This is a genomic window from Sphingomonas sp. DMC8 (genome assembly GCF_056314185.1).
On sequence record NZ_JBQUYV010000004.1, the window covers coordinates 279,492 to 334,504 of the forward strand.

Annotated in this window: 57 protein-coding genes (2 of these 57 cut by a window edge); 33 read left to right on the top strand and 24 right to left on the bottom strand. The window is 65.8% G+C overall.

From position 1 onward, the window contains the following. The 3 genes in view from ACT53K_RS10800 to ACT53K_RS10810 are tightly spaced (at most 3 nt apart) and all read left to right on the top strand, a layout consistent with a single transcriptional unit that may run on beyond the window. Positions 1-1,008 carry the 3' portion of an efflux RND transporter periplasmic adaptor subunit gene (locus tag ACT53K_RS10800; RefSeq protein WP_476228634.1) on the top strand. Its footprint begins 324 nt before the window's first position, so only the last 1,008 of its 1,332 coding nucleotides appear in the window; its start codon lies off the left edge, out of view; its stop codon occupies positions 1,006-1,008. Position 1,009: 1 nt separating this feature from the next. After that, the gene (locus tag ACT53K_RS10805) at positions 1,010-1,720 is read left to right on the top strand and encodes an ABC transporter ATP-binding protein (RefSeq protein WP_476228635.1); all 711 of its coding nucleotides are present in this window, start codon (positions 1,010-1,012) and stop codon (positions 1,718-1,720) included. A 3-nt stretch (positions 1,721-1,723) separates the two neighbouring features. Further along, entirely contained in the window at positions 1,724-2,920 is a 1,197-nt protein-coding gene (locus ACT53K_RS10810) for an ABC transporter permease (protein WP_476228636.1), read from the top strand. On the opposite strand, the gene ACT53K_RS10815 is transcribed toward ACT53K_RS10810, so the two are convergent. Both ACT53K_RS10815 and ACT53K_RS10820 read right to left on the bottom strand, forming a co-directional pair. After that, positions 2,889-3,503, bottom strand: coding sequence for a nucleotidyltransferase family protein (locus ACT53K_RS10815; RefSeq protein ID WP_476228638.1), 615 nt, complete (start codon positions 3,501-3,503; stop codon positions 2,889-2,891). The two genes, ACT53K_RS10810 and ACT53K_RS10815, sit on opposite strands and share 32 nt — an antisense overlap. Next, positions 3,490-4,401 (bottom strand): XdhC family protein, encoded by a 912-nt coding sequence (locus ACT53K_RS10820; protein WP_476228639.1) that lies wholly within the window; start codon positions 4,399-4,401, stop codon positions 3,490-3,492. Before ACT53K_RS10820 ends, ACT53K_RS10815 begins: the two co-directional genes overlap by 14 nt. A gap of 78 nt (positions 4,402-4,479) precedes the next feature. Here ACT53K_RS10820 and ACT53K_RS10825 point away from each other — a divergent pair, with 78 nt between their 5' ends. Continuing rightward, positions 4,480-5,526 (top strand): glycerophosphodiester phosphodiesterase, encoded by a 1,047-nt coding sequence (locus ACT53K_RS10825; RefSeq protein WP_476228747.1) that lies wholly within the window; start codon positions 4,480-4,482, stop codon positions 5,524-5,526. A 10-nt stretch (positions 5,527-5,536) separates the two neighbouring features. After that, entirely contained in the window at positions 5,537-5,776 is a 240-nt protein-coding gene (locus ACT53K_RS10830; RefSeq protein WP_476228640.1) for a hypothetical protein, read from the top strand. A gap of 14 nt (positions 5,777-5,790) precedes the next feature. Here the strand turns inward: ACT53K_RS10830 and ACT53K_RS10835 are convergent, their stop codons facing one another. Continuing rightward, a complete protein-coding gene (locus ACT53K_RS10835; protein WP_476228641.1) occupies positions 5,791-6,513 on the bottom strand; it encodes an esterase/lipase family protein in 723 nt (240 codons plus the stop codon). 62 nt (positions 6,514-6,575) lie between these two features. Here ACT53K_RS10835 and phhA point away from each other — a divergent pair, with 62 nt between their 5' ends. Beyond that, complete coding sequence (gene phhA, locus ACT53K_RS10840) at positions 6,576-7,457, top strand: phenylalanine 4-monooxygenase (RefSeq protein WP_476228642.1); 882 nt, start codon at positions 6,576-6,578, stop codon at positions 7,455-7,457. Between the two features lie 12 nt (positions 7,458-7,469). On the opposite strand, the gene ACT53K_RS10845 is transcribed toward phhA, so the two are convergent. The 4 genes from ACT53K_RS10845 to ACT53K_RS10860 all read right to left on the bottom strand — a co-directional run bounded on the left by ACT53K_RS10845 (position 7,470) and on the right by ACT53K_RS10860 (position 10,544). Next, positions 7,470-8,411, bottom strand: a complete 942-nt coding sequence (locus ACT53K_RS10845) for a 50S ribosomal protein L11 methyltransferase (protein ID WP_476228643.1) — start codon at positions 8,409-8,411, stop codon at positions 7,470-7,472. Beyond that, positions 8,401-9,105, bottom strand: coding sequence for an SDR family NAD(P)-dependent oxidoreductase (locus ACT53K_RS10850; RefSeq protein ID WP_476228644.1), 705 nt, complete (start codon positions 9,103-9,105; stop codon positions 8,401-8,403). The genes ACT53K_RS10845 and ACT53K_RS10850 overlap by 11 nt, the downstream gene beginning before the upstream one ends. A gap of 146 nt (positions 9,106-9,251) precedes the next feature. Further along, a complete protein-coding gene (locus ACT53K_RS10855) occupies positions 9,252-10,085 on the bottom strand; it encodes a 23S rRNA (adenine(2030)-N(6))-methyltransferase RlmJ (protein ID WP_476228645.1) in 834 nt (277 codons plus the stop codon). A 141-nt stretch (positions 10,086-10,226) separates the two neighbouring features. Beyond that, the gene (locus tag ACT53K_RS10860; RefSeq protein WP_476228646.1) at positions 10,227-10,544 is read right to left on the bottom strand and encodes a hypothetical protein; all 318 of its coding nucleotides are present in this window, start codon (positions 10,542-10,544) and stop codon (positions 10,227-10,229) included. A 65-nt stretch (positions 10,545-10,609) separates the two neighbouring features. Between ACT53K_RS10860 and ACT53K_RS10865 the strand changes: the two genes are divergently transcribed. Then, positions 10,610-11,143 carry a hypothetical protein gene (locus ACT53K_RS10865; RefSeq protein ID WP_476228647.1) on the top strand — a complete coding sequence of 178 codons (534 nt, stop codon included), beginning with the start codon at positions 10,610-10,612 and terminating at the stop codon, positions 11,141-11,143. A gap of 503 nt (positions 11,144-11,646) precedes the next feature. Here the strand turns inward: ACT53K_RS10865 and ACT53K_RS10870 are convergent. Next, positions 11,647-12,216: a pseudouridine synthase gene (locus ACT53K_RS10870; protein ID WP_476228648.1), complete on the bottom strand. Its 570-nt coding sequence runs from the start codon at positions 12,214-12,216 to the stop codon at positions 11,647-11,649. 140 nt (positions 12,217-12,356) lie between these two features. On the opposite strand from ACT53K_RS10870, the gene ACT53K_RS10875 reads away from it, so the two are divergent. Next, positions 12,357-13,100: a dienelactone hydrolase family protein gene (locus tag ACT53K_RS10875; RefSeq protein WP_476228649.1), complete on the top strand. Its 744-nt coding sequence runs from the start codon at positions 12,357-12,359 to the stop codon at positions 13,098-13,100. 2 nt (positions 13,101-13,102) lie between these two features. On the opposite strand, the gene ACT53K_RS10880 is transcribed toward ACT53K_RS10875, so the two are convergent. After that, complete coding sequence (locus ACT53K_RS10880) at positions 13,103-14,458, bottom strand: methyl-accepting chemotaxis protein (protein ID WP_476228650.1); 1,356 nt, start codon at positions 14,456-14,458, stop codon at positions 13,103-13,105. 9 nt (positions 14,459-14,467) lie between these two features. Beyond that, positions 14,468-15,793 carry a methyl-accepting chemotaxis protein gene (locus ACT53K_RS10885; protein WP_476228748.1) on the bottom strand — a complete coding sequence of 442 codons (1,326 nt, stop codon included), beginning with the start codon at positions 15,791-15,793 and terminating at the stop codon, positions 14,468-14,470. 244 nt (positions 15,794-16,037) lie between these two features. On the opposite strand from ACT53K_RS10885, the gene sdhC reads away from it, so the two are divergent. From sdhC to sdhA, 3 genes are read left to right on the top strand one after another with little or no spacing between them, the layout of a single operon-like run. Beyond that, positions 16,038-16,460, top strand: a complete 423-nt coding sequence (gene sdhC, locus ACT53K_RS10890; protein WP_476228651.1) for a succinate dehydrogenase, cytochrome b556 subunit — start codon at positions 16,038-16,040, stop codon at positions 16,458-16,460. Beyond that, the gene (gene sdhD / locus ACT53K_RS10895; protein WP_476228652.1) at positions 16,453-16,845 is read left to right on the top strand and encodes a succinate dehydrogenase, hydrophobic membrane anchor protein; all 393 of its coding nucleotides are present in this window, start codon (positions 16,453-16,455) and stop codon (positions 16,843-16,845) included. Before sdhC ends, sdhD begins: the two co-directional genes overlap by 8 nt. Beyond that, complete coding sequence (gene sdhA / locus ACT53K_RS10900) at positions 16,845-18,647, top strand: succinate dehydrogenase flavoprotein subunit (RefSeq protein ID WP_476228653.1); 1,803 nt, start codon at positions 16,845-16,847, stop codon at positions 18,645-18,647. Before sdhD ends, sdhA begins: the two co-directional genes overlap by 1 nt. A 99-nt stretch (positions 18,648-18,746) precedes the next feature. Here the strand turns inward: sdhA and ACT53K_RS10905 are convergent, their stop codons facing one another. Continuing rightward, positions 18,747-19,340, bottom strand: a complete 594-nt coding sequence (locus ACT53K_RS10905; protein ID WP_476228654.1) for a hypothetical protein — start codon at positions 19,338-19,340, stop codon at positions 18,747-18,749. Between the two features lie 151 nt (positions 19,341-19,491). Between ACT53K_RS10905 and ACT53K_RS10910 the strand changes: the two genes are divergently transcribed. Further along, complete coding sequence (locus ACT53K_RS10910) at positions 19,492-19,971, top strand: YbjN domain-containing protein (protein ID WP_476228655.1); 480 nt, start codon at positions 19,492-19,494, stop codon at positions 19,969-19,971. 40 nt (positions 19,972-20,011) lie between these two features. On the opposite strand, the gene purD is transcribed toward ACT53K_RS10910, so the two are convergent. Beyond that, positions 20,012-21,274: a phosphoribosylamine--glycine ligase gene (gene purD, locus ACT53K_RS10915; protein WP_476228656.1), complete on the bottom strand. Its 1,263-nt coding sequence runs from the start codon at positions 21,272-21,274 to the stop codon at positions 20,012-20,014. Between purD and xseA the strand changes: the two genes are divergently transcribed. The 4 genes from xseA (at position 21,273) to ACT53K_RS10935 (ending at position 27,281) form a co-directional block, all read left to right on the top strand. Then, on the top strand, positions 21,273-22,781 hold the full coding sequence (gene xseA / locus ACT53K_RS10920; RefSeq protein WP_476228657.1) for an exodeoxyribonuclease VII large subunit: 1,509 nt from the start codon (positions 21,273-21,275) through the stop codon (positions 22,779-22,781). The genes purD and xseA overlap by 2 nt on opposite strands. Before the next feature lie 33 nt (positions 22,782-22,814). Further along, positions 22,815-23,015 carry a DUF2093 domain-containing protein gene (locus ACT53K_RS10925; RefSeq protein ID WP_476228658.1) on the top strand — a complete coding sequence of 67 codons (201 nt, stop codon included), beginning with the start codon at positions 22,815-22,817 and terminating at the stop codon, positions 23,013-23,015. Next, complete coding sequence (locus ACT53K_RS10930; protein ID WP_476228659.1) at positions 23,012-23,878, top strand: M23 family metallopeptidase; 867 nt, start codon at positions 23,012-23,014, stop codon at positions 23,876-23,878. Before ACT53K_RS10925 ends, ACT53K_RS10930 begins: the two co-directional genes overlap by 4 nt. 256 nt (positions 23,879-24,134) lie before the next feature. After that, complete coding sequence (locus tag ACT53K_RS10935; protein ID WP_476228660.1) at positions 24,135-27,281, top strand: TonB-dependent receptor; 3,147 nt, start codon at positions 24,135-24,137, stop codon at positions 27,279-27,281. A gap of 97 nt (positions 27,282-27,378) precedes the next feature. On the opposite strand, the gene clpB is transcribed toward ACT53K_RS10935, so the two are convergent. Further along, positions 27,379-29,958 carry an ATP-dependent chaperone ClpB gene (clpB, locus tag ACT53K_RS10940; protein ID WP_476228661.1) on the bottom strand — a complete coding sequence of 860 codons (2,580 nt, stop codon included), beginning with the start codon at positions 29,956-29,958 and terminating at the stop codon, positions 27,379-27,381. A gap of 265 nt (positions 29,959-30,223) precedes the next feature. Between clpB and ACT53K_RS10945 the strand changes: the two genes are divergently transcribed. From ACT53K_RS10945 to ACT53K_RS10955, 3 genes are all read left to right on the top strand, one after another. Next, on the top strand, positions 30,224-32,539 hold the full coding sequence (locus ACT53K_RS10945; protein ID WP_476228662.1) for a TonB-dependent receptor: 2,316 nt from the start codon (positions 30,224-30,226) through the stop codon (positions 32,537-32,539). Positions 32,540-32,691: 152 nt separating this feature from the next. Next, complete coding sequence (locus tag ACT53K_RS10950) at positions 32,692-35,535, top strand: M16 family metallopeptidase (protein WP_476228663.1); 2,844 nt, start codon at positions 32,692-32,694, stop codon at positions 35,533-35,535. A 13-nt stretch (positions 35,536-35,548) separates the two neighbouring features. After that, a complete protein-coding gene (locus ACT53K_RS10955; RefSeq protein ID WP_476228664.1) occupies positions 35,549-35,848 on the top strand; it encodes a hypothetical protein in 300 nt (99 codons plus the stop codon). A 61-nt stretch (positions 35,849-35,909) separates the two neighbouring features. On the opposite strand, the gene ACT53K_RS10960 is transcribed toward ACT53K_RS10955, so the two are convergent. The 3 genes from ACT53K_RS10960 to gpmA are packed head-to-tail and all read right to left on the bottom strand — an operon-like array spanning position 35,910 to position 38,211. Next, positions 35,910-36,983 (bottom strand): 5-(carboxyamino)imidazole ribonucleotide synthase, encoded by a 1,074-nt coding sequence (locus ACT53K_RS10960; RefSeq protein ID WP_476228665.1) that lies wholly within the window; start codon positions 36,981-36,983, stop codon positions 35,910-35,912. Next, positions 36,980-37,465, bottom strand: a complete 486-nt coding sequence (gene purE / locus ACT53K_RS10965) for a 5-(carboxyamino)imidazole ribonucleotide mutase (RefSeq protein WP_476228666.1) — start codon at positions 37,463-37,465, stop codon at positions 36,980-36,982. The genes ACT53K_RS10960 and purE overlap by 4 nt, the downstream gene beginning before the upstream one ends. 59 nt (positions 37,466-37,524) lie before the next feature. Continuing rightward, the gene (gpmA, locus tag ACT53K_RS10970; RefSeq protein WP_476228667.1) at positions 37,525-38,211 is read right to left on the bottom strand and encodes a 2,3-diphosphoglycerate-dependent phosphoglycerate mutase; all 687 of its coding nucleotides are present in this window, start codon (positions 38,209-38,211) and stop codon (positions 37,525-37,527) included. A 77-nt stretch (positions 38,212-38,288) separates the two neighbouring features. Here gpmA and ACT53K_RS10975 point away from each other — a divergent pair, with 77 nt between their 5' ends. Beyond that, positions 38,289-39,014 carry a dienelactone hydrolase family protein gene (locus ACT53K_RS10975; RefSeq protein ID WP_476228668.1) on the top strand — a complete coding sequence of 242 codons (726 nt, stop codon included), beginning with the start codon at positions 38,289-38,291 and terminating at the stop codon, positions 39,012-39,014. 40 nt (positions 39,015-39,054) lie between these two features. On the opposite strand, the gene ACT53K_RS10980 is transcribed toward ACT53K_RS10975, so the two are convergent. The 4 genes from ACT53K_RS10980 to ACT53K_RS10995 form a co-directional block, all read right to left on the bottom strand. Then, on the bottom strand, positions 39,055-39,513 hold the full coding sequence (locus ACT53K_RS10980) for a GNAT family N-acetyltransferase (RefSeq protein WP_476228669.1): 459 nt from the start codon (positions 39,511-39,513) through the stop codon (positions 39,055-39,057). Positions 39,514-39,691: 178 nt separating this feature from the next. Then, positions 39,692-40,153 carry a GNAT family N-acetyltransferase gene (locus tag ACT53K_RS10985; RefSeq protein ID WP_476228670.1) on the bottom strand — a complete coding sequence of 154 codons (462 nt, stop codon included), beginning with the start codon at positions 40,151-40,153 and terminating at the stop codon, positions 39,692-39,694. Next, a complete protein-coding gene (locus ACT53K_RS10990) occupies positions 40,150-41,268 on the bottom strand; it encodes a M14 family metallopeptidase (RefSeq protein WP_476228671.1) in 1,119 nt (372 codons plus the stop codon). The genes ACT53K_RS10985 and ACT53K_RS10990 overlap by 4 nt, the downstream gene beginning before the upstream one ends. Then, complete coding sequence (locus ACT53K_RS10995; RefSeq protein ID WP_476228672.1) at positions 41,265-41,876, bottom strand: DUF4136 domain-containing protein; 612 nt, start codon at positions 41,874-41,876, stop codon at positions 41,265-41,267. Before ACT53K_RS10995 ends, ACT53K_RS10990 begins: the two co-directional genes overlap by 4 nt. Before the next feature lie 150 nt (positions 41,877-42,026). Between ACT53K_RS10995 and ACT53K_RS11000 the strand changes: the two genes are divergently transcribed. The 4 genes from ACT53K_RS11000 to ACT53K_RS11015 all read left to right on the top strand — a co-directional run bounded on the left by ACT53K_RS11000 (position 42,027) and on the right by ACT53K_RS11015 (position 43,461). Next, positions 42,027-42,308, top strand: a complete 282-nt coding sequence (locus tag ACT53K_RS11000) for a BrnT family toxin (RefSeq protein WP_476228673.1) — start codon at positions 42,027-42,029, stop codon at positions 42,306-42,308. Continuing rightward, positions 42,298-42,588 (top strand): BrnA antitoxin family protein, encoded by a 291-nt coding sequence (locus ACT53K_RS11005; protein WP_476228674.1) that lies wholly within the window; start codon positions 42,298-42,300, stop codon positions 42,586-42,588. The genes ACT53K_RS11000 and ACT53K_RS11005 overlap by 11 nt, the downstream gene beginning before the upstream one ends. A 118-nt stretch (positions 42,589-42,706) precedes the next feature. Continuing rightward, complete coding sequence (gene ykgO, locus ACT53K_RS11010; protein WP_010543750.1) at positions 42,707-42,832, top strand: type B 50S ribosomal protein L36; 126 nt, start codon at positions 42,707-42,709, stop codon at positions 42,830-42,832. A gap of 8 nt (positions 42,833-42,840) precedes the next feature. Next, positions 42,841-43,461: an HAD family hydrolase gene (locus tag ACT53K_RS11015; RefSeq protein ID WP_476228675.1), complete on the top strand. Its 621-nt coding sequence runs from the start codon at positions 42,841-42,843 to the stop codon at positions 43,459-43,461. Between the two features lie 54 nt (positions 43,462-43,515). On the opposite strand, the gene pyk is transcribed toward ACT53K_RS11015, so the two are convergent. Then, a complete protein-coding gene (gene pyk / locus ACT53K_RS11020; protein ID WP_476228676.1) occupies positions 43,516-44,985 on the bottom strand; it encodes a pyruvate kinase in 1,470 nt (489 codons plus the stop codon). 72 nt (positions 44,986-45,057) lie between these two features. Between pyk and ACT53K_RS11025 the strand changes: the two genes are divergently transcribed. From ACT53K_RS11025 to ACT53K_RS11065, 9 genes are all read left to right on the top strand, one after another. Then, positions 45,058-45,423: a DUF1244 domain-containing protein gene (locus tag ACT53K_RS11025; protein WP_476228677.1), complete on the top strand. Its 366-nt coding sequence runs from the start codon at positions 45,058-45,060 to the stop codon at positions 45,421-45,423. A gap of 143 nt (positions 45,424-45,566) precedes the next feature. Then, complete coding sequence (locus tag ACT53K_RS11030) at positions 45,567-45,803, top strand: DUF2312 domain-containing protein (RefSeq protein ID WP_476228678.1); 237 nt, start codon at positions 45,567-45,569, stop codon at positions 45,801-45,803. Positions 45,804-45,884: 81 nt separating this feature from the next. Next, a complete protein-coding gene (locus ACT53K_RS11035) occupies positions 45,885-46,628 on the top strand; it encodes a YebC/PmpR family DNA-binding transcriptional regulator (protein ID WP_476228679.1) in 744 nt (247 codons plus the stop codon). A 23-nt stretch (positions 46,629-46,651) separates the two neighbouring features. Further along, positions 46,652-47,140, top strand: a complete 489-nt coding sequence (gene ruvC / locus ACT53K_RS11040; protein WP_476228680.1) for a crossover junction endodeoxyribonuclease RuvC — start codon at positions 46,652-46,654, stop codon at positions 47,138-47,140. A 355-nt stretch (positions 47,141-47,495) separates the two neighbouring features. Beyond that, complete coding sequence (gene ruvA, locus ACT53K_RS11045) at positions 47,496-48,092, top strand: Holliday junction branch migration protein RuvA (protein ID WP_476228681.1); 597 nt, start codon at positions 47,496-47,498, stop codon at positions 48,090-48,092. Positions 48,093-48,154: 62 nt separating this feature from the next. Next, a complete protein-coding gene (locus tag ACT53K_RS11050) occupies positions 48,155-48,712 on the top strand; it encodes a DUF4337 domain-containing protein (protein ID WP_476228682.1) in 558 nt (185 codons plus the stop codon). A 319-nt stretch (positions 48,713-49,031) separates the two neighbouring features. Continuing rightward, positions 49,032-50,057, top strand: a complete 1,026-nt coding sequence (gene ruvB, locus ACT53K_RS11055) for a Holliday junction branch migration DNA helicase RuvB (protein ID WP_476228683.1) — start codon at positions 49,032-49,034, stop codon at positions 50,055-50,057. 77 nt (positions 50,058-50,134) lie between these two features. Then, the gene (mgrA, locus tag ACT53K_RS11060; protein ID WP_476228684.1) at positions 50,135-51,196 is read left to right on the top strand and encodes an L-glyceraldehyde 3-phosphate reductase; all 1,062 of its coding nucleotides are present in this window, start codon (positions 50,135-50,137) and stop codon (positions 51,194-51,196) included. Beyond that, positions 51,193-51,660 (top strand): GreA/GreB family elongation factor, encoded by a 468-nt coding sequence (locus ACT53K_RS11065; RefSeq protein ID WP_476228686.1) that lies wholly within the window; start codon positions 51,193-51,195, stop codon positions 51,658-51,660. The genes mgrA and ACT53K_RS11065 overlap by 4 nt, the downstream gene beginning before the upstream one ends. 186 nt (positions 51,661-51,846) lie before the next feature. On the opposite strand, the gene ACT53K_RS11070 is transcribed toward ACT53K_RS11065, so the two are convergent. The 3 genes from ACT53K_RS11070 to ACT53K_RS11080 all read right to left on the bottom strand — a co-directional run. Next, the gene (locus tag ACT53K_RS11070) at positions 51,847-52,116 is read right to left on the bottom strand and encodes a hypothetical protein (protein WP_476228688.1); all 270 of its coding nucleotides are present in this window, start codon (positions 52,114-52,116) and stop codon (positions 51,847-51,849) included. Between the two features lie 61 nt (positions 52,117-52,177). Continuing rightward, complete coding sequence (locus ACT53K_RS11075; RefSeq protein WP_476228689.1) at positions 52,178-53,605, bottom strand: efflux transporter outer membrane subunit; 1,428 nt, start codon at positions 53,603-53,605, stop codon at positions 52,178-52,180. A gap of 11 nt (positions 53,606-53,616) precedes the next feature. After that, positions 53,617-55,013, bottom strand: partial view of an efflux RND transporter permease subunit gene (locus ACT53K_RS11080; RefSeq protein ID WP_476228690.1) — the 3' portion only. The gene runs 1,783 nt beyond the window's last position; the window shows 1,397 of its 3,180 coding nt (coding positions 1,784-3,180); its start codon lies beyond the right edge, outside the window; the stop codon is at positions 53,617-53,619.

Here is a 55,013-nt window from a genome sequence, read left to right on the forward strand (position 1 = left end):
GATCCTTCCCGGCTTGACGACGCGATTACCCAGAGCCGTGCAACCCTGCTCGCCAATCAGGCGGCGGTTGCGCAGGCGCAAGCGACGCTGGACGAGTCGGTCGCCCAGCTCCGGCGCATGGAGGAAGTAAGCCGGTTGTCGGGCGGCAAGGTGCCCGCCAAGACCGAACTGGATACCGCCCGCGCCGCCGTCGAACGCGCCCGTGCCAATCTGCGCGCGGCCCAGGCGAACGTCGTTTCTGCCCAGGCATCGCTGTCGTCGAACCAGACGCAGCGGTTCAAATCGATCATCCGTTCGCCGGTGGACGGCGTCGTACTCGCGCGTCAGGTCGATGCAGGCCAGACGGTTGCTGCTTCCTTCAGCACCCCGACGATGTTCGTGATCGCGCGGGATCTTACCCAGATGAAGCTGGAGGTCGCGATCGACGAGGCCGATGTCGGGTCGGTCAAGGTCGGGCAGCCTGCCAGTTTTACCGTCGATGCTTTTCCCGGCCGGACCTTCCCGGCGCAGATCACCCGCGTCGATCTGGGCTCCAACCTCACCGCCTCGACGGCGTCGAGCAGCTCGGCCACCAGCAGCGGCACGACCAGCAGCTCCAACCAGGTCGTTTCCTACGCAGCGATATTGTCGGTCACCAATCCGGACCTGACGCTGCGCCCGGGCATGACCGCGACCGCGACGATCGGCGTCGAGAAGCTCGACAATGTGCTGATGGTGCCCAACGGCGCACTGCGCTTCACGCCGGAGGAAGCCGGCGCCAAGGCCGGCGTGCAGGTCCAGTTCGGCCCGCACCGGCAGGATCAGCAGAAGTCGATCGGCCGTGGCAGCCATCAGACCGTCTATGTCGTGGGCAAGGACGGCAAGCCGCAAAAGATCGATGTCGTGACCGGCCCGAGCGACGGCAGCCGCACCGCAGTGACGAGCGCGCAGTTGAAGCCCGGCATGAAGGTTATCGTCGGCGTTCAGGCCAATGGTCCTGCCAAGCCCGCCAAGGACGATCAGGACTGACATGACCGAGCCGCTCATCCAGTTGCAGGGCGTCACCAAGACGTTCGGCGAAGGGCCGACGGCGTTTCAGGCGCTGAAAGGCGTCGACCTGACGATCGAGCCGGGTGCCTTCATGGCAGTGATGGGGGCATCGGGCTCGGGCAAGTCGACGACGATGAACATTCTCGGTTGCCTCGACGTGCCGACCGGGGGCGCCTATCTGTTCCGCGGCGTCCATGTCGAGAAGCTGGATCGCGACCAGCGCGCCTATCTGCGCCGCCGCTATCTCGGCTTCGTGTTTCAGGGCTTCAACCTGCTCGCCCGCACCACGGCGCTGGAGAATGTCGAGCTGCCGCTGCTGTATCGTGGTGAGCATCGCCGGGCACGGCGCGAGGCGGCAATGGCGGCGCTGGCGCAAGTGGGGCTCGATCGCTGGGCGGACCACACGCCCGCCGAACTGTCGGGCGGTCAGCAACAGCGCGTCGCGATCGCTCGCGCGATCGTCACCAGGCCCGATGTGCTGCTCGCCGACGAACCCACGGGCAATCTCGACAGCGAACGCTCGGTCGAAATCATGAAGCTGCTCCAGCAGCTCAATGCCGAACTGGGAATCACCGTGCTGATGGTCACCCACGAACCCGATATGGCGGCTTTCGCCAAGACCATCGTGCACTTCAAGGACGGGCTGGTCGAGCGTACCGAAATCCCCGCCGGCATTGCGATGGGGGCCTGAGCGATGCTGTTCACTACGCTGCTCCTGTCACTGCGCGAAATCCGACGGCATTTATTGCGCTCGTTCCTGACGACGCTCGGCATCATTATCGGCGTCGCTGCAGTGATCACCATGGTCACGCTGGGCAACGGCGTTTCCGCTTCGGTGCAGCAGTCGATCAGCTCGCTGGGCAACAATACGCTGACCGTCTTCCCGAGCGGCGGGCGGCGCGGCGGCACCAACCCGCCGCAGTTTGAAAACACCGATATCCTGGCGATCCGCCAGCAGGTGAGTGGCGTCAGCGCCGTCGCGCCCCAGGCATCGGCGTCGGCATTGGCGGTCCGCAACGCACAGAACTGGACGGCCTCGATCACCGGCACCAGCAACGACTATTTCGACGCGCAGAATCTGGAATTCACCGGCGGCCGCCGCTTTACCGATGCCGAGCAGAGCGCCGGCAAATCGGTGTGCATCATCGGCGATACCATCCGCACCAATCTCTTCGCCAATGAAGATCCCGTCGGTCAGCGATTCCGGCTGGGCACGGTAAGTTGTGAAGTGGTTGGCGTGCTCAAGAAGCGCGACAATGCCGGGTTCAACGACGTCAATTCCACCGTGGTGCTGCCGATGAAGACCGTGCAACGTCGCTTCGTCGGCAACCAGAATGTGCTCGCGATTCAGGTTGCGGTTGCCAAGGGGTATGACACCGAAAGCGTGAAGAACGCGCTGGTCGGGCTGCTGCGCGAGCGCCGCCATCTCTCCCCCGGCCAGCCCGACAATTTCGACATTTTCGACAGCGCCCAGTTCGCCTCTACCATCCAGCAGCAGATGTCCCAGATGACGCTGTTCGTTGCGGCCATTGCCGCGGTCAGCCTGCTCGTCGGCGGCATCGGAATCATGAACATCATGCTGGTGTCGGTGACCGAGCGGACGCGCGAGATCGGCATCCGGCTGGCAATCGGCGCGCTCGGCAAGGAAGTGCTGCTGCAATTCCTGGTCGAGGCGATTGCGCTTTCCTGCCTTGGCGGGCTGGTCGGCGTCGGTCTGGCCTTTTTCGCTTCCTGGGGGCTGGCGACGCTGGCGCATCTGCCGTTCCAGTTCGATCTGTCGATCAACCTGCTGAGTTTTGCGATTTCGGCGCTGATCGGGATCATCTTCGGCTTTTTCCCGGCCCGGCGCGCCGCCGCGCTCAATCCAATCGACGCATTGCGGCACGAATAGCTTCGCCCGCCTCGCGCGCGCGGAGTGCCTCCAGGTCTTCGCGGGTGTCGATATCCACCAATTCTTCCGGTCGGGTGACGACATGGCGGCCCCGGCGGATGAGTGTCCGCGCGCCGGCATCGCCTTCCAGCCCGCTGAGCGCAGCGAAGTGATCGCGCCCGAACAGGGCGGGCGGCATCGGCTGCACGCCGTCGCTGGAGGCGACCAGTGTCGCGGGGCCGGACGAGGCATCGAACAGGCGGTAGCATTGCGCTGCCGTCACGCGCGGCATGTCGGCAAGCGCGACCAGCACCGCCTGCGCGTCCACCGCCTCGGCCGCGGCAACGCCATAGCGTAGCGATTGCGCCTGGCCGGATGCGGGATCGGGGTTCTCGACCACGCGAAAGCCGCGCGTGGAGAAATCGAGCGCCGTGTCCGACACCACGGCGATGCGCGCGAGAAACGGCATGTTCTCAAGCGCCGTGACGACGTGAAAGGCAAGCGGCTGGCCGAGATAGGGCTCAGCCAGCTTGTCGCCGTCGACGAACCGCCGCGAGCGTCCGGCGGCGAGCAGCACGAGCGCAGTGGTTTCAGGCGTCAGCATGGAAACGCTGGACCATGGCGGCGGCGATCGAAAGGGCGATCTCCGCGGGACCGATTGCGCCGATGTCGAGGCCCGCAGGCCCTTCGATCCGCTCGAGTTGTTCGGGCGGGACACCGGCTGCCGCCAGCCGTTCCAGCCGCGCCGCATGGCTGCGCCGCGACCCGAGCGCCGCGACATATCCGGTCGGCGCCGCAAGCGCGGCAATCAGCGCCGCATCGTCGATCTTGGGGTCGTGGCTCAGCGTCACCAGCGCGGTTGCCGCGTCGGGCCGCAGCGCCGCAACCGCTTCGTCCGGCCAGCGATCGTCGAGCGCCACTGCCGGGAAACGCTCGCTCGTCAGGAAGCGGCCGCGCGGGTCGATCACGGTGGTGGCGATGCCCAGCTCGCGTGCCAGCCCGGCGAGCGCCTGCGCGATCTGCACCGCGCCGACAATCAGCAGCCGCCGCGGCGGATCGTATCGGTTGATAAAGCCTTCGCCCCCGATGGTACTGCGGCCGCTGGCCAGGTCGGTCGCCACCATGAGCGACTGCCCCTCGGCCCGTGCGGCGCGGATCGCATCGAACAGGTCGGGCGGGAATCCTTCTGCTGATACCGGCTGCACCAGCACCGCGATCTGGCCGCCACAGGGCAGGCCGACTTCCCACGCCGCTGCGTCGGCAACGCCATATTCCTTCACGACCGCCGGGCCGCCGGCAATCACCTCGGCGGCAGCCTGCAAAATATCGGTTTCGACGCAGCCGCCGGAGACCGATCCTTCGAACCGCCCGTCTTCATGGACGAGCAAATGGCTGCCGCGCGGGCGCGGTGCCGAGCCCCAGGTCGACACCACGGTTGCCAGCGCCATACGCGCGCCGCGCCAGGCATCGGCCGCCGCCAATATGCTGTCGTTGTCGGCCAATTGTCCCGCTCCCGTCACATCCGCGTCCTAACCGCTTAGCCAAAGGAGAGTTTCGTGACGAGATTGCTGTTGCTTGCGATGATGCTGATGGCGCCCGCCGCCGCGTTCGGGCAGGATCATCCGATGGAAAAGCCCATGCCCCGCATCATCGTCATCGGCCATCGCGGTGCCAGCGGCGAGCGGCCCGAACATACTTTGCTGTCCTACCAGCGCGCGATCGACAGCGGCGCCGACGTGATCGAGCCCGATCTGGTGCCCACCAAGGACGGCGTGCTCGTCGCCCGTCACGAAAACAACATCGCCGACACCACGGATGTCGCGGCGCATCCTGAATTCGCCAGCCGCAAGACGACCAAGACGATCGACGGCCAGGCGATCATCGGCTGGTTCACCGAGGATTTCACCCTGGCCGAGCTGAAGACGCTGCGCGCCAAGGAGCGGCTGCCCAAGATCCGCCCCGGCAACACCGCCTATGACGGCCAGGCGACCATCCCGACGCTGGACGAGATCATCGCGCTGGCGAAGAAGGAGTCGGCGCGACTGCACCGCACGATCGGCATCTATCCCGAAACCAAGCACCCCAGCTATTTCGCCTCGATCGGCCTGCCGCTCGAAGCCCGGCTGGTCGTGAAGCTGAAGGAAGCCGGCTGGGACAGCCCGGATGCGCCGGTGTTCATCCAGTCGTTCGAGGTGAACAACCTCAAAAAGCTGAAGACGATGACGAAGGTGCGGCTGATCCAGCTGATGGCGGGCAGCGAAGGGCCGGCGGACCATGCCTATGCCAGCTACAAGGAAATGGCGACGCCGGAAGGGCTGAAGGCAATCGCCAGCTATGCCTATGGCATCGGGCCGGAATTGACCCAGATCATCGCCACCGACGGCACGCCGACCACGCTGGTCGCCGATGCCCATGCGGTGGGGCTGAAGCTGCATCCCTGGACCTTCCGCGCCGAGAATTTCTTCCTGATGCCCGCCTATCGCACCGGTACCGATCCGGCCGCGCATGGCCGGCTGGCGGACGAGATTACCGCCTTTCTGAAGGCCGGCATCGACGGCTTCTTCACCGATTTCCCTTCCATCGGCGTACCGGCACGGGATAGGTTCCTCGCCGCATCCGGTCAGTAAGGCTTATATCATGCGCATCCTGTTCCCCGCCCTGTTGCTCGTGCCGCTGCTGGCGGGGGGATGTGTGGTGAAGACTGCGGCGAAGGTGGCGACCATGCCGGTCAAGGCTGGCGCAAAGGTCGTCGACTGGACGACCACCAGCCAGGACGAGGCCGATCGCAACCGCGGCCGGGCGATGCGCAAGCGTGAAAAGGAATGCCGCAAGCATCCGGAACGCTGCCAGCAAGAGGGCCAGCCCCAGCAGCAATAGCCGCGCGGGCGCGCTCAGGCGTCTTGCGCCAGCGCCTCTGCCACGGCGGCAAGCACCGCCGCGCGCATCTGCACCCACAGGTGGCTGCTGCGGACCTCCACCGCACGGCAGGCGCCGGTGCGGCAGTTGAGGCCGTTGACCAGCCCGTCGCTGCGGCTCCAGATCGCGGTGGCGGGCACCGGGAGCGGCGCGGCCGCTTCCTCCAGTTGCGCGAGCAGCGCGGGATCGTTGATCCGCTCGCCGCTCAGCCATTCGAACGGCCGCCACACATTGGTGGCGTCGGGCGGCCCGGCAAAGGGCGAGCTGATCGTGATGACGGCGCGCACTTGCTCCGGGTGCCGGTGCGCTGCCACCCGCGCCATGATTCCGCCCAGCGATATGCCGATCAGCGTCACGGGCTGGCCGCTGTCGCGATACAGTGCCTCGACCTGCGCCATCAGTCGTTCGCCCGCTGCGCCGGTCGTGCGCGTGCCCAGATTGCGGCCAAGGCCCCAGCCGGTCGCGCGATAGCCCAGCCGGCGCAGATGGCGGCGCAGCACGGCATTGGCGCGGTCATTGTTGAACAGGCCGGGCAGCACCATCACCGGCCGGCCGTCGCCGCGCGGACCCTCGCCCAGGGCGGTCCAGCGGCCGGCCAGTTCGGCCAGCCCCCAGGCCGCGCGCGGCGCCTCTGCCAGCATTGCCAGCCGCGGCGGCGGCACTGCGGCCGATTGGGGAACGGGCCAGCTCGGGGTCATCTTGCGCACACTCCGTAATCGCCGCCGTTTCGCCCTTCTGGCGCCCATGCTATGTCCTTGCCATGAACAAGGAAACCCATGTGCTGGACCGGCCGCCGGAGGGCGCAGCGCCGGACTGGACGATACCACAAGGCTGGTCCGCCTACACGCCCGAGGAACATGCCACCTGGGACCGGCTGTTCGAACGCCAGGCGAAGCTGCTGCCGGGCCGCGCCTCTGCTGCCTATCTGCGCGGGCTGGAGGCGCTGCGCCTGTCTGAGTCGGGGATTCCCGATTTCGAGGAACTGTCGGAGCGGCTGATGAAGCTCACCGGCTGGCGCGTGGTCGCGGTGCCGGGACTGGTGCCCGACGACATCTTCTTCGACCATATGGCCAATCGCCGCTTCGTCGCCGGCAATTTCATCCGCCGGCCCGACCAGCTCGATTACATCCAGGAACCCGATGTGTTCCACGACGTGTTCGGCCATGTGCCGATGCTCGCCGATCCGGTGTTCGCCGATTATCTGGAGGCCTATGGCCGGGGCGGCATGCGCGCGCTGGAACTGGGCGCGCTGAAGCAGCTTGCCCGGCTCTACTGGTACACGGTGGAATTCGGCCTGGTCGAGGAAGCCGACGGGCTGCGCATCTATGGCGCCGGCATCGTCTCCAGCTCGGCGGAAAGCGTGTTCGCGCTGGAAAGCGACAGCCCCAACCGCATCGGCTTCGACATGAAACGGGTGATGCGCACCGAATATCGGATCGACGACTTCCAGCAGAACTATTTCGTCATCCCCAGCTTCGACGAATTGCTGCGCCAGACGGTGGAGACCGATTTCGCGCCGCTCTATGCCGAAATCATTCCCCAGCCGCCGATTCCGATCGCCGCGATCGAACCGGCCGACCGGGTGCTTACCCACGGCACGCAGGACTATGCGCGTAGCCGCGGCGCGGCAGTGACGGGGTAGGCGACTACCCCTTCAGATATCCAGCGCCCAGCCGTCGCGGCCCTTGGGGGCGGGCGGGGTGGTCGGCACATAGCGTTCGGCACCCGCCGTCAGCCGCAGGATCGTCCAGTCGCCGCGGCGGTCGACCAGTTCCAGCGCGCAGCCGCATGCCTCGAACGCGGCGACCACCTGCGGCCGTTGGGTTTCCAGCAGCCCGGCCAGCACGATCGTGGCGCTGGGCGCGGCGATTGCGGCCAGCTCCGGCGCCATCGAGACGAGCGGCCCGGCAAGGATGTTGGCGATCACCAGATCATAGGGCGCCCGGGCGGTAATCGCATCGGAAAGCGCGCCGTCGGCAACGATCAGCTCGACGCCCTCAACCCCATTCGCCACTGCATTTTCGCGCGTCACGTCGACTGCGGCCGGGTCGATGTCCGTCGCCATGATCCGCGCGGTTGGCCACAGCCAGGCGGCGGCAAAAGCGAGCAGGCCGGTGCCGGTGCCGACATCGATCACATTGGCGAACTGCTTCTCCGCCATCCCGTCGAGCATTGCCAGACAGCCCGAGGTCGTCGCATGATGCCCGGTGCCGAAGGCGCGGCCCGCATCGATCAGGAACGCCCGCCCGCCTTCCGGCGCCTCGGCGGGATGCGCGCTGGTATGGACGACGAAGCGCCCCTCGCGGATCGGCTCCAGCCCTTCCTGGCTCAGCGTCACCCAGTCCTGCCCGGTCAATGCCTCGACTTCGGGCGCCACGCCGGCCGCGCTCGGCACCAGCGCCTTGATCGCCGCAAGCATCGCGGCATCGGGCTCGTTTTCGAGATAGGCGTCGAGCCGCCAATGCTCGACATCGTCCTCCACCGTCTCGGTAGTCATCAGCACCGCGTCGATTTCGATCATGCCCGCGTCGATCGCCTCGGCCTCGGCGCGGGTGCAGGGCAGGCTGACCTTCCAGCTGTCGATCTCAGCGGACATAGCTGGCTCCATTGGCGTCGAGGACCGCACCGGTCATCGAGGGGGGCGCATCAAGCGCGCAGAATTTGGCGATGGCGGCGATCTCCTCGGGGCTCGCGACGCGGCCCAGCGGAATGTCCGCCAGCAGCTTGTCGCCGCCGCGGCTCGCCAGATAGTCCTCGGCCATGCCGGTCATGGTGAAGCCGGGGCAAATGGCGAAGGCAAGGATGCCCTCGGCAGCATAGCCGCGCGCGATCGACTTGGTCATGCCGACCATACCCGCCTTGGAGGCGGCATAATGCCAGTGCGCCGGGCTGTCGCCGCGATAGGCGGCGCGGCTGGCGACGTTGACGATGCGCCCGCCGCTCCCCCGTTCCTGCCAGTGGCGCACGGCGAGCCGGCATAGTTCGGCCGAGGCGGTGAGGTTGACGCGCATCGTGCGCTCCCAGCCTTCGACCCAGTCGTCATGGGCGGCGCCGAGCGGGTTCGCCTCGAAGATGCCGGCATTGTTGATCAGCACGTCGATCCGCCCGTCGAGCGCCTCGAGCGCCTGCTGCCAGAGCTGCTGCGGGGCGGCGGGATCGGTGAAGTCGGCCGCGATACCGCTCCGCGTGCCCTGGCCGACAAGCTTCACGCGCGGATCGTCACCGAGCAGCGCCGCCGTCGCCGCGCCGATGCCCCGGCTGCTGCCGGTGAGGAGGATATGGGGGGTCATGGCGCTTGCCCTAGCGCGGGCGGCCCTGCGCGTCACCCCGGCGGGTGGGGCATTTCGCGCCCCTCCCCGCATAGGAGGCCGGAGATGGGTGCGCGCGTCTGCGTACGCCGGAGACTCTGACTATTCGCCCGGAACCATGCGCATGTTCACGCGGCCAGCCAATCCGCGGTGATCGTGCCCCTGTGCCCTTCCGGCGCCAGCGCAGCGCGCAGCGCTTCCAGCAGCGGCGGCAGCGCCTGCGTGAAGGCATAGGGCGGATTGACGATGAAAAGGCCCGCGCCGTTATAGTTGCCGGGCTGGTCGGCATCATACAGCCAATGCTCGACGGACAGGAACTTCGGGATGCCGAGCCTGCGCAGCTTGCCCTTCCACTGCTGGTGCGTCGCGCGGTCCTTCAGCGGATACCAGATCACCGTCACGCCATGCGCCCATTTGCGGTGCGCGGCGGCGAGGGTGGCGGTGATCCGCTCGCGTTCGTCGGTCTGCTCGTACGGCGGATCGACCACCACCACACCGCGCGGCGTTCGGGTGGGGAGCAGCGCCAGCCACAGCTCATAGGCATCGCGTTCATGCACCGCCGCCGGCGTGCCGCGCATCGCGCCGCGCAGGGCACGGGCGTCCTCGGGATGCTTTTCGTTGAGGATCAGCGCATCCTGCGGCCGCAGCAACTGCGCCAGAAACTGCGGCGAGCCGGGATAGAACCGCGGCTCCTCCGCCCCGTCATTCACCGCCCGCACGGCAGCGCGATAATCGTCCAGCAAGGGGTTCGTGTCGGCAAAGGCGCGAACCACGCCCTGCGCGGCCTCACCGGTGCGCTGCGCCTGCTCGCCGCCAAGGTCATAGAGCCCGCAGCCGGCATGGGTGTCGATCAGGGTGAGTGCCCCCGGCTTCTGTTGCAAGGCCCGGACAAGCGCGATCAGCAGGCTGTGCTTCACGACATCGGCGCTGTTGCCGGCATGGAAGGAATGGCGATAGTTCATGGAAATCCGGAAACCCTGCCGATGTGCCTTTGTACGCGCCACTGCGCGATGGAGCCGCTCGCGAGACGATGGAAGCAACCGCTCTCGCGCTCCTGAGCGCTTTGCGGGAGCCGTCAAAGTCCCTCTGCGCGACGCCTCAAATCAGCTTTCGCTGCCGGCGGCAACCGGCAGCAGGGTCCGCAGACCCGTCCACCGCTCCCCATGCATCGGCCAAACGACGCGATCGGTGCTGTTTGTTGCTGCTGCCTTCGACCGCAAACCTGTACATGGAGAACGGCAGGAAGCGCTCCAAACCCGGACGCTCAGGCGGGCAAACTTTCTTCCCGAAAGCAGCCACTGGTTCAGGCCGATCATTCCCGTTCCCCATCCTCGAAGGCCAATTTTGGGAAAGAGCAATCGGGAACAGACTTTAGAAAAGCCGATACTCTGGACGACTTTTGCCACGATCAGCACGGCCACCTCCCCGCTATGGGTTCGTTTGTGGGAACGACATGCGGTCGAAAACACTCTCAAGGAACTGCTACGTGGTTATGCAGCTTAGGTTCAGCAGCTATCGACTATTCTTGCATCGTCGGACCGGAAAGGTGTGGACCATGCTTCGAGCGAGAATCTGCATAGCGGTGGTTATTGGACTGACAGCGGCGGGTGGTAGCGCAGCGGCGCAGGACCGTTTCGTACAAGATCAAGCGCAATTTCGAGCTGCGGTTGAGAACGGATCGACATCGCCGTCCTTCGTGCTTGTGACCGTGCGTGACGGCAAATCCGGCAAGCAGCGGACGGGCTGCACCATGGCGAGTTTTCTCCTCCATGCTATCGCCACGGAGGAGGGAATTGATCGCCGCGATTATCATGGGCGCATGCTTCCCGACGACAGCGTGCGGGTGGTGGCCAAAGCGCTCGCCAGCAAGGATCATGTCTATACTTTTCAAACAGCGCAGGCGTTGGCTGCGGTGCCGACTGACATTCGGGGCTCGAATCGTGCCTGCGATATAATTCGATCAGGTTTGCCAGCCTATATGCAGGATCGTACCGGGCAGATCATGCCGGGGCAGCCGTAGGTCGCGCTCGATACCATTGCGCCAGTTTTCTCAAAACTTGATCCTTTTTTGGGAAAGGCGGCAGCCCGCGATGTCGGCAATCGCACCCGCCTTCCCGAAAGCTTCCTGTCCGCTTCCCATCACTTCAAGCCAGTCTCCCAGCCCCTTGCTTGCCCAGAAAAGTTCTCCATATGTTCGTCTTGCGCCCGCATGGCGCCCGCTCTTTGAACCTGTCGGATCAACAACCCGGTTGCCTCGCGCACATGCACGCGTGGGCCTAAACTTCCTAAACTTCGCATCCGCGTGCAGGCCCGTCGCGATCCCTGCCGAAACGCGCGTGGACCTAAACTTCCTAAACTTTGCTCGGTGGTCGCGGCCCGGCGCGGCGGGTCTCCACCAGCCGTCACCCCGGCGAAAGCCGGGGTCTCTGCGGGCTGGGCGACAACGGAACAGCTTTACTGCCGGAAATGCCAGCTTGCGCCGGCATGACGCTGGGCATGGGTCTCCATCCATGCAGCCTGCTATTATGCGTGCACGCCCCGGTCCCGACTATCGACCTCCACAAACTGCCCCGGCGCGATCCCCGCGACCGACCAGTCGCCGATCGACCAGCGGACCAGCCGCAGCGTCGGCAGGCCCACCGCCGCCGTCATCCGGCGCACCTGCCGGTTGCGCCCTTCGCGGATGGTGATTTTCAGCCAGCTGTCGGGGATGGACTTGCGTGCACGGATCGGCGGATCGCGCTCCCACAGGTCGGGCGGGTCAATGCGGGCGACTTCGGCGGGCAGAGTCATGCCGTCCTTGAGCAGTACGCCCTTTCGCAGAGGCGCCAGTTCGGCCTCCTGCGGATCGCCCTCGACCTGCACCAGATAGGTCTTGGGCATCTTGAAGCGCGGGTCGGCGATGCGCGCCTGCAGCCGCCCGTCGTCGCACAGCAGCAACAGGCCTTCGCTGTCCCGGTCGAGCCGCCCGGCGGGATAGACGCCCTTCACTGCAATGAAGTCCGACAGGGTCGACCGCAGGGTCGGCGATCCACGGTCGGTGAATTGCGACAGGACCCCATAGGGTTTGTTGAACAGGAGCAGCCGGGCCATGCTGCGCGCATAGCGCCCGGTTGCGGCCCTGTCTTCCGGCGCAGGCCGCCGCCGGACGGGCTTGCCCCCTTTCCCACCGTCCGCGATTGGCGTTACGGCGCGTCGGACGGATGCCCCCTCCGGCACCCGAAGGAGCCCCCATGATCTTGCGCAGCGACGAAACCACCGATGTTCCCGTTCCCGGCAGCGGGGCGATGCGAATCCACTGGTTCCGTCCGGCGGTGGAAGGGACGTACCCCGGCCTCGTGCTCTATTCCGAAATCTATCAGGTCACCGCGCCGATCCGCCGGCTGGCGGCGATGCTCGCGGGGAACGGCTTCGTGGTCGCCGTGCCAGAGGTCTATCATGAATATGAGCCCGCCGGCACGGTGCTTGCCTATGACCCCGCCGGTACCGATCGCGGCAACGCGCTGAAATTCACCAAGCCCGTCGCCGCGTTCGACGCCGATGCCGCCGCCACCCTCACCGCGCTCGCCGCGCATCCGGCGTGCAACGGCAGGCTCGGCAGCTTCGGGGTGTGCCTGGGCGGGCACCTTGCCTATCGCGCCGCGTTCGATCCGCGTGTGGCGGCGGCGGCGTGCTTCTACCCGACCGACATCCACTCGGGCACGCTGGGCGAGGGCAAGTCCGATGACAGCCTTGTGCGGATGGGCGACCTTAGTGCCGAGATGCTGTTCGTCTGGGGGCGGCAGGATCCGCACATTCCCTTCGCCGGGCGCGAGGCGATCCGCGCCGGGCTGGAAGCGCATGGCATCGCCTATGAATGGCACGAGCTGAACGCGCAGCACGCCTTTCTGCGCGACGAAGGGCCGCGCTACGACCCTGCGCTGTTCCTGCAGTCGATGGCGCTCGCGCTGGGTTTCTACCGGCGCGTGCTGGGATAGGATCAGGCAGCGACCGAGCTGGAAAAGCTCTCCGCCGCAGCCCGCAACTCGCTCAGCCGGTCGTCCACCTCGGCGACATCGTGCTGCAGCGTGTCGATTTCGCTGGTGACGCTCTTGGTGTCTTCGCGGATCGCGCTGATGGTGGCCGACATGGAGTCGGCCGCGAGCGCGGTTTCGTCGACGGCGGCAGTGATCGCGGTGACGGTCTGCGCCTGCACTTCCATCGCGGTGCGGATGCGGTTGGCGCTTTCCTGCACTTCGGCGACGGTCGAGCGGATCGAGGCGTTGGTTTCCACCGTCGAGCGCGTGGCCGACTGGATCGCGGCGATCTTGGCGGCGATGTCGTCGGTGGCGCGGGCGGTCTGGTTGGCGAGGCTCTTCACTTCCTGCGCGACCACCGCAAAGCCGCGTCCGGCGTCCCCCGCACGGGCGGCTTCGATCGTGGCGTTCAGCGCGAGCAGGTTGGTCTGGCCGGCAATGTCGCGGATCAGACCCAGGATAGATTCGATCGACTTGGCGTGATCGGACAGCATCTCGCTCATGCCGACGGCTTCGCTTGCCTGGCCCGAGGCGCGCGTGGCGATGGTCGCGGCGGCTTCGACTTCGCTGCGGGCATCCTCGATCGCGCGGATCAGCCCGGCGGCCGTCATCGCCGCTTCGCGCATCGCCACTGCCGATTGCTCGGCCGCTGCTGCCACTTCGCTCGCCTTGCCCAGCATGCCGCGGGCGGAACTGGACGCGCCCTGCGCCTGCACGCGAATGCGGGTGCCGAGCGTCGTGGCGCCTTCGATCGATTCGGCGATGCTCGCGCGGAAGCGCTGCGAGCGATCGCGCCGCTCCTGCTCGATCGATTCGGCGTCCCGTGCCCCCAGTGCGCCGGCCATCAGGTCGATTTCCGCCATGCCCAGCCGCTGAACGATGTCGGCAAGCCGGCACAGCCGCGCGGCATCTTCGGCCAGCTTGGTGCGCAGCACTGCCAGCGTCTCGCTATGGGCGAAGGCGAAATAGGAAATCATCGCCGGCAACGTCACGCCATGGGCATGGATGCGCGCGGCATAATCGCAGACTGCCGAAACCCAGGCTTCGCTGAACGGCTGTTCGACCTTCAGCCGGTCATAATGTGCACCGTCCTGAACATGCGTTTCGCTTGCCACCGCGTCGCGAAAGCCGGCGGGCAGGTCCATGCCGAGCAGATGCTGCTGTGCGCGCCGGGCAATTGCCTCGTGCGCATCGTCCAGCAGCGTCGCGAGTTCGGCGCATCCCGCCAGCAATTGCCCGTCCCAGTCATAATCGCGGCGATGCGATTCGACCGAGCGGCCGCCGCCGCTCCACTGTCCGGGATCACGCTTGGCGAGCATTCTACCTCCTCAGGCCGCAACCTTGGCGACGAAATCCCCGGCGCGCCCCTTCAGCGAACCCAGTTCGCCGTCGAGTGCGACAAAGCCCTGGCCGACGCGGTCGATTTCGCTGGCCACGGCTTCGGTATCCTCGCGGATCGCGCCGATGGTGGCGGACATCGAGTCCGCCGCGAGCGCCGTTTCGTCGACGGCAGCGGTAATCGCGGTGACGGTCTGCGCCTGCACTTCCATCGCGGTGCGGATGCGGTTGGCGCTTTCCTGCACTTCGGCGACGGTCGAGCGGATCGAGGCGTTGGTTTCTACCGTCGATCGGGTTGCCGACTGGATCGCGGCGATCTTGGCGGCGATGTCGTCGGTGGCGCGGGCGGTCTGGTTGGCGAGGCTCTTCACTTCCTGCGCGACCACCGCAAAGCCGCGTCCGGCGTCCCCCGCACGGGCGGCTTCGATCGTGGCGTTCAGCGCGAGCAGGTTGGTCTGGCCGGCAATGTCGCGGATCAGACCCAGGATCGATTCGATCGACTTGGCGTGATCGGACAGCATCTCGCTCATGCCGACGGCTTCGCTTGCCTGGCCCGAGGCGCGCGTGGCGATGGTCGCGGCGGCTTCGACTTCGCTGCGGGCATCCTCGATCGCGCGGATCAGCCCGGCGGCCGTCATCGCCGCTTCGCGCATCGCCACTGCCGATTGCTCGGCCGCTGCTGCCACTTCGCTCGCCTTGCCCAGCATGCCGCGGGCCGAGGCCGAGGTGTGCGCCGCCTGTTCGCGCAACTGCCCGCCCTCACGCGAGGCGCGTTCGACCGTCGCGCCGATCGAGTCGCGGAATTCCAGCGCGAGCCGGTCGCGCGCCACTTGCGCGGCATGTTCGCGATACATGTTGTAGAGTTCGACCGTGATGTCGCCTTCCAGCGCCGACAGCCGCATCAGCGTGTCGATCAGCGACGGCAGGCGAGAATCTTCGGCGCCCACGCGGCGCATCAGCGCCTGCAGGGCCTCGCGGTCGCTGGCGCTGATCATCGACAGCAGCGCCATCGGCGGGACCTTCGCTTCATAGGCGGCCGCCACCGAACGCTCGATCGATTCGACCCAGGCATGGCCGGTCGTGTCGAGGAAACGGTTGCGCAGGAACACCACGCCGATGTCGATCATCTTGGCGGTGTCGCCCGGCGCCCAGTCGCGCTGATCGGCGAAGCAGCGCAGCCATTGCTGCCAATAGGCGCCCGAAATCGCATGGGCCTCAGGCTCCAGGATTTCCCAGCAGGCGCGACTCGACTGCAGCAGCGAGCCTTCGAAATCGAAAATCCGCAGGCGAGTACGCACATCGATCCGCGCGCTCATCGTGCCGGAAGCGGCCAGGGACTGGATGGATGCCAAGTTGCTCACGAAATGCTATTCCCCAACTGCGGCGCGAACGCACGGCCGCATCGGGCGAAAGCTATGCCGCCGGATTGGTTAAGGCGGAGTTAGGACCATGTGGGCCGCCCCGAACAGGCGGGCGCGATCGGTGCACCAATGGGCAATGGTCTTGCATCCTCGCCTCGCACGATTAAGGAAGCCCGCGTCGACCCGAAAGGAAAACACGTTGGCCAACGTCCGCAACGAAGCGCGACCGCTGTCGCCGCATCTCGGCATCTACAAGTGGGGACCGCATATGGCGGTCTCGATTATTCACCGCGTGCTCGGCTCCGGCATGGCGACGGTCGGCACCGCGCTGTTCGTGTGGTGGCTGGTCGCCCTGGCCTATGGTCCGGATGCCTATGCGTGCTTCCTGAGCGTGTTCACGCTGAAGAGCGGCGGGCTCAACATCCTCGGCTATGTCTTCGGGATCGGCCTGAGCTTCGCCTTCTTCCAGCACATGGCCTCGGGCGTGCGCCACCTGTTCCTCGATGCCGGCGCGAATTTCGAGCTGCGCGCGAACAAAATGAGCGCGCTCGCCACCTTCGCCGTCAGCATCCTCGCCACCGCGATCTTCTGGGTCGTGCTTCTGGAGAAGGCCCATGGGTAACGGAACCCGGCTCGGTCGCGTCCGCGGCCTCGGCGCTGCGCATGAAGGCGCCAGCGAATGGTGGAAGCACAAGGTTTCCGCCGGATCGAACCTGCTGCTGGTGCTGTGGCTGATCGTCTCGATCGCGCTGCTGCCGGCCTATGACTATGCGACCGTCGCCGGCTGGATCGCCCAGCCGCTGGTCGCCGTGCCGCTGATCCTGCTGGTCCTCAGCGTCACCTTCCACTTCCGTCACGGCCTGCAGGTCGTGATCGAGGATTATCAGCACGGCGAAAGCCGTTTCGTGCTGCTGGTCCTGCTCGACTATTTCACGATCACCGTTCGCGTGCTCGCGATCTTCGCCATCCTGAAGATCGCCTTCACCACCACCGGAGTGGCTGCCTGATGTCCGCCGCCTACAAGATCATCGATCACACCTATGATGCCGTCATTGTCGGCGCCGGCGGCTCGGGCCTCCGCGCGACGATGGAAGTGGCGCAGTCCGGCCTGAAGACCGCCTGCATCACCAAGGTGTTTCCCACCCGCAGCCATACGGTTGCCGCGCAGGGCGGCATTGCCGCCAGCCTGGGCAATATGGGTCCGGACCACTGGACCTGGCACATGTACGACACCGTCAAGGGCTCCGACTGGCTCGGCGACCAGGACGCGATCGAGTATCTTACGCGCGAGGCGCCTGCCGCCGTGTACGAGCTCGAACATGCCGGCATGCCGTTCAGCCGCACCGACGAGGGCAAGATCTATCAGCGCCCGTTCGGCGGCATGATGCAGAATATGGGCGCCGGCCCGCCCGCGCAGCGCACCTGCGCCGCGGCAGACCGTACCGGCCATGCGATGCTGCACACGCTATATCAGCAGAGCCTGAAGTACGACGCGGACTTCTTCATCGAATATTTCGCGCTCGACCTGATCATGGAAGACGGCGCGTGCCGCGGCGTGATCGCGCTGTGCATGGAAGACGGCTCGATCCACCGCTTCCGCAGCCATGCGGTGGTGCTGGCGACCGGCGGCTATGGCCGCGTCTATCAGTCGGCCACCTCGGCGCACACCTGCACCGGCGACGGCAATGCGATGGTGCTGCGCGCCGGCCTGCCGCTGCAGGATATGGAGTTCGTCCAGTTCCACCCGACCGGCATCTACGGCGCCGGCGTGCTCATCACCGAAGGTGCACGCGGCGAGGGCGGATACCTGACCAACTCCGAGGGTGAGCGCTTCATGGAGCGCTATGCCCCGTCGGCCAAGGATCTTGCCAGCCGCGACGTCGTCTCGCGCTCGATGGCGATGGAGATTCGCGAAGGCCGCGGCGTGGGCAAGGAGAAGGACCATATCTACCTTCACCTGAACCATATCGACCCGAAGATCCTGGCCGAGCGCCTGCCCGGCATCACCGAGACCGGCAAGATCTTCGCCGGTGTCGATCTGACCCGTCAGCCGCTGCCGGTGGTGCCGACCGTCCACTACAACATGGGCGGCATCCCGACCAATTATCACGGCGAAGTCGTCCATCTGAAGGACGGCAACCCGGATGCGGTGGTCCCCGGCCTGTTCGCGGTGGGCGAGGCAGCCTGCGTGTCGGTGCACGGCGCCAACCGCCTTGGCTCCAACTCGCTGATCGACCTCGTTGTGTTCGGCCGTGCCACCGGCAAGCGGATCGTCGACATCATCAAGCCGAACACGGCGCATCATCCGCTGCCCCAGGGCTCGGAAGACATGGCGCTGGGCCGGCTCGACTATTTCCGTAACGCCAATGGCGGCACCCGCACCGCACAGATCCGCGCCGACATGCAGAAGACGATGCAGCGCCACTGCGCCGTGTTCCGCACCGAGGAGCTGATGGCCGAAGGCATCGCGCATATGGAGCAGGTCTATGCCGGCTTCCAGGACGTGCATGTCAGCGACCGTTCGCTGATCTGGAATACCGATCTGGTCGAGACGCTCGAGCTGGACAACCTGCTCGGCCAGGCGATGGTGACGATCCGCAGCGCGATCAACCGCAAGGAAAGCCGCGGTGCGCACATGCACGAGGATCACCCCGAGCGCGACGACGCCAACTGGATGAAGCATACCATTGCGACGTTCGATGGCTGGGGCGGCAAGGGCGGCAAGACCGACATCGATTATCGTCCGGTCCACGACTACACGCTGACCGACGAGATCGAGTATATCGCGCCGAAGAAGCGGGTGTACTGATCCCGCTGCGAAGCAGGTAAAAGCAAAAAGGCCGGAGCGCGCTGCTCCGGCCTTTTTCTTTGGTCGCGTTGTGCAGCGGCGCGGTGCTCCGCTGTCGGATCAGAGCTTGCCGAACACCGCCTCATAACCGGCCTGGTCGCCTGCGGCGAGGAAGCGGGCCTGTTCCACCCAGCGGTCGCGCGTCATGCGGCCCTGAAAATTGCCGAGCTGCGCGTCGAGTGCGGCTGCCTGATCCGTATCGAGTGCGGCCAGTTGCGCAAAACGGGTGATGCCCAGCTCGCCCAGCCGCGCGGCCAGCTTCGGGCCCACGCCCTTCAGCCGGGTGAGGTCATCGCTGCCCGTCTGCGCGGCAGGCGCCGGGGCGGCATTGGTGTCGGCGGCCAGCGAGGCCGGACTTGCCGCCAGCGGTGCGGCGGCCGCGATCGGTTCGTCGGCAAGCGGCTCGACGACGGTGGGGGGCGGGGCGACGGGTTCGGCCACCGGGGCAGGGGCGGTCGAGGCTGCGGTCAATTCGCCGCGTTCGGCCAGCTCGGCGCGGGCGTGCCGGCGGCGGATCGCCAGCCGCGTACCCCAGATCAGCACCAGCAGCGCGGCCACCATGCCGATCGCGATCAGCACGAAGGAAATCGTGATCCAGCCTGTGTCGGTGGTGGCTGCCACGGCGCCATAGCCCTGGCTCGTCTGGTCGTTCATGCGTACCGCTCCGGAAGTCCTTTGCCCGTTTTGCCTGCATAGCGCGCGGCCACGCTGCGTCCAGCCATACGCAGTCGCTATTCGCCAGGGCGAGGTTGGTATATGGCCGCTGGTGGCTCGCCGCACTGTGGCGTTCAGCACGGGGGAAGAAATGAAGATGTTGCTGCTGGCGGGGCTCGCCTCGCTGACCTTTGCACCGCAAGTCGCAGCGCAGGTGCGCTCCTATGATCCCAAGAGCTTCGTGCCGGTGATGCAGGAGGCCGGCTACAAGGCCGAGCTGACCAAGGATGATGATGGTGATCCCATCATCCGCAGCGGTGTCAGCGGCTACAAGTTCACGATCTTTTTCTACAACTGCAAAGATCACAAGGACTGCGCCGACATCGAATTTTATTCGGGCTGGACCGACAAGCTCTCCGCAGAGCGCGCGAACGAATGGAACAGCACGCACCGGTTCGGCCGCGCCTATTCGGACAAGGACGGCGAAGCCGCGCTCGAATATGACATCAATTTCGAGGACCAGGCGATGTCCGTCGCGCTGTTCAAGAAGAATCTCGATCTGTGGACCGAGCTGGTCGACGGCTTTGTCGACTTCGTGAACGAAAAGCCCGAAGACAAGAAGAAGGATTGACCGTGACGGGCCGGCGGGGTTTCCGCCGGCCCGATCCGTTTCAGCCTTTCCGGGCGATTTCGCGCCAGCCAATGTCGCGGCGGCAGAAGCCGGTGGGGAAGTCGATCGCATCGACACCGCGATAGGCCGCCGCCTGCGCCGTCGCCACGTCCGGCCCCAGCGCGGTCACATTGAGCACGCGCCCGCCGCTCGCCACCAGCGTATCGCCAAGGCGTTTCGTGCCTGCCTGGAATACACGCACCCCGGTCGCCTCCGCCGTATCGATTCCCTTGATCGCGCCGCCTGTCTCGGGCGTGCCGGGATAGCCCTTGGCCGCCATCACCACGGTCAGCGCAGTGTCGGGCGAAAAGCGCGGCGCCGGCCGGCCGGCCAGTTCGCCGCGCGCCACCGCCAGCAGCAGCTCGAGCAGATCGTCCTCCAGGCGCAGCATCAGCACCTGGCATTCGGGATCGCCGAAGCGGGCGTTATATTCGATCAGCTTCGGACCCGTACGGGTCAGCATCAGCCCGGCATAGAGCACGCCCGAATAGGGCATGCCCTCGGCCGCCAGCGTCGCGATGGTCGGCTGGATGATGCGCTCGATCGCCGCGCGCTCCAGCGCGGGCGTCAGCACCGGCGCGGGGCTGTACGCGCCCATGCCGCCGGTGTTCGGCCCGACATCGCCGTCGCCGACGCGCTTGTGGTCCTGCGCCGATCCAAAGGACAGGGCCGTGGTGCCGTCGGTCAGCACGAACAGGCTGGCTTCCTCGCCGTCCAGAAACTCCTCGATCACCGCGCTGGCACCGGCATCGGCGAAGATCGCGGTCAGCGCGGCTTCAGCTTCGTCGCGGCTCATAGCGACCGTCACGCCCTTGCCGGCGGCCAGACCATCGGCCTTCACCACCACCGGCAGCCCGAACGGATCGAGCGCGGCGAGCGCAGCCTCCAGGCTGGTCACGCGGACATAGCCCGCGGTCGGGATGTTCGCCCGCGCGCACAGATCCTTGGTGAAGCCCTTCGATCCTTCGAGTTGCGCTGCCGCCTGATCGGGGCCGAACACCGCGATGCCGGCGCCGCGCAGCGCGTCGGCCACGCCCGCCACCAGCGGCGCTTCCGGCCCGACCACGACCAGCGTGATCGACCGGGCCTGCGCAAACGCCAGCACGGCGGCCGGATCGGTCGGCACCAGGTCGACGCAGGTCGCATGGGCGGCTATGCCGGGGTTGCCCGGCGCGGCATAAAGCTGCGTCAGCAGCGGCGATTGCGCGAGCTTCCAGGCGAGCGCATGTTCGCGACCCCCTGATCCCAGCAGCAGGACGTTCATGGCCGATCCCTTTTCTGATCCTTCATCGGCGCGGCTCGTAGCCGAGGTGGTGCCCGGCGACAACGCGGCACCGATGAGTGTCAGCGAACTCTCGCTCCGGCTGAAGCGGATGGTGGAGGGCGAATTTGGCCATGTCCGCATCCGCGGCGAGATTTCGGGCTGGAAGCGCGCGGCCTCGGGCCATGCCTATCTGGCGCTGAAGGATGTGGATGCGGTGATCGACGGCGTCATCTGGCGCGGTGCTGCATCGGCGCTGCCGTTCCAGCCGCAGGACGGGCTGGAGGTGGTCGCGACCGGCAAGCTGACCACCTATCCCGGCCGTTCCAAATATCAGATCGTCATCGAGCGGATGGAGCTGGCCGGCGAGGGCGCGCTGATGGCGCTGCTCGAAAAGCTGAAGGCGAAGCTGGCGGGCGAGGGGCTGTTCGACCGCGACCGCAAGAAGCCGCTGCCCTATATGCCGCGCGTGATCGGCGTGGTGACGTCGCCCACCGGTGCGGTGATCCGCGACATTCTCCACCGGCTGGAGGATCGCTTTCCCAGCCATGTGCTGGTGTGGCCGGTGAAGGTGCAGGGCGACGGATCGGCGCAGGAAGTGGCGCGGGCGGTGCGCGGCTTCGATGCGATCCGCCCCGGCGGCCCGGTGCCGCGCCCCGACCTGCTGATCGTCGCGCGCGGCGGCGGCTCGATCGAGGATCTCTGGTCGTTCAACGAGGAAGTCGTCGTCCGCGCGGTGGCGGAGTGTTCGATTCCGGTCATCTCCGCGGTCGGGCACGAGACCGATACTACCTTGTGCGACCATGCCGCCGATCTGCGCGCGCCCACGCCCACCGCTGCGGCGGAAATTGCGGTGCCCGTGCTCTCCGAAGTGCGCCACGGGATCGCCACGCTGGCGCATCGCAGCGAGCGTTGCGTGCGCCGCTATCACGAGCGCGCCGGCGAGCAGCTGGCGGCGCTGGCGCGGGTGATGCCGCGTCGCGATGCGCTGCTCGGCCCGCAGCGGCAGAAGCTCGACGATCTTGCCACGCGGCTCGATCTGGCGCTCGAACGCCGTGTGGCGCGCGGTCGCGATGCGCTGCAGCGTTCGGGCGGGGCGCTCCGTCTGGCGGCGCTCGAGCAGCGCCTGGCGTCCGCGCGGCAGCGGCTGGCGGCGCTTGCGCTCGACCGCGCGGCAGATCGCGAGCTGGCGGCGCTGCGCCAGCATTTCACCCGAACCGCCGAGGCCTTGCGCCCGGCGCTGCTCGACCGTCGCTTTGCGACTGCAGCCGAACGGCTGGCGGCAATGGGCCGGCACCTCGAACTGCTCGATCCCGAATTGCCGCTCAAGAAAGGCTATGCCTGGGTGGCGGCGCGCGGCACCGGCAAGGTGGTCGCCTCGGCCGAGGCGGCGCGGGCTGCGCAAGCCGTGACGCTGCATTTCGCCGATGGTCCGGTCGATGCCCGGGTTGAGCGCGCCGCCGCCAAAACCTATGTTGCCGAAAAGCCCGAACAGCCCAGCCTGTTGTAACGGCACCTATATCCCGAAGGAGCGATACCGCACATGCTGATGTCCAATGCCGGGCGCCTGGCCAAGCTACATTATATGGCTAGCAGTTTCCGCGTGCTGGCGCCGGGCGATCATGTGCTGTGCGCCGTCACCGGCGAACGCATCCCCGTCGACGAACTCCGCTACTGGAGCGCGGAGCGGCAGGAAGCCTATGCCAGTGCCCAGGCGGCCACCAAGGCGCTCACCGGCGCATGAATTCCTCGCGTCGTGCGGCTGCGGCCGGGTTCGCCTGGACGCTGCTGGCGGCGATGGCGGGTGCGCGGCAGGCCGGTGCGAAGGGGGCGCTGCCGGCCAATCCATTCGCCCTGGACGGCGTGTTGAGCCAGGGTGGGCTGGCGCGCGGCAACGTGCCGGCGGGAACCGTGGCGCTGGCGTTCGACGGCAAGCCGATTCCCTTCGCTGCCGATGGCCGTTTCCTGATCGCGTTCGACCGGGATGCCGGCCCTGCCGCCGACCTGGTCGCGACGCTCCGCGATGGCCGGTCGATACGCGCGCCCCTCACCATCGCGCCGCGCGCATGGGACATTTCCCGGCTCGATCATCTGCCCAAATATTCGGTGCCGAGCGCTGAATTTACCGCGCGGCGCCCCGCCGAACTGGCCCGGATCGCCGCCGCCCGCGCGCGGAATGTGGCGAGTGACGGGTGGCGCGGGCCGTTCCACTGGCCGCTCACGGGGCGAATCTCGACGCGATTCGGATCGCAGCGAATCTATGCCGGCGAGCCCGGTGCCTATCATTCGGGCATCGACATCGCCCGCCCCATCGGAGCCCCCGTCCGCGCGCCCGCCGCCGGGGTGGTGACGCTGGCGACAGAGGCGCCGTTCACGCTGGAAGGCAATTTGCTGATGCTCGACCATGGCATGGGGCTGGCGAGCGCCTTCATGCATCTGTCCCGCATCGATGTTCGCGAAGGAGAATCGGTGGTTAGCGGCCAGCCGATCGCCCTGGTCGGCGCCACCGGCCGCGCCACCGGCCCGCACGTTCACTGGGGTCTGACCTGGCGCACCGCCCGCATCGATCCCTTGCTGGTCGTGGACAAGGCGATGGGTGCTGAATAAATGGGCGGGCTGACATATTCCGCAATATAAAGTAACAAAGTTTATCGTATACTTGCAACTTTATGACTGGGTGTGTGGCATTTTTGCGACATCCCTGTGAAAGCCTGCTGGAAAGCTGAACCTACGCTTTACAGCCCTCCCTTCTCCCTGTTTCCTCATGCTCAAGCTCTCCCCGGTCCGCCTGCGGACCACAGGGGGAGCGGGGAGACACCCTGGCTGTAGGGAAGAAAGCAGCCAGGCCAAACGAGGGAAATTTATGAAGAAAGCCCATATGATGTTGCGCGGTAGTTCCGCGCTGCAGGTTTTGGCGTTGCTGGGGGCGACCGTTGTCGCCAGCGCCGCGCTCACCGCTACCGCCTCTGCGCAGGACTATACGAGCGGTGCCATCACCGGCACTGTCACGAACGCCAGTGGCGATCCGATTGCCGACGCAACCGTGACGATCACGTCGAGCGACACGGGTGTGAAGCGGACCTTCACGACCCAGTCGAACGGCGTATACCGCTTCGCGTCGCTGTTGCCCGGCAACTATGATCTGAGCGTTACTGCCGAAGGGCTGCCTTCCTATACCGCAACCGGTATCCGCTTGCTCGCATCGCAGGCCGCGAGCATTCCCGTTCAGTTGGGCGGTGAGGAAGTCGTCGTTACGGGCGCTCGCGCCGTCAAGGCGTTCACCGGCACCACCAGTGGTCGCACTATCGACGTTTCGAGCTTCATCAAGGACAAGCCCCTCGGCCGCGACCTGACTTCGATCGTCCTGCTCGCGCCGGGAACGGTCGCAGGCAACTCGAGCAATGGATCCTTCAATGGACTGCCGTCGCTCGGGGGCGCTTCGGTTGCCGAAAACGCATATTACGTCAACGGCCTCAACATCACCAACTTCGACAATTATCTCGGAAGCGCGACGGTTCCGTTTTGGTTCCTGCAGAGCGTGGAAACGAAGACCGGCGGTTATCAGGCTGAATATGGCCGCGCCACTGGCGGTATCGTCAACACGGTGACGAAGTCGGGAAGTAATGATTTCAAGGCCGCAGTGCACATCGATTGGGCGCCGAATTCCCTGCGCTCCATTGGTAATAATCTGACCACGTATAATGGCACCGGTTTCGTTCGCAGCACCAACCGCGCTGCGGATACCACCGACACGCTGACCGGTGCGATCGAGGCGAGCGGCCCGATCATCAAGGACAAGCTGTTCATTTATGGTCTGTTGCAGTTCCAGCGTTCGAGCAGCCTGACGAATAACCCGAACGCTGGTACGGCGTATAAGGACACGAACAGCGATCCGTTCTGGGGGGTGAAGCTCGATGCCTATCCGATCGACAGCCAGCACCTCGAATTCACGATCTTCGACACCCGGAATACCACGCAGGAAATGGTGCTTCCGTACAGCTACGCAAATGGTGTCAACACCTATGGCGGCGCGAACACGGTCACCGATTACCCGAAGGGCGGCGTGGACTATGTCGGTAAATATACCGGCACGTTCACCAACTGGCTGACTGTTTCGGCCGCCTATGGCCGCGTGAAGGACCAGTTCCTGAATGTTGCCGTCGCAGGGGCCACGAATGCTCCATACTTCACCAACGCTTCGGGGGCCACGCTTTACGGTCAGCCGAACGGTGGCTTTTACACCGGTCAGCGGACTCAGCTGGTCGATCAGCCGTACGATACGGAGCGCAAGTTCTTCCGCGCCGACGCGGACATTCTGTTCAGCCTGCTGGGCAGCCATCATTTGCGGTTCGGCTACGACCAGGAAAGAAACACGCTCAACCACGTTTCGATCACGACGGGTGGTGCACTCGAGCACACGAACGGCTTCACCTCGGATGCTGCGTACAATGCACTGCTGGGTGGTTCGGGCGTGCGTATGCTGGCGCGGGCATCCGACGCGGGTGGTCCGATCGTTGAACTCAACTATTATAACACCGGCGGTTCTTTCAAGGCGAAGAACCAGGCCTTCTATATCCAAGATGAATGGAAGCCGTTTGATCGTCTCACGCTGAATCTCGGCGCGCGTCGCGACGATTTCCTCGTCAACAAGCCGAGCGGCCTTGCGGCTGTCGACCTTCCGAAAAATTATGCGCCGCGTATCGGCGCTGAATATCAAATCTTCGGCGACAAGTCGGGCCGTTTGTACGCAGCCTATGGCTGGTACTATCTGCCGGTCGCCAGCAATACGGCTTATCGTCAGGCTGCGCCGTCTTACTACTTCCGTCAGCGCTGGCACTTCAGCGGTGTTGACTCGAATGGCCTGCCGATCCTGACCAGCCTTGTTACCAATCAGGGATCGTATCAGTCGGCATGTCCGTTCGCACTGGTTAATAATGGTCCGACGACGAACTGCAACGTGACCGGCGACGGCGCGGATATCTCCCTCTCCCAGGGCATTGCTGCCAATCTGAAGTCGACTCGCGAAAGCGAGCTCATCGTCGGCTACGAACAGAAGCTGGGGCTGTGGACTGTTGGCCTTGAATGGACCCATCGCAAGCTTGATCGTACTGCCGAAGACTCGGCAATCGATGCTGCGGTGAATTCTTATTGCGCCGCCAACGGAATTGTCCCGCACAACGTTAAGACTGGTGCGGCAACCACCTGCAACGCCATCTGGACCGGCTTCCACCAGTATGTGATCAACAATCCGGGTAGCGATATTATCGTCAACCTGTTGGCCAATGGCTATGACATCAACAACCAGAAGATCACGCTGACCGCCAACCAACTCGGTTATGGCAAGGCGTTGCGTTATTACGACGCCGTGACCTTCAAATTTGACCGCGCGTTCGACGGACGCTTCACGGTCGGCGGCAGCTACACCTGGACGAAGAACAAGGGTAATTCGGAAGGGTATGTGCAATCCGACTTCGGTCAAACCGACGCGGGCATTACACAAGACTTCGACCAGCCGGGGTTTGTGCCGTATTCGTATGGCCGTCTGCCGAACGATCGCACGCACAACTTCAAGCTCTTCGGCAGTGTTGCGCTGAGCAGCAATTTCACGCTGGGCCTGAATCTGCAGGTCGCGTCGCCGTCGCCGCTTAGCTGCTTCGGCTACAACCCGACCGATCTTTTTGCGAACGGCTATGGTGCGGCTTCGCACTATTGCAATGGCAAGCCGAGCCCGCGGGGCACCGCGCAGCAGGGCGATTGGATTCAGCAGACCAACGTGTCGGCACGCTATAATCTGAACTTGGGTGGCCATCAGGTCACGTTCCGTGCCGATGTGTTCAACCTGTTCAATTCGCAGGGCGTGCTGCGCCGTTATCAGTTCGGCGATCTGGATGTGACGACGAGCCCCACCACGGGTCTGCCGACGTCCTACATCCCCGATCCGAACTATGGCGTCGTGACCGGTTACCAGTCGCCGCGTTACGTCCGTCTGGGTCTCGATATCGCTCTTTAATCAAGAGTATCGAGCTCGAAGTAAAAGAGAGGCGGGCCCTAAAGCCCGCCTCTTTTCTTTGATGCAAGAGCCTGCCGTTGCCGGGCGCTATCGCACCTCACCCCACCCGCAGCACCAGCGCCCCGTCGCCCTCGTCGACATGCACCGTCGACCCGTCCTTCACTTCACCCTTCAGGATCAGCTCGGCCAGCGGGTCTTGCAGATAGCGCTGCACCGCGCGCTTCAGCGGCCGTGCGCCATAGACCGGGTCGTATCCCACCCGGCCCAGCCAGTCGCGGGCGGCCGGTGTCAGGTCGATGCCCACCTTGCGGTCCTTGAGCAGCTTCGCCACCCGGCCGACCTGAATGTCGACGATCGGCGCCATATGCTCCGCGCCCAGCCGGTGGAACAGGATGATCTCGTCCAGCCGGTTGAGGAATTCGGGGCGGAAATGTGCCCGCACCACTTCCATCACCTGCGGCTCGACTTCTTCCACCCCATGCCCGTCGGCCAGATTGGTGAGGAACTGGCTGCCCAGGTTCGAGGTCAGGATCACGATCGTGTTCGAGAAATCGACCGTGCGCCCCTGTCCGTCGGTCAGGCGTCCGTCGTCGAGCACCTGCAGGAGCACATTGAACACGTCGTTGTGCGCCTTCTCGACCTCGTCGAACAGCACCACCTGATAGGGCCGCCGGCGAACCGCTTCGGTTAGGACGCCGCCTTCCTCATACCCGACATAGCCCGGAGGGGCGCCGATCAGCCGCGCGACCGCGTGCTTCTCCATGAACTCGCTCATGTCGATGCGCACCATCGCATTGGGATCGTCGAACAGGAATTCGGCGAGCGCCTTGGTCAGCTCGGTCTTGCCGACGCCCGTCGGGCCGAGGAACAGGAAACTGCCCAGCGGCCGGTTCGGGTCCTGCAGCCCAGCGCGGCTGCGGCGCACGGCGGTGGCGACTGCCTTCACCGCGTCCGCCTGGCCGATCACCCGCTTGCCGAGTTGCTCCTCCATGTGGAGCAGCTTCTCGCGCTCGCCTTCCAGCATCCGCTCCATCGGAATGCCGGTCCAGCGCGCGACCACGCCGGCGATGTCGTCGGCAGTCACTTCCTCGCGCAGCATCGCGCCCTTGGCGGCGCTCTGCGCTTCGTCGAGCTGGCGGGTGAGCTGGGGGATCACGCCATAGGAAAGCTCGCCGGCACGCGCGAGGTCGCCCGCACGCTGCGCCTGTTCCAGTTCCAGCCGTGCCTGATCAAGCTGTGCCTTGAGCACCGCTTCGGCGTTGATCTTGTCCTTCTCCGCCATCCAGCGCGTGGTCAGCTCGGCCGATTGCTGCTCGAGATTGGCCAGCTCTTCCTCCAGCGTCGCCAGCCGGTCGCGCGATGCCTCGTCCGTCTCGCGCTTCAGCGCCTCGCGCTCGATCTTGAGCTGGATGATGCGGCGGTCGAGCGTCTCGATCTCCTCGGGCTTGGACTCCACTTCCATGCGGATGCGGCTGGCGGCCTCGTCCATCAGGTCGATCGCCTTGTCGGGCAGGAAGCGGTCGGCGATGTAGCGGTTGGAGAGCGTCGCCGCCGCGACGATCGCCGCGTCGGTGATCCGCACGCCGTGGTGCAGCTCGTACTTCTCCTTGAGGCCGCGCAGGATCGAGATCGTGTCCTCGACCGTCGGCTCGCCGACGAACACCGGCTGGAACCGCCGCTGCAGCGCGGGGTCTTTCTCGACATATTTCTGATATTCGTCGAGCGTGGTGGCACCGATGCAGTGCAGCTCGCCGCGGGCGAGCGCGGGCTTGAGCAGATTGCCCGCATCCATCGCGCCTTCGGATTTGCCCGCACCGATCAGCGTGTGCATCTCGTCGATGAAGAGGATGATCTGGCCCTCGGCGCCCTTCACTTCGTCAAGCACACCCTTCAGCCGTTCCTCGAACTCGCCGCGATATTTCGCGCCCGCGATCAGGCTGCCCATGTCGAGCGCCATCAACGTGCGGTCCTTCAGCGTATCGGGCACGTCGCCATTGGCGATGCGCAGCGCGAGGCCCTCGGCAATCGCGGTCTTGCCGACGCCTGGTTCGCCGATCAGCACCGGGTTGTTCTTGGTGCGGCGGGCGAGGATCTGGATGGTGCGGCGGATTTCCTCGTCGCGGCCGATCACCGGGTCGAGCTTGCCGGCGCGCGCCGCCTCGGTCAGGTCGCGCGCGAACTTCTTGAGCGCGTCATAGCGGTCCTCGGCCGAGGCCGTGTCGGCAGTGCGGCCGCCGCGCATCGCATTGATCGCCGTGTTGAGCGCTTCGGCGCGGGCATTCGCAGCCTGCAGCGCCTTGCCTGCGGCAGTGTTGAGGCTCAGCGCCAGCGCGACCAGCAGCCGCTCGACGGTGACGTAGCTGTCGCCGGACTTCTGCGCGATCTGCTCGGCCTGATCGAGTACGCGCACCAGATCATTGTCGAGCCCGGGCGTCGACTGCGCGCCCGATCCGCTGACAGCAGGAATTTTCGACAGCGCGAGGTCGGTCTCGCTCAGCGCACGCTTCGCGTCGCCGCCGGCAGCCTGGATCAACCCGCTGGCCATGCCCTGCTCATCCTCGAGCAGCGCCTTGAGAAGGTGTTCGGGGCTGATCCGCTGATGGTTCATGCGGATTGCCACGGTCTGCGCCGATTGCAGGAAGCCTTTGGCGCGGTCGGTGAATTTTTCGAGGTTCATGCCTGATCCCTGTTCGCGTTTGACCAGCAGATAGTGTTGCAATTGGGCAACACAAGAGGGGTGTTCAACAAGTACCGACTTTGCTCGCGCCCGGCTCGAGCCGTGTAAATCGGGGAATTTCCGCGGTTTCTGCGGGGTTTGTCACAAAGGTGACGCGCCGGTGTAGGCATTTCGCCATCGAAACGGACAATTGCTGCAATGCGGCAGGCCTAGCGGCGGCGCAGCACGAGCGCAGTGCCCGTGCCTCATCCCAGGGGATTTTCGCATGCGGAATCGTATGCTTGTTGCCGGCCTGCTTGCCGGCACGACGCTGTTCATCTCGGCGCCCGCGCTGGCGCAGGCCGCCGGCGGCCAGGTCGCGGTGACCGACAATGACGCGCAGGGCAGCAGCGCCCAGTCGACCGATGAGGTCGTCGTGATCGGCCGGGGCGAAACCCGCCAGACCCAGCAGCTTTCGCAGGCCGATCTGGCCGTGCTGGTGCCGGGCACCAGCCCGCTGAAGGCGATCGAGAAGCTGCCGGGCGTCAACTTCCAGGGTGCCGATCCGTTCGGTGCCTATGAATGGGCGGAGCGCATTTCGATCCGCGGCTTCAACCAGAACCAGCTCGGCTTCACGCTCGACGGCATTCCGCTCGGCGACGCCAGCTATGGCAACGTCAACGGTCTGCACATCAGCCGCGCCATCACCAGCGAGAACATCGCCGTGACCCGTGTGGCACAGGGTTCCTCGATCGGTGCCCAGGCGACCAACAATCTCGGCGGCACGGTAGAGTTCGTCTCCAGCGATCCCAAGTCGCGCCTCGGCGCTGATCTGAACGTCACCGGCGGCAGCGACAATTTCTGGCGCGTGTTCGGCCGGCTCGACACCGGCGAAATTACGCCGGGCGGCCCCAGCGCCTATGTCTCCTATCTCCACTCGGATACCGACAAGTGGAAGGGCTGGGGCTCGCAAAAGGTCGATCAGGTCAACGCCAAGGTCGTTCAGCCGGTCAGCCCCTATCTGCGCGCTGTGGGCACGTTCGACTATTCTGATCGTCGCGAGAATGACTATCAGGACATGTCGCTCGGCATGATCAAGCGTCTCGGCTATAACTGGGACAATATCTCGAACGACTATGCAAAGGCGATCCTGGTGTCCGATGTGGGCGCCAATACCGGCTATACCGGCGCGACGCCGACCAACCCGGCGGCCGGCACCACCTATCCGGCGCCCTTCGCCAATCCCGACGACGCCTATTACAACGCAGCCGGTCTGCGCCGTGACTATCTGGGCTCTGCGGGTATCGAAACCACCGGCGATGCGCCGGTGCACGGCACGCTGAAGGCTTATTATCACTCCAATCACGGGCAGGGCCTTTGGTACACGCCGTATGTCGACTCGCCCAATGGCGTGCCGATGTCGCTGCGTACGACCGAATATGACATCCACCGCAAGGGCGTGTTCGGCAATATCGGTACCAAGCTGGGCTTCAACGACATCACGGTTGGCGGCTGGTACGAGCGGAACGACTTCCGCCAGGCCCGCCGCTTCTACGGGCTGACCAGCCGTACTGATCCGGGCCGTGACAGCCTGTCGTTCCAGTCGAACCCGTTCTTCACGCAGTGGGATTGGAAGTATCAGACCGATACCGTCCAATACTATGTGCAGGACAAGCTGACCTTCGGTGCGTTGACCGTCGATCTGGGCTGGAAGGGCTTTGCCGTCACCAATCATGCCGATCCGATCGTTGCCGGTGGCCTGGCGGGCGGTCGTATCAAGGTGACCGACTGGTTTCAGCCGCATGCGGGCCTGAACTATCGCCTGAACGACAATGCGGAGCTGTTCGCCGGCTTCACCCAGGCGACCCGCGCCTTCGTTGCTTCGGCCACCACCGGCCCGTTCGCCACCACCCAGGCGGGATTCAACGCGCTGCTCAGCGGCTCGACCCAGCTCAAGCCCGAACAGTCGGACACCTATGAAGTCGGTGGCCGTTACCGCAACGGCATCTTCACCGGCTCGCTCGCCGGCTATTATGTCGATTTCCGCAACCGTCTGCTCGGCGTGACGACCGGGGCGGGCATCGTCGGCAACCCGGCGATCCTGCAGAATGTCGGCAATGTCCGCTCGATCGGTTTCGAAGCGACGGGCGATGTTCGCCTGCCGATGGGCTTCGGTTTGTTCGCGTCGTACAGCTACAACGACTCGACCTACCGCGACAACGTCGTGACCGCTTCGGGCACCGTCCCGACGGCCGGCAAGACGGTGGTCGATTCGCCGAAGCACATGCTGAAGGGCGAAGTGACCTGGCACGATAGTGAAGGCTTCACCGCCCGCATCGGCGCCGATTATATGAGCAAGCGCTACTTCACCTACACCAACGACCAGTATGTCGATGGTCGCGTGGTGGTGGATGCGACGCTGGGCTACAAGTTCACGCTCGGCGGTCGCCAGCTCGAACTGCAGGGCAACGTCACCAACCTGTTTGACAAGAAATATGTCTCGACGATCGGCACGAACGGCTTCGGCAATTCGGGCGACAACCAGACGCTGATGGTCGGCGCGCCGCGTCAGGCGTTCATCACGCTGAAGGTCGGCCTCTGATCGCGGGCTGACAGGCTAGCGGAAAGGGGCGGGCGCTGCGGCGTGCCGCCCCTTTTCTTTTGTGCGACCCGGTGGCTGCAATCGCGCTTGCGGGGTGCCTGCGGGCGGGTATGTTCGTTGGATCATATCATACCCCGGGGGTGCCCATTATCATGAAGTTGTTCCGCTTGCTTTGCAGCGCCGCTGTCTGTGCGCTTGCCGTTCCCGCCCAGCCTGCACTTGCGCAACAGGCCCCCGCCGCCGCCCAGTCGCTGCCCAAGCCTGCGCCGGTCGCCGAACTCGTGAAGCAGATCAACCTGCCCTATGAGCAGTTCACCCTCGCAAACGGCCTGCGGGTGATCGTGCATACCGATCGCAAGGCGCCGGTGGTGGCGCTGTCGGTGTGGTACGATGTCGGCTCGAAGCACGAGCCCGTTGGCAAGACCGGCTTTGCACATCTGTTCGAGCACCTGATGTTCAACGGATCGCAGAACGCGCCGGGCGATTTCTTCGAGCCGCTCAAGCAGGTCGGCGCCACCGACATGAACGGCACCACCAGCTTCGACCGCACCAATTATTTCGAAACGGTGCCGAAGCCCGCGCTGGAACGCGCGCTGTTCCTTGAAAGCGACCGGATGGGGTGGCTGACCCCGGCAATCACGCAGGGCGTGCTCGATGAGCAGCGCGGCGTTGTCCAGAACGAAAAGCGCCAGGGCGACAACCGGCCGTTCGGCCTGGTCCAATATGCACTGTTCGAGACGCTGTTCGCCGGCAATCCCTATGGCCACACGCCGATCGGCTCGATGTCCGATCTCGACAAGGCGAGCCTGGCGGATGTGAAGGGCTGGTTCCACGACCATTATGGCCCGAACAACGCCGTGCTGGTGCTGGCGGGAGACATCGACGCGGCCGAGGCGCGGCCGCTGGTCGAGAAATATTTCGGCCGGATTCCCAAGGGTCCCAAGAGCGAATTGCCGAAGGTGGATATCCCCACGCTGGCCGCACCGAAGACGGTGGCGCTGAAGGACAGCGTGCCCGCCACGATCATCATCCGCAACTGGGCGATTCCCGGCCTCAACGATACCGATGCAGAGCGGCTGGAAGTGTTCGGTCAGGTGCTGGGCGGTCTCGGCAGTTCGCGGCTCGACAACGCGCTGGTTCGGGGGGAGAAGCTGGCGGTGAACGTTTCGGCCAATGCCGAGACGATGGCCCAGGTCGGCATTTTCCAGGTGCAGGCCATGGTCAAACCGGGCGTAGACCCCGAACTGGTCGGCAAGCGGATCGACGCCATCATGGCCGATCTGATCGCCAAGGGCCCGACCGCCGATGAAATCCAGCGCGTTGCCACTACCAGCGTGTCCTCGGCCATTTCCGGTCTCGAATCCGCCCGGTCGCAGGCTGCGACGCTGGCCGAAGGCGCGCTCTATTCGAACGATCCCGGCTTCTACCGCAAGCAGCTTGCCGAGCTGGCAGCGATGACGCCGGAAAAGGTTCGCGCGGCCGCAGCGAAATGGCTGACCCGCCCGGCCCTCACCATCCGCGTCGATCCCGGCCAGCGCGATGCCTATCAGGAAGCGAAGCCGGTCACCCCGGTAAAGGCAGCCGACGAGCCGATCGCCAAGGGCGACCGCGGCCCGCTCCCGCAAGTGGGGCCGGTGCGCGACATTCATTTCCCGAAGGTCGAGCGCACGCACCTCTCGAACGGCGTCGAACTCATTTATGCCCGCCAGACGGCCGTGCCGGTGACGCAGGCGGTCATGAGCTTCGATGCGGGCGTCGTTGCCGATCCGGACGGCAAGGCGGGCACCCAGAAGCTCACACTCGACATGCTCGACGAAGGCACGACCAGTCGCGATTCGATCGCCATTGCCGAGGCCAAGGAACGGCTGGGCGCCGGCATCGGTGCGGGCAGCTCGGCGGACCGGACCTATCTCAGCTTCAGCGGTCCCAGCGCCAATCTGGCAGGCATTACCGAGCTGTTCGCCGATATCGTTCGCCATCCTGCCTTCGCACCGGCGGAAATCGAGCGGCTGCGCGCGACCGCGCTGACCGGCATCAAGCTCGAACTGGCAAGCCCGAACGGCCTGTCGGGCCGGGTGGTGCCGGGCCTGCTCTATGGGGCGGCCAATCCCTATGCCAAGTTGGGTTCGGGCAGCGGAGACCCCGCCGCAGTGGCAGCGCTTACCCGCGACGACCTGCTCGCCTTCTACCGTGCGTGGATTCGCCCGGAAAAGGCGAAGCTCTTCGTCGTCAGCGATCTTCCGCTGGAGACGGTGAAGGCGGCGCTGGAGGCACGGTTCGGCGACTGGCGCGGTGAGGGGCCTGCCGGTACCAAGTCGTTCGCCGCCGCGCCGAACCAGGCAAGCCCGCGCATCGTGCTGGTCGACCGGCCCAATTCGCCGCAATCGCTGATCGTCGGGGCGCAGATGACGCCGCTCAATCCGGCCAGCGACCTGCTCGTCACCGTCACCGCCAACCAGGTGCTCGGCAGCGGCTTCCTCTCGCGCATCAACATGGAACTGCGCGAGAACCGCCACTGGGCCTATGGCGCCAGCGGCGGGTTCAACTGGCTGGAACATGCCGTGCCCTATGCGACCACTGCGTCGGTCCAGGCCGATCGCACCGGCGATTCGATCCAGGCGCTGCAAACGCAGGTGCGCGCGTTCCTGACCACCAAGGGCGTGACGCCGGAGGAACTGACGCGCGAGGTCAACGGCTCGACCCGCGAACTCGCCGGCCGATTCGAAACCGCCCGCGCGGTGCTGGAGGCGATGCAGACCAACGACATCCGCCACCGTCCGGACGATTATTACGACAGCATCGCACAAAAATATCGCGCGATGACCGTAGCCGAGCTGGACGCTGCGGCACGCAAGGCTCTCGACGCCAATCGTTTCGTCTGGGTGGTGGTGGGCGACGCCGCAAAGGTCCGCCCGCAGCTTGACAGCCTGGGTCTGCCTGTCGAGGTGGTGAACCCGGCGACGCTGGCGGGACAGACACCGCCGGCGGCCAAGTGAGCAGGAGAGACCAATGGCGAATGTGGATGGCAGCTGGAACACCGTGACCAAGTCGCCGCTGGGCGATCAGCAGGCGGTGCTGACGGTCGCGAGCAATGGTGACAGCTTCACCGGCAGCTTCAACGGCGCGATGGGCCAGACCGAGATCAAGGACGGCAAGCTGAGCGGCGACACGCTCAGCTGGTCGCTCGACATTTCGGTGCCGATGCCGATGACGCTGACCTGCGAAGCAACGGTCGACGGCGACAGCCTGAACGGCACCGTGACGGCTGGCGCGTTCGGCAGCTTCCCGATCACCGGCACGCGGGCGTAAGCGGAATACATCGTTCTTTCCCCTCCCTTCCGGGGAGGGGAAAGCATCAGGTGCTGCTTACTCAGCCCCGCTTCACGCGGGTGACATGGCCCATCTTGCGGCCGGGGCGCGACTGGCCCTTGCCATAGAGGTGCAGGTGCGTGCCCGGCTCGGCGAGCAGTTCGGGCCAGCGATCGGCCTCGTCGCCGATCAGGTTTTCCATCTCGACATGGGCCCCGGTCAGCGCAGTCGAGCCCAGCGGCAGGCCGCAGATCGCGCGAACATGGTTTTCGAACTGCGAGGTCTCGGCGCCCTCGATGGTCCAGTGGCCGCTGTTGTGAACGCGCGGCGCCATCTCGTTGAACACCGGACCCGCATCGGTCGCGAAGAACTCGCAGGTCAGCACGCCGACATGGTCCAGCGCCTCGGCGACGCGGCCGGCCAGTGTGGCAGCCTCGGTCCAGTGGCGAGCGATTTCGGCCGGGGCGGGCAGGGTGGAGCGGGCGAGGATGCCGTCCTTATGCTCGTTCCAGGGCGGCGGATAGCTGGCCAGCGTGCCGTCCAGCCCGCGCACAGTGATGATCGAAAATTCGTGGCTGAAGGTGACGAATCCTTCGAGGATCGCCGGACGCTCGCCAATGGCAGCCCAGGCCGCTTCCGCTTCGTTCGCGTCGTGGATCCGCACCTGGCCCTTGCCGTCATAGCCCAGCCGCAGCGTCTTCAGGATCGACGGCGCCCCGATCCGCGCAATCGCGTCGTGCAGCTCGTCGCGGGTGGTGACCAGCGCCCAGGGCGCGGTGCGGCCGCCAAGTTCGGCGACGAACGACTTTTCGTTCGCGCGGTCCTGCGCGATCTCGAGGCTCTTGGCGCTCGGCCGCACCGGCACCTTGGCCGCGAGATGCGCGACCGGCGCCAGCGCGACATTCTCGAACTCATAGGTGACGACATCGGCATGGGCAGCCAGTTCGTCGAGCACGATATGGCTGTGATAATCGGCACGGGTGTAGCTGGAGGCAGTCTGCGCGGCGATGCTTTCCTCGTCCGGCGCCAGCACATGGGTGCGATAGCCGAGCTGCGCCGCTGCCACCGCGATCATCCGGCCCAGCTGGCCGCCGCCGAGAATGCCGATCGTCGATCCGGGCGGGAGCACGCTCATTCCGGGTCCACCGCCACATTCTCGGTTTGCGCCGTGCGCCACGCGATCAGCCGTTCTGCCAGTGCCGCGTCGGACGTGGCGAGGATCGCGGCGGCGAGCAGGCCTGCATTCTTCGATCCCGCCTTGCCGATCGCCAGCGTGCCGACGGGTATGCCGCCGGGCATCTGGACGATCGAATAGAGGCTATCCAGGCCCTTCATCGTCTTGGATTCGACCGGCACGCCCAGCACCGGCAGATGCGTCATCGCTGCCGCCATGCCCGGCAGATGCGCCGCGCCGCCGGCACCGGCGATGATCACCTTCAGCCCGCGATCCGCTGCGCCGGTGGCATAGTCATAAAGGCGCTGCGGGGTGCGATGCGCGGAGACAACCTTGGTCTCGTGCGGCACGCCCAGTTCCTCCAGGATCGACGCGGCGTGCCGCATCGTGTCCCAGTCGGACGTGCTGCCCATGATGATCCCGACGAGAGGTGCTTCCGACATGCCTGCCCCTTAATGGAAGCCCGGCTTGTTAGTGGGGCCGGGCGCCAAGGGCAATGGTTTCACCGCTCGCTGAGGTAATAGCGCTCGATTTCCTTCAGCTCGTCGTCGAGCTGATAGACGATCGGCTGGCCGGTCGGGATTTCCAGATTGACGATGTCGGCATCAGCAATGCCCGACAGGTGCTTGACCAGCGCGCGCAGCGAATTGCCATGGGCGGCGATCAGCACGCGCTTGCCGGCCTTCAGCTCGGGCGCGATCCGTTCTTCCCAATAGGGCAGCACGCGCGCGATCGTGTCCTTCAGGCTCTCGGTCTGCGGAATCGGGATACCGGCATAGCGCGGATCCTTGCCCAGATCCCAGGGCGAACCGGCTTCGGGGAGCGGCGGCGGCACATCGAAGCTGCGGCGCCAGACCTTGACCTGTTCCTCGCCATGCTTGGCGGCGGTCTCGGCCTTGTTCAGGCCCGTCAGGCCGCCATAATGGCGCTCGTTCAGCCGCCAGTCCTTTTCCTCGGGCAGCCACAGCCGGCCCATTGCTTCCAGCGCCAGATGCAGCGTCTTGATCGCGCGGGTCTGGAAGCTGGTGAAGCACAGGTCGAAGTCGAGGCCCTTTTCCTGCATCAGCTTGCCGGCGGCGGTCGCCTCGGCAACGCCCTGTTCGGTCAGGTCGACATCCCACCAGCCGGTGAAGCGATTCTCCAGGTTCCAGGCGGACTGTCCGTGCCGGATCAGGACGAGGGTGGGCATGTGCGCGGCTCCTTGCATCGATTTGCCGCTGTCCTTAGCGACAAGCGCGGCGGGGGCAAGCATGCGAGGGATTCGACATGGCAGTGGTGCGACAGACGCTGGTGTATGATGGCCCGGGCGGCCCGTTCGAAGGCGTGGCTGCGTGGGACGATGCAGTTACGGGCAAGCGTCCGGCGGTGCTCGTGCTCCCCAACATCCTCGGCCAGAAGGAAGCGGACAATCGCAAGGCGGAGGCGCTGGCGGCGCTCGGCTATGTCGCGCTGGCGGCGGATGTGTTCGGCCAGGGCAAGCGCACGCGGCTCGGCGACCCCGAGATGGGCCGCTACATGGCCGAACTGAACGCCGACCGCGTCCTGCTGCGCGACCGCCTCCAGGCTTCGCTCGATGCGCTGACGGGGCTGGCGGTGGCCGACCCGGCGAAGCGGGCGGCGGTCGGTTTCTGTTTCGGCGGCAAATGCGTGCTCGATATGGCGCGCGCCGGGCTGCCGATCCTGGGCGGCGTCTCGTTCCACGGCGTCTATGACCGCCCCGATTATGCCAATGTCGCGCCGATCACCGCCAAGCTGCTGGTCTGCCATGGCTGGGACGATCCGATCGCGCCCCCTGAGGCTGTGGTGGCGCTGGCGCAGGAACTGACCGAGGGCGGCGCCGACTGGCAGCTCCACGCCTATGGCCATGCCGGCCATGCCTTTACCGATGCCGATCGCAAGGGTGGACCGAACCCGGCGATCGCCTATGAGCCGCGCGCCGACGCACGCAGCTGGCGCGCGACGGTGGATTTCCTGGCCGAGATTTTCGGCTGACCAGCCGGCGCCTTCCCGCGCGGGCGGGCGCCGGATTCCCTTACAGAATGCGCGACATGAACCGGCTGGCCGGATCGGCGCGATAGTCGCCAAAGGGCGGGCAGTCGGTGAAGCCGAACTGGCGGTACAGCGCCTGCGCGGCCTCGAACGCAGGCGTGGTGCCGGTTTCGAGGCTGACCCGGCGGTAGCCGCGCTCGCGCGCGACACCCAATATGTGCGACATCAGCGATGCGCCCGCGCCGCGACGCAGCTGGTTCGGGGCAGTGCGCATGCTCTTGATCTCACCATGCCCGGGCTCGAGCGCGCGGAGCGCGGCGCAGCCGAGTAATGCTCCCTCGCGCCAGGCACTCCAGAAGCTGATGTCCGGCTTGCGCAGGCCTATCAGGTCCAGCACATGCGCGCTGCCCGGAGTCGGGTGGGCCGCCACCTCTTCCAGATGCATGCGGAGCAGCGCCTGTACCTCGGGCGTGTCGAGGCCCCCGTCGCGGATTTCGATCAACGCGCGGCTCTATGCCCGAATGGTTGCTGGTCGATCATCACTGCCCCCCGTTGTGCGCCGCTGCCCCAAGGGGGATCCCCCATCCCCCGACACCACCATTGCGGCAGTGCGATAACATTCTGTTACCGCCGGTAGGACTTGTCACGCGCTTTTCCGACGCGAACGCAGCGATTCCGGGTTACAGGGTCAGGGTAAGGAAGCGGCTGAACGGATCGTTGGCGGGGTAGTCGGCAAAAGCGCCGCAGGCCACGAAGCCGCGCCGGGCATAGAGGCGCAGGGCCGGTTCGAATGCCGGCGCCGAACCGGTTTCCAGACTCAGCCGGGTAAGCCCGAGGGCGCGGGCGACGGCGATGATGTGGTCGAGCAATGCCGCACCTACGCCTTTCCCCAGATGTTCGGGCGCGGTGCGCATCGACTTTACTTCGCCATGCGTTGCGTCCAGCTGCTTCAACGCGCCGATACCAAGCAGCGTGCTGCCGTCCCACGCACTCCAGAAACGGACATCGGCGGCACGGAGCGCCGACGGATCGAGAAAATGGCAACTCTCCGCGGGCGAGCTGGCGCGCATGCCGCTTGCGTGCAGGCGCAGCAGATTCTGCACCTGCCCATCGTCCAGCCCGCCGTCGCGGATCGCGATCACAGTTCGTCGATCATGCCCGCCAGCGTCTCCAGGCACGCATGCGCCAGCAGCTTGCTGCGGATCGGCGACCAGCCGAACTCGGGATCGGCGTTCGCATCATGGTCCTTGAACGGCATTTCCAGCGTCATCGACACTGCGCCGAACCGCTCGGCGAGCTGGTTTGTCGACATCGACAGATTGGCCTTGCCCGGCGCCGACTTGTCATAGCCAAGCTCGGTCTGGAAGTCGGGCGTATGCGCGGCGAGCCGGCGACCGAATTCGTAAAACTTCTCGCCCAGCGCGTCGGTCCAGCTCGGGATGCCTTCGAACCCGGCCAGGAAATTGGCCGGGATCGCCTCGTCGCCATGCACGTCCATTGCGAAGGTGACGCCGGTCCCGTCCATTGCGTTGCGGACCGCGAGCACTTCGGGGCTGCGCTCGGGGGTGGGGCTGTGCCATTCGCGGTTGAGATTTACGCCCGCCGCGTTGGTGCGCAGGTGCCCGCGCCGCGACCCGTCCGGGTTCATGTTCGGCACGACATGGAAGGTTGCCTTTTCGCGGAGCGTGCGGGCGACTTCGTTGTTCTCGTCGGTCAGGAACTCGAGCGCGCCTTCGGCCCACCATTCGGCCATGCTCTCGCCCGGATGCTGGCGGGCATAGAGCCACACCGTTTTGGGGCCGGTGCCCAGCGTCAGGCAGTCGAGCGGCTGGCCGTCCAGCGTCGTGCCAAGCTGGCGGTGCGTGACGCCTTCCATCAGCGCGATGCGGCTGATCAGGTCGTGGTGGCGCTCCATCGAATAGGGCGCGAAATAGGCAAACCAGGTGAGGTCGGTCTGGCAGTGGTGGCGGAAGGTCAGGACGCCGTCGGCATAGTCCGTCTCCACCATCCGCCACGATTCGTGATCCGCCGACCAGCGCGCCTTGTAGCCCGGCCAGCCGAACGGATAGGCCGATCCCGCGGCGTTCAGGATGCGGAACGTCAGCGTCCGTCCGGCCGCGCCGGCGACGCGGAAGTGGAACCACTGATAGAAGTCGGACTCATGATCCTTGACGATCTCGAGGTCGACCCGATCGCCTTCGATGGCGACGACGCGGATGTTGCCGCTGTCGAACGCGGCGTTGATCTGGATGCTCATTTCACCGTGATAGTGATGCCGGACTCGCCGGGGAAGTCCTTGAACAGCGCGGCGGCCAGCCGCTGGGCGCTCGCAGCGGGCTGGTTGTCGTCCAGGCCGACGCCGGTGGTGTCGGCCTTGCCTTCCCACACGACGCTCATGTCGGAGCGGCGGCGCAACTGCACCCACAGTTCCGAGGTCAGGATCGGGTGCTCCTTGCGCTTGCCGATGCCGAACGAGAAATCTCCGCCGACGCCCACGCCGCCGCCACGTCCGCCATTGAACGTGCCCCCGCCCAGACCGATCTGGACTGGCGGCGGATCTTTGACGACGCCGCGCGAAATGCGGGTGAACGACACGCTGGCAGTGTAGCCTGCGGGGCGTTCGCTGGTGGCGGGAACATAGCCCTGCCGCGCCAGTTCCGCCTGCACCGCATCGGCATAGATCTGGAACTCCGGCGAGACATCCATCGCGCCGCTCATCGGCTCGACCTGTACGGTGGTGCGCTCGAGCGGCTGGTTCAGATGATAGCGCGTCACGTCGATCGGCGCATGGTGGCTGGTCGCCGTGCAACCGGCGGCCAGCGCCGGGGCGGCCAGAAGCACGGGGATACGCAGATACTTCTTCACGGCTATGCACTCCTGTTTCGCGGGCGGAACGGGTCTATCGTCCCAACCCGGCTCCGGTCGAGTCGGTTCCTGTTGGATTCGCCATGCTGCGATAGGATTGCATGCCCGTGCAGGCATGTTGCCGCTGCCCGGGCTTGCTGTCGGAATAAAATGCCACTACATAAAAATGGTGGACATCGAGTTCGATCCCGCGAGGACGCGGCGAACATCGCCAAGCATGGCATATCGCTCGCCGACGCTGCGGCGTTCGACCTAGCTGCTGCGGTCGTGCTGATCGACGATCGCGCGGACTATGCCGAAATTCGCTATCGCGCCTTTGGCCGAGTGGAGGGAGAACCGCGCGGCCTTGTTTTTACCCTGCGGGAGAATGTGATCCGCGTGATCAGCTATCGCCGGGCTCATGAAAAGGAGATGCGTCGCCATGGCGTCTAGGAAAAAGCCCGCGGTGGTTTTCGACGAGGATAACCCCGAATGGACCGAGGCGGATTTCGCACGTGCGCGCCCGGCGGCTGAGGTGCTTCCGCCGGAGGTGCTGGCCGCCTTCGGTCCGGGCAAGCGCGGTCGGCCGGTGGGGTCGACCAAGCCCGATGCCAAGCGCTCGCTCACCCTGCGGCTCGATCCGGATGTGATCGAGGGCTGGCGGGCGACCGGTGCGGGCTGGCAATCGCGGATGAACGATGCGCTGCGCGCGGCGCTGCGCGAGGTGCGGTGAGGGAATGCCATCCGGCGCAGGCCGAAAGGCGGCGCTTTGCCTTGACTTCCTCGGCCGGCGACTATAGGCGGGCGCCTCTTTTCCGGCATTCCAGATAATTTTGAGAAGCGAATCGGTCATGAAGATCGTGAATTCATTGAAGTCGCTCAAGGGGCGGCACCGCGACAACCGCGTGATCCGCCGCCGTGGCCGGATCTACGTGATCAACAAGACTCAGAAGCGCTTCAAGGCCCGCCAGGGCTGAGCCTTCGGGTGGGGACGCCGCACGCCGTCATTTTCGACGTCGGCAACGTCCTTTTTCCCTGGGAACCGCGCAAGCTGTACGAGCGCCTGTTCGACGACGAACAGGCGCTCGACGCATTTTTGTCGCAGGTCGTTACCAAGGCATGGCACTTCCAGCATGACGCTGGTCGCCCCTTCGCCGAAACCTCGGCGGAGCTGAGTGCGCTGTACCCGGAGCATGCCGAGATGATCGCGCTCTGGGGGCCGAAGTTCGGCGAGCAACTGGGGCCGCCGATCGCCGGCATGGCCGAGCTGGTGGCGGAGCTCGATTCGGCGGGCGTGCCGCTCTACGCCATCACCAATTTCTCTGGTGAGTTCTGGCGCGAATGGGCGCCGCAGCAGGGTGCGATCTTCGGCCGTTTCCGCGACATCGTCGTCTCGGGTGACGAGAAGCTCGTGAAGCCCGATCCTGCCATCTACGCGCTCGCGCTCGACCGTTTCGGCCTGAAGGGCCCCGATTCTGTGTTCGTCGATGACATGCCCGCCAATGTCGAGGCCGCGAATCGGGCCGGCATCAACGGTGTGCTGTTCACCGGCAGCGCGGCGGCCTTCCGCAGCGATCTGGTCCGGCTGGGCGTGCTGGCGGCCTGATTCGGTCCGTTACCGGGCGCCTCCCCAGGCGGCGCCCGGGGAGGCTCGAACGGCTTATTGCCCCTCGGCGCCCTGATAGTTTTTCAGCTCGTCACCCAGGATCGTCACCACGTGCAGCACGTTGGTGGAACCCGGCGTCTTGAACGGCACGCCTGCGCACACGATCACCCGATCGCCGGCATCGGCCAGGCCATGGCGCAGCACCATCCGCTTGGCCTTGGCGACCATTTCCTCGAACGAATCGACGTCGCGGGTGTGGACGGCATGCGTGCCCCATAGAAGGCCCAGCCGCCGCGCCGTGTCGCGTTCCGGCGTCAGCACCAGGATCGGCACGCTCGGCCGCTCGCGAGCGATACGGCGCGCGGTTGAACCCGAGCTGGTGAAGCAGATGATCGCCGCAGCCGACACCGTGCTGGCGATGTTCTTCGCCGCCTCGGCCAGCGCGTCTGCGGTGGTGGGGTCGGGCTTGGTAACGGTGAAGTGGACGCGCTCGCCATGCGCGGGGTCGCGTTCCACAGCATCGGCGATCGAGTTCATCATCGACACCGATTCGACCGGCCATTTGCCCGCCGCGCTTTCGGCCGACAGCATGATCGCGTCGGCGCCGTCATAGACCGCAGTCGCCACGTCCGACACTTCGGCGCGGGTGGGCGAGGGGCTCTCGATCATCGATTCGAGCATCTGCGTCGCGACGATCACCGGGCGGCCCAGCCGGCGCGCGGTCTCGACGATCCGCTTCTGCAGCGGCGGCACCGACTGCGGCGGCAGTTCGACGCCCAGGTCGCCGCGCGCGACCATCACGCCGTCGCACTGCTCCATGATCTCGTCGAGCCGGGCGATGGCCGAAGGCTTCTCGATCTTGGCGAGCAAGGCTGCCTTGCCGCCGATCAGCCGGCGTGCCTCCATCAGATCCTCGGGCCGCTGGACGAAGCTGAGGGCGATCCAGTCGGCGCCCATTTCGACGGCGAAGCTCAGGTCGCTGCGGTCCTTCTCGGTCAGCGCGGCGAGCGGCAACACCATGTCGGGCACGTTGAGGCCCTTGTTGTTCGACAGCGGGCCGCCGACTTCGACGATAGTGGTCAGCCGGTCGGGCGCGGCATGGGTCACGCGCAGCACCAGCTTGCCGTCGTCGAGCAGCAGCCGTGCATTTTCGTGCGCCGCCTCGAAGATCTCGCGGTGCGGCAGTTCGACGCGCGTGGCGTCGCCCGGCGTGGGATCGCGGTCGAGGGTGAATTCATGGCCGGTGACCAGCATCACCTTGCCATCGGCGAACTTGCCGACGCGCAGCTTCGGCCCCTGCAGGTCGGCGAGAATGGTGGTCGGGCGGCCCGTCACCTTCTCCATCGCGCGGATCGCCTCGAACACCGGCCGCTTCGAATCCTGGTCGCCATGGCTCATGTTGATGCGGAATGCGTCGGCGCCTGCGCGGAACAGCCGCTCGATCATCTCGGGGCTGTTGCTGGCCGGGCCCAGCGTTGCGAGCACGCGAACCTTGCGCGAACGGGGAGGGATCGCCTGTGTCATCGTTGTCATCCTCGGCTTGTGCGAGCCCGCCTCTAACCTCTAATGCGACGGGATCAACAGCGGAGACGCGCAATGGATGAACTTGATCGGCTCGACGACGCCACGGCCGCCGCTGCTTTCCGTCGGCTTGTGCGCCACCTGCGCCATCGCAAAGATGCTCAGAACATTGATCTGATGGGGCTTTCCGGTTTTTGTCGCAACTGCCTGGGGGACTGGATCCACGAAGCCGACCCCGCCATCGACAAGGCCGCGGCCCGGCGCATCGTCTATGGCATGGACCAGGCGGAGTGGAAGGCGAAGTACCAGAGCGAAGCCACGCCCGAACAACTGGCGCGCATGGAAGCGAGCCTGAAGAAGAATGCCGAGCTGGACGAAGCGCTCGACGAAAGCTTCCCGGCCAGCGACCCGCCGGCGATGACCGAGCCGGGGCGCGGATAAGCACTGCCCGCGGATAAGGGTTGAGCACGCGGCGCGGCTTCAGTAAGCGCCCGGGTTCATCCTTTCCTTTCCGGAAGGCCGGCCCCGCGCCACGCGATTCGGGGCAGCGGCCGTCCGGCGCCATTTTCAGGAGCCGAACACCCATGTCCGATAATATTTCCGCCGAGCAGCTCCGCCTCCTGATCGAGCGCATCGAGCGGCTCGAAGAGGAAAAGAAGGGCATCGCCGACGACATCAAGGACGTCTATGCCGAAGCCAAGTCGACCGGCTTCGACGTAAAGACGATGCGCAGCATCGTCCGCCTGCGCAAGATGGAGAAGCATCACCGCGAAGAGGCCGAGATGCTGCTGGAAACCTACAAGCAGGCGCTGGGCATCTAATCCCGCGCACATGGCGCTCGCCTGCTATCCGCGCTAAGGCGAGCGCTTTCCACACCCTATTGCAGGCATTTCGGGTTCACCATGGCAGGCCATTCCAAATTCAAGAACATCATGCACCGCAAGGGCGCGCAGGATAAGAAGCGCTCGGCGATGTTCTCCAAGCTCAGCCGCGAAATCACCGTGGCGGCCAAGTCTGGTCTGCCCGATCCGGACATGAACCCGCGCCTGCGCGCCGCGATCAACGCCGCCAAGGCGCAGTCGATGCCCAAGGACAATATCCAGCGCGCGCTCGACAAGGCGAGCAAGGGTGAAGGCGAGAATTACGAAGAAATCCGCTACGAAGGCTTCGGCCCCGGCGGCGTTTCGCTGATCATCGAGGCGCTGACCGACAACCGCAACCGCACGGCTACCAATGTGCGCACGGCGGTATCGAAGAACGGCGGCAATCTCGGCACGGCCGGCTCGGTCAGCCACGGCTTCGACCGCATGGGCCTGATCACCTATCCCGCCGCCGCAGGCGATGCGGAGAAGGTGTTCGAGGCGGCGCTGGAGGCGGGCGCGGAGGACGTATCGAGCAGCGAGGACGGCCACGAGATCTGGACCGCCCAGGGCGATCTGCACGAAGTCGCCAAAGCGCTGGTGCCGGTGCTCGGCGAATCCGAAGGCGCGAAGCTCGCCTGGCGTCCGCAGACCGTGGTGACGGTTGGCGCCGAGGACGCTGCGACGCTGTTCAAGCTGATCGACGCGCTCGACGACGACGACGACGTCCAGACCGTCTGGGGCAATTACGAAGTGCCCGACGACGTGATGGAGAAGCTGGGCTGATCTGAACGGAAAGGGGAGGGGCGTTGATCATCCTCGGCCTCGACCCTGGCCTCGGCACCACGGGATGGGGGCTGATCCGCGCCGAGGGCAACCGGCTGAGCCATGTCGCCAACGGCCGGCTCGTCACCGATACCAAGGCGCCGCTGCCGCGCCGGCTGGCGCATCTCGATGCGATGCTGGCGGCGCTCATCACCGATTATGCGCCCGAGGCGGCGGCGGTCGAGGAAGTGTTCGTCAATTCCAACGCCCAGTCGACGCTCAAGCTCGGCCAGGCGCGCGGCGTGGTGCTGTGCGCGGCTGCGCGCGGCGGGGTTGACGTCGGCGAATACAAGCCCAGCACCGTCAAGAAGTCGGTGGTCGGTGTCGGCAATGCCGACAAGGAACAGGTCCATGCGATGGTCTCTCGCCTGTTGCCGGGCGTGAAGATCGCCGGCGCTGACGCGGCGGATGCGCTGGCGGTGGCGATCTGCCACGCCCATCATCTGGCGAGCGCGCGCATGGGCTTGCGGTAGCGTATCCACCCAATGCCTATGGCCCCGGCCGGCGTTCCCCTCCCGCTTGCGGGAGGGGCTAGGGGAGGGGTTGAGCTGCGACTGCGCTTTTCCCGGCGGGGATTCCCCTTTGGTCCCTCCCCCGACCCTTCCCGCAAGCGGGAGGGGAGCGTCAGCGCCGCCGGCTCGCCAGTCTTCTTGCGCCAGCCCTGCCCGCCGATTTCGGCTTTCCTACCGGGCCTTGTTCCGCTTATGTACCGGGTGTGACCCGAACCATCCGCCTTGTCCCTGGCCTCGTCCCGCTGCGCTCTGCAGCCCTCGCGCGCATACGCGCGGTACCCTCAACTTCCTCAACTTTGCCTCCGGAGCGCACGCGATGATCGCCCATTTGCGCGGTACGCTGGCGGTCAGCGGTGCGGACTACGCCGTGATCGACGTGAACGGCGTCGGTTATCTGGTCGGTGCCTCGGCCAAGACGCTCGACAAGCTCGGCGCCACCGGCGAGCTGGTGACGATTCATACCGAAATGCTGGTCAGCGAGGATTCGATCCGGCTGATGGGCTTTGCCACGGCCGACGAGCGCGACTGGTTCAAGCTGCTCACCAGCGTGCAGGGGGTGGGGGCAAAGGTCGCGCTGGCGATCCTCTCTATCCTCGCGCCCGAGGAACTGCGCACCGCCGTTGCCCGCGCCGATGCGGCGACGATCGCCCGGGCGAATGGCGTCGGGCCAAAGCTCGCCCAGCGCATTGTCAACGAACTGAAGGACAAGGCCGGCGGCCTCGCCTTGGGCGGCGCGGGGGCGACGGCGGCGCCCAGCGGCGGCGCCGCGGCCGATGCCGTGTCGGCGTTGCTCAACCTGGGCTTCAAGCCGGCCGAGGCGAGTGCGGCGGTGAACGCCGCCAGTGACGAGCTTGGCCCGGCGGCCTCGCTCGATGCGCTGGTCCGCCTGGCGCTGCGCAAGGCCGCGAAGTGAGACTGGTTCCGGGTGCTTCCCCGCACCGGGAAGAAGCCACATCAACCTTTTGAGAAAATGTCATGGAAATCGAAGTCTCCGCCGAAGCCAAGGACAAGCGCCTCAACCGCAAGGTGGCGATCACTGTCGTGACGCTGTCGGTGTTCACCGGCGTGTGCGGCATCAAGGACGGCAATATCGTCCAGGCCATGGAGCAGGCCGAATCCGCCTCGGTCGATCTGTGGAACGAATATCAGGCGACCAAGACCAAGCAGCATCTTGCGGAAACCAGCCGCGCGGAAATTGCGCTGCTCGCTGCCGATCCGGCCAGGGCGGCGCCGGTGCTGCGCGGGCTCGACGGCGATATCGCCAAGTACAAGGCCGAGGCGCCGAAGCTCGCCGAACAGGCCAAGGCGAAGACGGCGCTGTACGATGCGCTCAACGTGCATGACGACCAGTTTGATGCCAGCGAGGCAGCGATCGCCACGGCGATTTCGATCTCGGCGGTAGCGGCGTTGTCGGAAACCGGCTGGCTGCTGGGGGTCGCCTGGGTGTTCGGCGCGTTCGGCCTGCTGATGGGGCTGTGCGGCTTTTTCGGCTGGAGCTTCCACCCCGATGTGCTGAGCACGGTGCTGGGGTGAACCGAGGATTGGCCTTTGGTTCTCTCCAGAAAGGAGAAGGGGAGCGCCCGCCCGCTTCCGTTCCGCTCCCGCTTGCGGGAGCGGGGCGCAGCGTCGAGCCGCATCGGTCCGCCGCCGACGATCGCGCGCGTTTCGGGCGGCGGATTGCCCTCGTGCAGCGTGAAGCGCGCGGCGAGCGCGCGGCGCAGTGTGTCCGAAACGCGGGTGGCGAGGTACAGATCGGCCATGGTCGAGGTGATGCGCCTCTCCGCTCGGCTTGGCGAGTTCTGCCGGGCGCCATCGACCGGCGCGCCTGCGGCCGCTACACGGACCTGATCGCATGACCGATTCCGACCGCCTTCTCACCGCCGGCCGCCGCGCCGAAGATATTGACGCCGCACTGCGGCCGAAAAGCCTGGACGAGTTTGTCGGGCAGAAGGCGGCGCGTGAAAATCTGCGCGTGTTCATCGATGCTGCCAAGGCGCGCGGCGACGCGCTCGACCATGTCCTGTTCTTCGGCCCGCCGGGGCTGGGCAAGACCACGCTCGCCCAGATCATCGCCCGCGAAATGGGGGTGGGGTTCCGCTCGACCTCGGGCCCGGTGATCGTCAAGTCGGGCGATCTCGCCGCACTGCTCACCAATCTCGAGGACGGTGATGTGCTGTTCATCGACGAGATTCACCGGCTGAACCCGGCGGTGGAAGAAGTGCTGTATCCGGCGATGGAAGACCGCGCACTCGATCTGATGATCGGCGAAGGCCCGTCGGCACGTAGCGTGCGGATCGAATTGCCGCGCTTCACGCTGGTCGGCGCGACGACGCGGCAGGGATTGCTGACGACCCCGCTGCGCGATCGCTTCGGCATTCCGGTGCGGCTGCAATTCTACACGGTCGACGAGCTGGAGCGAGTGGTGACGCGCGCCGCCGGGCTGCTCGGGCTCGGCATCGCGCCCGATGGTGCCCGCGAAGTCGCCCGCCGCTCGCGCGGCACCCCGCGTATCGCCGGCCGGCTGCTGCGCCGGGTGCGTGACTTCGCCAATGTGCTCGGCGAGGATGTGGTCCATGCCAAGGTCGCCGACGCGGCGCTGACTCGGCTGGAAGTCGATGCGCTGGGCCTCGACGCGATGGATAGGCGCTATCTCACCATGATCGCCGATATTTACCGCGGCGGTCCGGTGGGGGTGGAAACGCTCGCCGCCGGGCTCAGCGAGCCGCGCGACACGATCGAGGAAGTGATCGAACCCTATTTGATCCAGCTCGGCCTCGTCGCGCGCACGGCGCGCGGTCGGTGTCTCAACCCGGCGGGCTGGAAGCATCTCGGGCTCAATCCGCCGGCAGGAACGCAGGACGGTCTGTTCGACGGATAGCGGCAGCCGCCGCCCGTTCCTGTCCCGGCACTTCCCGCCCGGTGCCGCGTTTCCCCAGCCTCACATGGAGTTGCACGATGGCCTATCCCCAGCCCTGGCATGCCGATCCGGCCCGGTATGACGGGCGGATGCCCTATCGCCGTTGCGGCGTCAGCGGGCTCGATCTGCCAGCGATCAGCCTTGGGCTGTGGCAGAATTTCGGTGGCGCCGATGTATTCGAAAACGGCCGCGCGATGCTGCGCCGCGCGTTTGATCGTGGCGTGACGCACTTCGATCTCGCGAACAATTACGGCCCGCCCTATGGCTCGGCCGAGGAAAATTTCGGGCGCGTGCTCGCGACCGACTTTGCTAGCCACCGCGATGAATTGATCATCTCGACCAAGGCGGGGTGGGACATGTGGCCGGGGCCGTACGGCGATGTGGGGGGCAGCAAGAAATATCTGATCGCATCGTGCGACCAGAGCCTGAAGCGGATGGGCCTCGACTATGTCGATATCTTCTATTCGCACCGCGTCGACCCCAGGACGCCGCTGGAAGAGACGATGGGGGCGCTGGCGCAGATCCACGCCCAGGGCAAGGCGCTCTATATCGGTATTTCCAGCTATTCGCCCGAGCTGACGCGCAAGGCTGCTGCGATCCTCGCCGAACACAAAGTGCCGCTGCTGATCCACCAGCCCAGCTACTCGATGCTCAACCGCTGGATCGAAGACGAACTGCTCGACACGCTGGCTGATCTCGGCACCGGCTGCATCGCCTTCTCGCCGCTGGCGCAAGGCATGCTGACTCGCAAATATCTGAATGGCGTGCCCGAGGATGCCCGCGCAGCAAAGGGTGGATCGCTGAACCAGCGGCTGCTGTCCGACGAGAATATCGCCCGCATCCGTGCCCTGAACGCCATTGCCGAGCGGCGCGGCCAGACGCTGGCCCAGATGGCGATTGCCTGGGTGCTGCGCGATCCCCGCGTCACCTCGGCGTTGATCGGCGCGCGCACGGTGGAGCAGCTCGACGATTCGCTCGATGCCGTGAACAATCTCGATTTTTCGCCCGAGGAACTGGCGGAAATCGATGCTCATGCGACCGAAGGCGCGATCGATCTTTGGAAGGTTTCGTCCACCCTAGAGGAATTGCCCCAGCGATGAGTGTCGCCTTCCGCCGCGAGAGCGACGAGGAACATAAGGAACCGAAGTTCGAGCTGCCGCTGCCGCCCGGGCCCAATCTCGTCACGGCGCGTGGGCTTGAGCTGATCGCGGCGAAGATCGACGGGCTGGAAGGCGCCATCGCTGCCGAGCCCGACGAAGAGGCGCGGGAAGGGCTGAAGCGCGAATTGCGCTACTGGAATACCCGGCGCGCCACGGCACAGCTGGCGCCGCCGCTCGAAGCGGGTGTGGCGGGCATCGGTGCTCGGGTTAGGATCCGGATGGGCGGCCGCGAGCGCGAGATCGAAATCGTCGGTCATGACGAGGCCGATCCGGCGATCGACCGCCTGGCGTTTCAGGCCCCCCTGGCGCACGCCCTGCTCGGCGCCGAGGTTGGCGAGCGCGTGGACTTCAACGGACGGACAGAAGCGATCGAAATCGTTGCCGTGGAGCAGATCGGCGGGTGATGGATCCCCGTAATCCTCCTCCGGGGTCGCGGGCCGGAGGAGGATGCTTGCGGGGAATCGCCAGCCCCCGACCTATGCCATGTTCTGCACGGTCGGGGCCGAGAAGCCGGTCCAAAATGGGTGTGATTGCAGCCGGCTAGTGCCGATTGTTCAGCCCACCCGGGCGGCCTGTCGCCCGATCGGCTCTCAGCTCAGATGCTTCGCGTGCTTGCCGCCATAACGCTGGCCGAGATAGTCGTTCAGCTTGCGGAGATAACTATGGGCGACATGGGCGCTTTCCGACCGGCAGGGCAGCGGATTCTTGCTGATGCCTTCCGCTCGCCGCTCGACCTTCGCGCAGAGAAGTTCGATGTCGCGGCGCGAGAGCAGATTCTTCTCGCGCATCAGGCATAACAGGCTTTCCAGGATGATCAGGCTTTCTTCACCTGCATTGGTCGGCGACTCGTCGGGGGACACTGCATCACTCTCCTATTTTTGTATTTGTCACGATATGCAGATTTGATCCCCTGACAAGCAGTTACTCGAGCCCTCCTCCCAGCGTGCGGTAGAGCGTGACCAGGTTGTTTGCGCGGCTGAGCCGGGTGCTCACCAGCTGTTGCTCGGCGGCATAGGCGCTGCGCTGCGCGTCGAGCGCGGTCAGGAACGAATCGACCCCGGCGCGGTAGCGCGCGTCGGACAGCTTCGCTGCCACCGTTGCTGCCTCCGCCCGCGCCGTCTGGGCGGACAGCTGCTCGTCGATCGTGCCGCGCTGCGCCAGTGCATCGGATACTTCGCGAAAGGCGGTCTGAATCGTCTTCTGGTAGTTGGCGACCGCTCCCTCACGCGCTGCACGGGCGGCTTCCAGATTGGCCTGGTTCCGCCCGAAGTCGAACAGCGGCAACGTTGCCGACGGCGCGACCGAATAGGTGCCTGTGCCGGTGCCGAACAGCTGGCGCAGCGACGGGCTGATCGTGCCGATTGTTGCGGTGAGCGACAGGCGCGGGAAGAACGCCGCCCGCGCGACGCCGATATTGGCGTTCTGCGCGATCAGCTGATGTTCGGCCTGCAGCACATCCGGGCGACGCAGCAGGATGTCCGAAGGCAGCGCGCCCGGCAGCGTGTCGATCGTCGCCGGCTTGTCGCCCAGTGCCTCCGGCTGCAGTGCCTCCGGCACAGGCGCGCCGGTGAGCAGTTGCAGCGCGTTCAGGTCTCGGGCGATCTGCGTCTGCAGTACGGCCACATCGTTCCGCGCGGACTGATAGCTGGTTTCGGCCTGGCGTGAGGCGAGCTCCGACGCCACGCCGGTGCGGAACTGGGCGCGCGTCAGTTCCAGCGTCTGCTCGAACGTCTTCAGCGTGCGCTGCGCGATGGCGAGCTGGTCCCGGTCCGACGCCAACGTCAGCCATGCGCCGGCGATTTCGCCGATCAGGGCGACGCGCGTGGCGCGCTGCGCTTCTTCGGTCGCGAAATATTGCTCCAGCGCCGCCTGGCTGAGGTTGCGGATACGGCCGAACAGGTCGAGTTCGAACGACGAGACACCGGCATTGGCAGTGAAGCTCTGGACATCCTTGACGCCAGCGCTGCCCGTCGCGCCGCCCGTGCTGGCGGCGAAGGACGCCGTGTTGGTGTAAGTGCCGCTGCCGCTGGCCGATATGGACGGGAACAGGTCGGCGCGCTGGACGCGATATTGTGCGCGGGCCTGCAGCACATTGGCTGCGGCAATTCGCAGATCCTGGTTGTTCGCGAGGCCAAGCGCGATCACCTGGCGCAGGCGTTCGTCGACGAAGAAGTCACGCCAGCCGATCTTGCTGATGTCGGGCGCGTCCGTCGCGGCGGCGGGATAGATGCCGCTGCCCTGCGGCAGCGCCGCCGGTACCGCCGCTTCTGGTCGGGCATAATGCGGCGCCAGATTGCAGCCGCCGAGCAAGGTGCCGGCGGTCAGCGCGACAAGGGTGGGGATACGCATATTCACGGCCTTCAGGCTCCCTGCGGCGTGCTGGCGCCGCCATTGTCGTGCGGTTCTTTCGGTGTCTCCGTTCGCTTGGTCTTGCGGCCGCCGAACGCGCCCCGCACCACCACAAAGAACATCGGCACCAGGAAGATCGCCAATACGGTGGCGGAAAGCATACCGCCCACCACCGCGCGGCCGATCGCGTGCTGACCGCCGGCACCCGCGCCCGTCGAGATCGCGAGCGGCAGCACGCCGAACACGAACGCCAGACTGGTCATCAGAATCGGCCGCAGACGGAGTTTGGCGGCGGTGATCGCGGCGTCGAATGCCGACATGCCTTCGCGCATCCGTTCCTCGGCGAATTCGACGATCAGGATCGCGTTCTTTGCCGACACGCCGATCGTCGTGATCAGGCCGACCTGCAGATAGATGTCGTTGCCGAGCCCCGTCAGCCAGGCCGCAAGCAGCGCGCCGATAACGCCGAGCGGCACCACCATGATGACCGACAGCGGCACCGACCAGCTTTCATACAGCGCAGCAAGGCACAGGAACACGATCAGCAGCGAGAGGGCATAGAGCGCAGGTGCCTGGCCGCCCGAGGCCTTTTCCTCATAGGATAGGCCGGTCCATTCAAGCGCCGTGCCCGGCGGCAGCTTGGCATGGATCGATTCCATGATTGCCATCGCATCACCGGTCGAAACGCCGGGGGCGGGGGCCCCCAGAATCTCGATCGCCGGCTGGCCGTTATAGCGCGTGAGCTGCACCGGCGCCGTTTGCCACGACAGCGTCGAGAAGGCGGTGAACGGCGCCATCGTGCCGGCAGGACTGCGGACGTACAGGCTGGCGATGTCCTCCGGACGCAGGCGATAGGGCTCATCGGCCTGGACATAGACGCGCTTGACGCGGCCACGGTCGATGAAATCGTTGACATAGCTGCCGCCCCAGGCGGTCGCGATCGTGCTGTTGATCGATCCGAGGTCGAGGCCCAGCGCCTTTGCCTTGTCCTGATCGATATCGACCTTGAGCTGCGGCGCGTCTTCCAGTGAGTTCGGGCGGACGCCGACCAGCTTGGGGTTCTGCATCGCCATACCCAGCATCATGTTCCGCGCCTGGAGCAGTCCTTCGTGGCCCAATCCTCCGACATCGACGAGCTGCAGGTCGAAGCCCGTGGCATTGCCCAGTTCCTGTACCGCCGGCGGCGTCGTCGCGAAGATCAGCCCGTCATGATACTGGCTGAATGTCGCCATGGAGCGAGCGGCAATCGCCTGCGCCGAATTTGCGCTGCCACGGCGTTCCTTCCAGTCCTTCAGCGGAATGAAAGCGAGGCCGCTATTCTGGCCCGCGCCCGCAAAGCTGAAACCGTTTATCGTGAACACGCCCTGCACATTGCCCGCTTCCTTCTGGAGGAAGTGGTTGCGGATCA

Excerpts from the sequence above, each read along its gene's own strand:
- ACT53K_RS11025 (WP_476228677.1), top strand. The coding sequence starts at position 45,058 with ATGGATGAACTTGATCGGCTCGACGACGCCACGGCCGCCGCTGCTTTC.
- sdhA (WP_476228653.1), top strand. The coding sequence starts at position 16,845 with ATGTCCGCCGCCTACAAGATCATCGATCACACCTATGATGCCGTCATT.
- ACT53K_RS11065 (WP_476228686.1), top strand. The coding sequence starts at position 51,193 with ATGAGTGTCGCCTTCCGCCGCGAGAGCGACGAGGAACATAAGGAACCG.
- gpmA (WP_476228667.1), bottom strand. The coding sequence starts at position 38,211 with ATGCCCACCCTCGTCCTGATCCGGCACGGACAGTCCGCCTGGAACCTG.
- ykgO (WP_010543750.1), top strand. The coding sequence starts at position 42,707 with ATGAAGATCGTGAATTCATTGAAGTCGCTCAAGGGGCGGCACCGCGAC.
- ACT53K_RS11030 (WP_476228678.1), top strand. The coding sequence starts at position 45,567 with ATGTCCGATAATATTTCCGCCGAGCAGCTCCGCCTCCTGATCGAGCGC.
- ACT53K_RS10850 (WP_476228644.1), bottom strand. The coding sequence starts at position 9,105 with ATGACCCCCCATATCCTCCTCACCGGCAGCAGCCGGGGCATCGGCGCG.
- ACT53K_RS10885 (WP_476228748.1), bottom strand. The coding sequence starts at position 15,793 with ATGAGCGCGCGGATCGATGTGCGTACTCGCCTGCGGATTTTCGATTTC.
- ACT53K_RS10950 (WP_476228663.1), top strand. The coding sequence starts at position 32,692 with ATGAAGTTGTTCCGCTTGCTTTGCAGCGCCGCTGTCTGTGCGCTTGCC.
- ruvB (WP_476228683.1), top strand. The coding sequence starts at position 49,032 with ATGACCGATTCCGACCGCCTTCTCACCGCCGGCCGCCGCGCCGAAGAT.
- ACT53K_RS11000 (WP_476228673.1), top strand. The coding sequence starts at position 42,027 with ATGCCACTACATAAAAATGGTGGACATCGAGTTCGATCCCGCGAGGAC.
- ACT53K_RS10945 (WP_476228662.1), top strand. The coding sequence starts at position 30,224 with ATGCGGAATCGTATGCTTGTTGCCGGCCTGCTTGCCGGCACGACGCTG.
- phhA (WP_476228642.1), top strand. The coding sequence starts at position 6,576 with ATGAACAAGGAAACCCATGTGCTGGACCGGCCGCCGGAGGGCGCAGCG.
- ACT53K_RS10975 (WP_476228668.1), top strand. The coding sequence starts at position 38,289 with ATGGCAGTGGTGCGACAGACGCTGGTGTATGATGGCCCGGGCGGCCCG.
- ACT53K_RS10855 (WP_476228645.1), bottom strand. The coding sequence starts at position 10,085 with ATGAACTATCGCCATTCCTTCCATGCCGGCAACAGCGCCGATGTCGTG.
- ACT53K_RS10905 (WP_476228654.1), bottom strand. The coding sequence starts at position 19,340 with ATGAACGACCAGACGAGCCAGGGCTATGGCGCCGTGGCAGCCACCACC.
- ACT53K_RS10815 (WP_476228638.1), bottom strand. The coding sequence starts at position 3,503 with ATGCTGACGCCTGAAACCACTGCGCTCGTGCTGCTCGCCGCCGGACGC.
- ACT53K_RS10845 (WP_476228643.1), bottom strand. The coding sequence starts at position 8,411 with ATGTCCGCTGAGATCGACAGCTGGAAGGTCAGCCTGCCCTGCACCCGC.
- ACT53K_RS10870 (WP_476228648.1), bottom strand. The coding sequence starts at position 12,216 with ATGGCCCGGCTGCTCCTGTTCAACAAACCCTATGGGGTCCTGTCGCAA.
- purE (WP_476228666.1), bottom strand. The coding sequence starts at position 37,465 with ATGTCGGAAGCACCTCTCGTCGGGATCATCATGGGCAGCACGTCCGAC.
- ACT53K_RS10960 (WP_476228665.1), bottom strand. The coding sequence starts at position 36,983 with ATGAGCGTGCTCCCGCCCGGATCGACGATCGGCATTCTCGGCGGCGGC.
- ACT53K_RS10805 (WP_476228635.1), top strand. The coding sequence starts at position 1,010 with ATGACCGAGCCGCTCATCCAGTTGCAGGGCGTCACCAAGACGTTCGGC.
- ACT53K_RS10830 (WP_476228640.1), top strand. The coding sequence starts at position 5,537 with ATGCGCATCCTGTTCCCCGCCCTGTTGCTCGTGCCGCTGCTGGCGGGG.
- ruvA (WP_476228681.1), top strand. The coding sequence starts at position 47,496 with ATGATCGCCCATTTGCGCGGTACGCTGGCGGTCAGCGGTGCGGACTAC.
- mgrA (WP_476228684.1), top strand. The coding sequence starts at position 50,135 with ATGGCCTATCCCCAGCCCTGGCATGCCGATCCGGCCCGGTATGACGGG.
- xseA (WP_476228657.1), top strand. The coding sequence starts at position 21,273 with ATGGCCGATCCCTTTTCTGATCCTTCATCGGCGCGGCTCGTAGCCGAG.
- purD (WP_476228656.1), bottom strand. The coding sequence starts at position 21,274 with ATGAACGTCCTGCTGCTGGGATCAGGGGGTCGCGAACATGCGCTCGCC.
- ACT53K_RS11075 (WP_476228689.1), bottom strand. The coding sequence starts at position 53,605 with ATGCGTATCCCCACCCTTGTCGCGCTGACCGCCGGCACCTTGCTCGGC.
- ACT53K_RS10955 (WP_476228664.1), top strand. The coding sequence starts at position 35,549 with ATGGCGAATGTGGATGGCAGCTGGAACACCGTGACCAAGTCGCCGCTG.
- ACT53K_RS10990 (WP_476228671.1), bottom strand. The coding sequence starts at position 41,268 with ATGAGCATCCAGATCAACGCCGCGTTCGACAGCGGCAACATCCGCGTC.
- pyk (WP_476228676.1), bottom strand. The coding sequence starts at position 44,985 with ATGACACAGGCGATCCCTCCCCGTTCGCGCAAGGTTCGCGTGCTCGCA.
- clpB (WP_476228661.1), bottom strand. The coding sequence starts at position 29,958 with ATGAACCTCGAAAAATTCACCGACCGCGCCAAAGGCTTCCTGCAATCG.
- ACT53K_RS10930 (WP_476228659.1), top strand. The coding sequence starts at position 23,012 with ATGAATTCCTCGCGTCGTGCGGCTGCGGCCGGGTTCGCCTGGACGCTG.
- ACT53K_RS11050 (WP_476228682.1), top strand. The coding sequence starts at position 48,155 with ATGGAAATCGAAGTCTCCGCCGAAGCCAAGGACAAGCGCCTCAACCGC.
- sdhD (WP_476228652.1), top strand. The coding sequence starts at position 16,453 with ATGGGTAACGGAACCCGGCTCGGTCGCGTCCGCGGCCTCGGCGCTGCG.
- ACT53K_RS10925 (WP_476228658.1), top strand. The coding sequence starts at position 22,815 with ATGCTGATGTCCAATGCCGGGCGCCTGGCCAAGCTACATTATATGGCT.
- ACT53K_RS10825 (WP_476228747.1), top strand. The coding sequence starts at position 4,480 with ATGATGCTGATGGCGCCCGCCGCCGCGTTCGGGCAGGATCATCCGATG.
- ACT53K_RS10935 (WP_476228660.1), top strand. The coding sequence starts at position 24,135 with ATGAAGAAAGCCCATATGATGTTGCGCGGTAGTTCCGCGCTGCAGGTT.
- ACT53K_RS10810 (WP_476228636.1), top strand. The coding sequence starts at position 1,724 with ATGCTGTTCACTACGCTGCTCCTGTCACTGCGCGAAATCCGACGGCAT.
- ACT53K_RS10835 (WP_476228641.1), bottom strand. The coding sequence starts at position 6,513 with ATGACCCCGAGCTGGCCCGTTCCCCAATCGGCCGCAGTGCCGCCGCCG.
- ACT53K_RS10875 (WP_476228649.1), top strand. The coding sequence starts at position 12,357 with ATGATCTTGCGCAGCGACGAAACCACCGATGTTCCCGTTCCCGGCAGC.
- ACT53K_RS11005 (WP_476228674.1), top strand. The coding sequence starts at position 42,298 with ATGGCGTCTAGGAAAAAGCCCGCGGTGGTTTTCGACGAGGATAACCCC.
- ACT53K_RS10910 (WP_476228655.1), top strand. The coding sequence starts at position 19,492 with ATGAAGATGTTGCTGCTGGCGGGGCTCGCCTCGCTGACCTTTGCACCG.
- ACT53K_RS10880 (WP_476228650.1), bottom strand. The coding sequence starts at position 14,458 with ATGCTCGCCAAGCGTGATCCCGGACAGTGGAGCGGCGGCGGCCGCTCG.
- ACT53K_RS11035 (WP_476228679.1), top strand. The coding sequence starts at position 45,885 with ATGGCAGGCCATTCCAAATTCAAGAACATCATGCACCGCAAGGGCGCG.